Annotated in this window: 52 protein-coding genes and 4 pseudogenes (2 of these 56 running past the window's edge); 26 read left to right on the top strand and 30 right to left on the bottom strand. The window is 62.8% G+C overall.

Annotation, left to right across the window (positions count from 1 at the left end):
- The 5 genes in view from SA496_RS02770 to SA496_RS02750 are tightly spaced (at most 11 nt apart) and all read right to left on the bottom strand, a layout consistent with a single transcriptional unit that may run on beyond the window.
- Nucleotides 1-71 carry the 5' end (the start) of an STAS domain-containing protein gene (locus tag SA496_RS02770; protein WP_330115022.1) on the bottom strand. It extends 238 nt beyond the left edge of the window, so the window shows 71 of its 309 coding nt (coding positions 1-71); its start codon is at nucleotides 69-71; the stop codon falls past the left edge of the window.
- Complete coding sequence (locus SA496_RS02765) at nucleotides 68-712, bottom strand: MlaC/ttg2D family ABC transporter substrate-binding protein (RefSeq protein ID WP_120655271.1); 645 nt, start codon at nucleotides 710-712, stop codon at nucleotides 68-70. The genes SA496_RS02770 and SA496_RS02765 overlap by 4 nt, the downstream gene beginning before the upstream one ends.
- Nucleotides 713-723: 11 nt before the next feature.
- On the bottom strand, nucleotides 724-1,191 hold the full coding sequence (mlaD, locus tag SA496_RS02760) for an outer membrane lipid asymmetry maintenance protein MlaD (RefSeq protein WP_120652896.1): 468 nt from the start codon (nucleotides 1,189-1,191) through the stop codon (nucleotides 724-726).
- Nucleotides 1,191-1,988 carry a lipid asymmetry maintenance ABC transporter permease subunit MlaE gene (mlaE, locus tag SA496_RS02755; protein ID WP_120652897.1) on the bottom strand — a complete coding sequence of 266 codons (798 nt, stop codon included), beginning with the start codon at nucleotides 1,986-1,988 and terminating at the stop codon, nucleotides 1,191-1,193. The genes mlaD and mlaE overlap by 1 nt, the downstream gene beginning before the upstream one ends.
- Nucleotides 1,988-2,797 carry an ATP-binding cassette domain-containing protein gene (locus SA496_RS02750; RefSeq protein ID WP_120652898.1) on the bottom strand — a complete coding sequence of 270 codons (810 nt, stop codon included), beginning with the start codon at nucleotides 2,795-2,797 and terminating at the stop codon, nucleotides 1,988-1,990. The genes mlaE and SA496_RS02750 overlap by 1 nt, the downstream gene beginning before the upstream one ends.
- Before the next feature lie 222 nt (nucleotides 2,798-3,019).
- Here SA496_RS02750 and SA496_RS02745 point away from each other — a divergent pair, with 222 nt between their 5' ends.
- The 10 genes from SA496_RS02745 to SA496_RS02700 all read left to right on the top strand — a co-directional run bounded on the left by SA496_RS02745 (nucleotide 3,020) and on the right by SA496_RS02700 (nucleotide 10,025).
- Nucleotides 3,020-4,000 carry a KpsF/GutQ family sugar-phosphate isomerase gene (locus tag SA496_RS02745; RefSeq protein ID WP_174235584.1) on the top strand — a complete coding sequence of 327 codons (981 nt, stop codon included), beginning with the start codon at nucleotides 3,020-3,022 and terminating at the stop codon, nucleotides 3,998-4,000.
- On the top strand, nucleotides 4,000-4,524 hold the full coding sequence (locus tag SA496_RS02740; protein WP_120652900.1) for a KdsC family phosphatase: 525 nt from the start codon (nucleotides 4,000-4,002) through the stop codon (nucleotides 4,522-4,524). Before SA496_RS02745 ends, SA496_RS02740 begins: the two co-directional genes overlap by 1 nt.
- A gap of 8 nt (nucleotides 4,525-4,532) precedes the next feature.
- Complete coding sequence (gene lptC / locus SA496_RS02735) at nucleotides 4,533-5,102, top strand: LPS export ABC transporter periplasmic protein LptC (RefSeq protein ID WP_120652901.1); 570 nt, start codon at nucleotides 4,533-4,535, stop codon at nucleotides 5,100-5,102.
- Nucleotides 5,089-5,625 carry a lipopolysaccharide transport periplasmic protein LptA gene (gene lptA / locus SA496_RS02730; RefSeq protein WP_120652902.1) on the top strand — a complete coding sequence of 179 codons (537 nt, stop codon included), beginning with the start codon at nucleotides 5,089-5,091 and terminating at the stop codon, nucleotides 5,623-5,625. The genes lptC and lptA overlap by 14 nt, the downstream gene beginning before the upstream one ends.
- Entirely contained in the window at nucleotides 5,625-6,350 is a 726-nt protein-coding gene (gene lptB / locus SA496_RS02725) for an LPS export ABC transporter ATP-binding protein (protein WP_120652903.1), read from the top strand. Before lptA ends, lptB begins: the two co-directional genes overlap by 1 nt.
- A gap of 148 nt (nucleotides 6,351-6,498) precedes the next feature.
- Nucleotides 6,499-7,995 carry an RNA polymerase factor sigma-54 gene (locus SA496_RS02720; RefSeq protein ID WP_120652904.1) on the top strand — a complete coding sequence of 499 codons (1,497 nt, stop codon included), beginning with the start codon at nucleotides 6,499-6,501 and terminating at the stop codon, nucleotides 7,993-7,995.
- Nucleotides 7,996-8,079: 84 nt separating this feature from the next.
- On the top strand, nucleotides 8,080-8,388 hold the full coding sequence (hpf, locus tag SA496_RS02715; RefSeq protein WP_028628496.1) for a ribosome hibernation-promoting factor, HPF/YfiA family: 309 nt from the start codon (nucleotides 8,080-8,082) through the stop codon (nucleotides 8,386-8,388).
- Nucleotides 8,389-8,404: 16 nt separating this feature from the next.
- On the top strand, nucleotides 8,405-8,869 hold the full coding sequence (gene ptsN, locus SA496_RS02710) for a PTS IIA-like nitrogen regulatory protein PtsN (RefSeq protein WP_120652905.1): 465 nt from the start codon (nucleotides 8,405-8,407) through the stop codon (nucleotides 8,867-8,869).
- 9 nt (nucleotides 8,870-8,878) lie between these two features.
- Entirely contained in the window at nucleotides 8,879-9,736 is an 858-nt protein-coding gene (rapZ, locus tag SA496_RS02705) for an RNase adapter RapZ (protein ID WP_120652906.1), read from the top strand.
- A gap of 16 nt (nucleotides 9,737-9,752) precedes the next feature.
- Nucleotides 9,753-10,025: an HPr family phosphocarrier protein gene (locus tag SA496_RS02700; protein WP_120652907.1), complete on the top strand. Its 273-nt coding sequence runs from the start codon at nucleotides 9,753-9,755 to the stop codon at nucleotides 10,023-10,025.
- 64 nt (nucleotides 10,026-10,089) lie between these two features.
- On the opposite strand, the pseudogene SA496_RS02695 reads toward SA496_RS02700, so the two are convergent.
- From SA496_RS02695 to pmbA, 4 genes and pseudogenes are all read right to left on the bottom strand, one after another.
- A pseudogene (locus SA496_RS02695) lies at nucleotides 10,090-10,965 on the bottom strand (ZIP family metal transporter).
- 61 nt (nucleotides 10,966-11,026) lie between these two features.
- Nucleotides 11,027-11,242 (bottom strand): annotated as a pseudogene (locus SA496_RS02690) (Fe-Mn family superoxide dismutase); the annotation flags it as partial.
- Nucleotides 11,243-11,408: 166 nt separating this feature from the next.
- A pseudogene (locus tag SA496_RS02685) lies at nucleotides 11,409-11,948 on the bottom strand (lyase family protein); the annotation flags it as partial.
- A 183-nt stretch (nucleotides 11,949-12,131) separates the two neighbouring features.
- Complete coding sequence (pmbA, locus tag SA496_RS02680) at nucleotides 12,132-13,478, bottom strand: metalloprotease PmbA (RefSeq protein ID WP_120652908.1); 1,347 nt, start codon at nucleotides 13,476-13,478, stop codon at nucleotides 12,132-12,134.
- A 144-nt stretch (nucleotides 13,479-13,622) separates the two neighbouring features.
- Between pmbA and yjgA the strand changes: the two genes are divergently transcribed.
- The gene (gene yjgA, locus SA496_RS02675; RefSeq protein ID WP_153922234.1) at nucleotides 13,623-14,144 is read left to right on the top strand and encodes a ribosome biogenesis factor YjgA; all 522 of its coding nucleotides are present in this window, start codon (nucleotides 13,623-13,625) and stop codon (nucleotides 14,142-14,144) included.
- A gap of 18 nt (nucleotides 14,145-14,162) precedes the next feature.
- Here yjgA and tldD read toward each other — a convergent pair whose 3' ends face one another.
- From tldD to mreB, 8 genes are all read right to left on the bottom strand, one after another.
- The gene (tldD, locus tag SA496_RS02670) at nucleotides 14,163-15,605 is read right to left on the bottom strand and encodes a metalloprotease TldD (protein ID WP_330115021.1); all 1,443 of its coding nucleotides are present in this window, start codon (nucleotides 15,603-15,605) and stop codon (nucleotides 14,163-14,165) included.
- Nucleotides 15,602-16,456, bottom strand: coding sequence for a carbon-nitrogen hydrolase family protein (locus SA496_RS02665; protein ID WP_330115020.1), 855 nt, complete (start codon nucleotides 16,454-16,456; stop codon nucleotides 15,602-15,604). The genes tldD and SA496_RS02665 overlap by 4 nt, the downstream gene beginning before the upstream one ends.
- Nucleotides 16,457-16,512: 56 nt before the next feature.
- On the bottom strand, nucleotides 16,513-20,331 hold the full coding sequence (locus SA496_RS02660) for a YhdP family protein (RefSeq protein WP_442965072.1): 3,819 nt from the start codon (nucleotides 20,329-20,331) through the stop codon (nucleotides 16,513-16,515).
- 8 nt (nucleotides 20,332-20,339) lie between these two features.
- The gene (rng, locus tag SA496_RS02655; protein ID WP_120652912.1) at nucleotides 20,340-21,797 is read right to left on the bottom strand and encodes a ribonuclease G; all 1,458 of its coding nucleotides are present in this window, start codon (nucleotides 21,795-21,797) and stop codon (nucleotides 20,340-20,342) included.
- A 9-nt stretch (nucleotides 21,798-21,806) separates the two neighbouring features.
- Nucleotides 21,807-22,397, bottom strand: coding sequence for a Maf family protein (locus tag SA496_RS02650; protein ID WP_120652913.1), 591 nt, complete (start codon nucleotides 22,395-22,397; stop codon nucleotides 21,807-21,809).
- A 51-nt stretch (nucleotides 22,398-22,448) separates the two neighbouring features.
- A complete protein-coding gene (gene mreD, locus SA496_RS02645; RefSeq protein WP_120652914.1) occupies nucleotides 22,449-22,937 on the bottom strand; it encodes a rod shape-determining protein MreD in 489 nt (162 codons plus the stop codon).
- The gene (gene mreC, locus SA496_RS02640; RefSeq protein WP_372240591.1) at nucleotides 22,937-23,935 is read right to left on the bottom strand and encodes a rod shape-determining protein MreC; all 999 of its coding nucleotides are present in this window, start codon (nucleotides 23,933-23,935) and stop codon (nucleotides 22,937-22,939) included. Before mreC ends, mreD begins: the two co-directional genes overlap by 1 nt.
- Nucleotides 23,936-24,015: 80 nt before the next feature.
- The gene (gene mreB / locus SA496_RS02635; protein WP_069082281.1) at nucleotides 24,016-25,053 is read right to left on the bottom strand and encodes a rod shape-determining protein MreB; all 1,038 of its coding nucleotides are present in this window, start codon (nucleotides 25,051-25,053) and stop codon (nucleotides 24,016-24,018) included.
- A 218-nt stretch (nucleotides 25,054-25,271) separates the two neighbouring features.
- Between mreB and gatC the strand changes: the two genes are divergently transcribed.
- The 5 genes from gatC (at nucleotide 25,272) to SA496_RS02610 (ending at nucleotide 29,416) form a co-directional block, all read left to right on the top strand.
- Entirely contained in the window at nucleotides 25,272-25,559 is a 288-nt protein-coding gene (gatC, locus tag SA496_RS02630; RefSeq protein ID WP_120652916.1) for an Asp-tRNA(Asn)/Glu-tRNA(Gln) amidotransferase subunit GatC, read from the top strand.
- Nucleotides 25,560-25,573: 14 nt separating this feature from the next.
- Entirely contained in the window at nucleotides 25,574-27,025 is a 1,452-nt protein-coding gene (gene gatA / locus SA496_RS02625; protein WP_120652917.1) for an Asp-tRNA(Asn)/Glu-tRNA(Gln) amidotransferase subunit GatA, read from the top strand.
- A 108-nt stretch (nucleotides 27,026-27,133) separates the two neighbouring features.
- The gene (gene gatB, locus SA496_RS02620; RefSeq protein WP_120652918.1) at nucleotides 27,134-28,579 is read left to right on the top strand and encodes an Asp-tRNA(Asn)/Glu-tRNA(Gln) amidotransferase subunit GatB; all 1,446 of its coding nucleotides are present in this window, start codon (nucleotides 27,134-27,136) and stop codon (nucleotides 28,577-28,579) included.
- Between the two features lie 56 nt (nucleotides 28,580-28,635).
- Nucleotides 28,636-29,025 (top strand): septal ring lytic transglycosylase RlpA family protein, encoded by a 390-nt coding sequence (locus SA496_RS02615; protein WP_120655273.1) that lies wholly within the window; start codon nucleotides 28,636-28,638, stop codon nucleotides 29,023-29,025.
- Nucleotides 29,026-29,038: 13 nt separating this feature from the next.
- Nucleotides 29,039-29,416 (top strand): carboxymuconolactone decarboxylase family protein, encoded by a 378-nt coding sequence (locus tag SA496_RS02610; protein WP_120652919.1) that lies wholly within the window; start codon nucleotides 29,039-29,041, stop codon nucleotides 29,414-29,416.
- Between the two features lie 52 nt (nucleotides 29,417-29,468).
- Here the strand turns inward: SA496_RS02610 and SA496_RS02605 are convergent, their stop codons facing one another.
- The 3 genes from SA496_RS02605 to SA496_RS02595 all read right to left on the bottom strand — a co-directional run bounded on the left by SA496_RS02605 (nucleotide 29,469) and on the right by SA496_RS02595 (nucleotide 32,364).
- Nucleotides 29,469-30,410, bottom strand: a complete 942-nt coding sequence (locus SA496_RS02605; RefSeq protein ID WP_120652920.1) for an AEC family transporter — start codon at nucleotides 30,408-30,410, stop codon at nucleotides 29,469-29,471.
- A gap of 112 nt (nucleotides 30,411-30,522) precedes the next feature.
- The gene (locus SA496_RS02600) at nucleotides 30,523-31,083 is read right to left on the bottom strand and encodes a response regulator transcription factor (RefSeq protein WP_120652921.1); all 561 of its coding nucleotides are present in this window, start codon (nucleotides 31,081-31,083) and stop codon (nucleotides 30,523-30,525) included.
- Nucleotides 31,084-31,107: 24 nt separating this feature from the next.
- Complete coding sequence (locus tag SA496_RS02595) at nucleotides 31,108-32,364, bottom strand: ATP-binding protein (protein ID WP_120652922.1); 1,257 nt, start codon at nucleotides 32,362-32,364, stop codon at nucleotides 31,108-31,110.
- 343 nt (nucleotides 32,365-32,707) lie between these two features.
- Here SA496_RS02595 and SA496_RS02590 point away from each other — a divergent pair, with 343 nt between their 5' ends.
- From SA496_RS02590 to SA496_RS02580, 3 genes are all read left to right on the top strand, one after another.
- Entirely contained in the window at nucleotides 32,708-33,424 is a 717-nt protein-coding gene (locus tag SA496_RS02590; protein WP_120652923.1) for an SIMPL domain-containing protein, read from the top strand.
- Nucleotides 33,425-33,636: 212 nt separating this feature from the next.
- The gene (locus SA496_RS02585) at nucleotides 33,637-35,238 is read left to right on the top strand and encodes an ABC transporter substrate-binding protein (RefSeq protein ID WP_120652924.1); all 1,602 of its coding nucleotides are present in this window, start codon (nucleotides 33,637-33,639) and stop codon (nucleotides 35,236-35,238) included.
- A 198-nt stretch (nucleotides 35,239-35,436) separates the two neighbouring features.
- A complete protein-coding gene (locus SA496_RS02580; RefSeq protein WP_120652925.1) occupies nucleotides 35,437-37,023 on the top strand; it encodes an ABC transporter substrate-binding protein in 1,587 nt (528 codons plus the stop codon).
- Between the two features lie 192 nt (nucleotides 37,024-37,215).
- Here SA496_RS02580 and SA496_RS02575 read toward each other — a convergent pair whose 3' ends face one another.
- Entirely contained in the window at nucleotides 37,216-38,433 is a 1,218-nt protein-coding gene (locus SA496_RS02575; RefSeq protein ID WP_330115019.1) for a M24 family metallopeptidase, read from the bottom strand.
- A 160-nt stretch (nucleotides 38,434-38,593) separates the two neighbouring features.
- On the opposite strand from SA496_RS02575, the gene SA496_RS02570 reads away from it, so the two are divergent.
- From SA496_RS02570 to SA496_RS02545, 6 genes are all read left to right on the top strand, one after another.
- The gene (locus tag SA496_RS02570; protein ID WP_330115018.1) at nucleotides 38,594-39,157 is read left to right on the top strand and encodes a helix-turn-helix domain-containing protein; all 564 of its coding nucleotides are present in this window, start codon (nucleotides 38,594-38,596) and stop codon (nucleotides 39,155-39,157) included.
- Between the two features lie 292 nt (nucleotides 39,158-39,449).
- Nucleotides 39,450-41,024, top strand: a complete 1,575-nt coding sequence (locus SA496_RS02565; RefSeq protein WP_330115615.1) for an ABC transporter substrate-binding protein — start codon at nucleotides 39,450-39,452, stop codon at nucleotides 41,022-41,024.
- A 203-nt stretch (nucleotides 41,025-41,227) separates the two neighbouring features.
- A complete protein-coding gene (locus SA496_RS02560) occupies nucleotides 41,228-42,238 on the top strand; it encodes an ABC transporter permease subunit (RefSeq protein ID WP_120652929.1) in 1,011 nt (336 codons plus the stop codon).
- A 20-nt stretch (nucleotides 42,239-42,258) separates the two neighbouring features.
- Nucleotides 42,259-43,155 carry an ABC transporter permease subunit gene (locus SA496_RS02555; RefSeq protein ID WP_120652930.1) on the top strand — a complete coding sequence of 299 codons (897 nt, stop codon included), beginning with the start codon at nucleotides 42,259-42,261 and terminating at the stop codon, nucleotides 43,153-43,155.
- A 141-nt stretch (nucleotides 43,156-43,296) separates the two neighbouring features.
- Nucleotides 43,297-44,271: an ABC transporter ATP-binding protein gene (locus SA496_RS02550; protein WP_120652931.1), complete on the top strand. Its 975-nt coding sequence runs from the start codon at nucleotides 43,297-43,299 to the stop codon at nucleotides 44,269-44,271.
- Nucleotides 44,268-45,239 (top strand): peptide ABC transporter ATP-binding protein, encoded by a 972-nt coding sequence (locus SA496_RS02545; RefSeq protein ID WP_120652932.1) that lies wholly within the window; start codon nucleotides 44,268-44,270, stop codon nucleotides 45,237-45,239. The genes SA496_RS02550 and SA496_RS02545 overlap by 4 nt, the downstream gene beginning before the upstream one ends.
- Before the next feature lie 43 nt (nucleotides 45,240-45,282).
- Here SA496_RS02545 and SA496_RS29100 read toward each other — a convergent pair whose 3' ends face one another.
- Nucleotides 45,283-45,660 carry a LysE family translocator gene (locus tag SA496_RS29100; protein WP_442965088.1) on the bottom strand — a complete coding sequence of 126 codons (378 nt, stop codon included), beginning with the start codon at nucleotides 45,658-45,660 and terminating at the stop codon, nucleotides 45,283-45,285.
- Nucleotides 45,651-45,899: pseudogene (locus tag SA496_RS29095) on the bottom strand (LysE family translocator); the annotation flags it as partial. The pseudogene SA496_RS29095 and the gene SA496_RS29100, both read right to left, overlap by 10 nt.
- A gap of 132 nt (nucleotides 45,900-46,031) precedes the next feature.
- On the opposite strand from SA496_RS29095, the gene SA496_RS02535 reads away from it, so the two are divergent.
- A complete protein-coding gene (locus SA496_RS02535) occupies nucleotides 46,032-46,514 on the top strand; it encodes an Lrp/AsnC family transcriptional regulator (RefSeq protein ID WP_120652933.1) in 483 nt (160 codons plus the stop codon).
- Between the two features lie 67 nt (nucleotides 46,515-46,581).
- Here SA496_RS02535 and SA496_RS02530 read toward each other — a convergent pair whose 3' ends face one another.
- From SA496_RS02530 to SA496_RS02500, 7 genes are all read right to left on the bottom strand, one after another.
- A complete protein-coding gene (locus tag SA496_RS02530) occupies nucleotides 46,582-47,502 on the bottom strand; it encodes a biotin-dependent carboxyltransferase family protein (protein WP_330115017.1) in 921 nt (306 codons plus the stop codon).
- Complete coding sequence (locus SA496_RS02525; RefSeq protein WP_120652935.1) at nucleotides 47,499-48,179, bottom strand: 5-oxoprolinase subunit B family protein; 681 nt, start codon at nucleotides 48,177-48,179, stop codon at nucleotides 47,499-47,501. Before SA496_RS02525 ends, SA496_RS02530 begins: the two co-directional genes overlap by 4 nt.
- The gene (locus SA496_RS02520; RefSeq protein ID WP_330115016.1) at nucleotides 48,176-48,922 is read right to left on the bottom strand and encodes a 5-oxoprolinase subunit PxpA; all 747 of its coding nucleotides are present in this window, start codon (nucleotides 48,920-48,922) and stop codon (nucleotides 48,176-48,178) included. Before SA496_RS02520 ends, SA496_RS02525 begins: the two co-directional genes overlap by 4 nt.
- 296 nt (nucleotides 48,923-49,218) lie before the next feature.
- Nucleotides 49,219-51,777: a sulfite reductase flavoprotein subunit alpha gene (locus tag SA496_RS02515; protein ID WP_330115614.1), complete on the bottom strand. Its 2,559-nt coding sequence runs from the start codon at nucleotides 51,775-51,777 to the stop codon at nucleotides 49,219-49,221.
- A 183-nt stretch (nucleotides 51,778-51,960) separates the two neighbouring features.
- Nucleotides 51,961-54,168 (bottom strand): TonB-dependent receptor, encoded by a 2,208-nt coding sequence (locus SA496_RS02510; protein ID WP_120652938.1) that lies wholly within the window; start codon nucleotides 54,166-54,168, stop codon nucleotides 51,961-51,963.
- Between the two features lie 333 nt (nucleotides 54,169-54,501).
- Nucleotides 54,502-55,590, bottom strand: a complete 1,089-nt coding sequence (locus SA496_RS02505) for an alpha-hydroxy acid oxidase (protein WP_330115015.1) — start codon at nucleotides 55,588-55,590, stop codon at nucleotides 54,502-54,504.
- Nucleotides 55,591-55,759: 169 nt separating this feature from the next.
- Nucleotides 55,760-56,315, bottom strand: the final stretch of a protein-coding gene (locus SA496_RS02500; RefSeq protein WP_120652940.1) for a type III PLP-dependent enzyme. Its footprint extends 608 nt past the window's final position; only the last 556 of its 1,164 coding nucleotides appear in the window; its start codon lies beyond the right edge, outside the window; it ends in the stop codon at nucleotides 55,760-55,762.

Raw genomic sequence — 56,315 nt, 5'->3', positions numbered from 1 at the left:
GTGCTGTAATCGAGCACGCCAACCAGGCGCAACTCGCCCGGAGCGGCCTGTTCGATACGGGCTTCGCTCATTGACCGCCCGCCTGCTTGGCTTCTTCAGACTGTTTGGCCTTGGCAACCACTTCGGCCCAACCATTGATGGTCTTGTCGAGGTCGTTACCATTGCGCTGCATGGTGTCGGCGAACTGGTCGCGGAACAGCTTGCCGATGTTGATGCCGTTGATGATCACGTTGCGCAGCATCCACTGCCCATTGACGTTCACCATGGTGTAGGAAACCGGGTAGACGGTGCCTTTGCTGTCTTTGACCTCCATGCCGACGCTGGTGCGCTCAGGATCTTCCTGCTTGGCCGGCAGTACACGAATTTCCTGGTTGTCGTACTCCAGCAGGGCATTGCCGTAGAACTGGATCAGGCTGCGTTTGAAATTATCCTGGAAGCGCGTCATCTGCTCAGGAGTAGCCTTGCGCGAGTACTTCACGGTCATGATGCTGCGGGAGATGCCATCGGCATCCACCACTGGACCAAGAATGCCGTTCAGGGCCTCGTAGAACGCGTTCGGGTCGCTGCGATATTGCTCTTTATTGGCCCTCAGGTCGGCCAGCAGCTGGTCGGTGGTTTGCTGCACCACATCGCGCGCGCTCGGCGCAGCGGTGGCCAGCAGAGGCAGGGCCGCCAGCAGGACCAGCAGGCCGTTACGCAGGGCATTGATCATGTTTCGCATCCTCATTTGCTCTCTTTGTTGACCGAGTTCAGCAGGAACTTGCCGATCAGGTCTTCCAACACCAGGGCCGACTGGGTGTCACGGATGGTTCCGCCATCCTTGAGCAGTTCCTCGTCGCCGCCGACGCTGATGCCAATGTACTTTTCACCCAGCAGGCCGGCCGTGAGGATGGACGCGGTGGAGTCCGCAGGCAGGTTGTCCACACGCTTTTCGACTTCCATCGTGACGCGGCCGGTGTAGCTGTCGCGATCCAGATCGATCGCTGTAACCTTGCCGATGGTGACACCGGCCATGGTTACCTTTGCTCTGACAGTCAAACCGGCAATATTGTCGAAATGCGCGTAAAGCTTATAGGTGTCATCGCTGACGCCGTAGGACAGGCCGCTGACCCGCAAAGCCAGAAGCAGCAAGGCCAACAGACCGGCCAGGAGGAACAGGCCGACACCAATCTCCAAGGTGCGGATTTGCATCAGAAATCTCCAAACATCAAGGCGGTCAGGATGAAGTCCAGCCCCAGCACGGCGAGCGAGGCATAGACCACGGTTTTAGTCGTAGCGCGGCTGATCCCTTCCGAGGTCGGCTCGCAGTCATACCCTTGGAACACGGCGATCCAGGTCACCACGAAGGCGAATACGACGCTCTTGATCACGCCGTTCAGCACATCCTCGGTGAATTGCACACTGTTCTGCATATTGGCCCAGAAAGAGCCCTCATAGACGCCCAGCCAGTCCACGGCCACCATGGCGCCACCCCAGATGCCCACGACGCTGAAGATCATCGCCAGCAGCGGCATCGAGATAAAGCCGGCCCAGAGCCGGGGGGCGATGATGTACTTGAGCGGGTCGACGCCGATCATTTCCAGGCTTGAGAGCTGCTCGGTGGATTTCATGTTGCCGATCTCGGCGGTCAGCGCGGAGCCAGCCCGACCAGCGAAGAGCAGGCCGGTCACTACTGGACCAAGCTCACGCAGCAGCGTCAGCGCCACCATCTGGCCGACTGCCTGCTCTGAACCGTAGTCGACCAGGATGTTGTATCCCTGCAGGGCCAACACCATGCCGATGAAAACGCCGGAAACGACGATGATCGCCAGCGACATCACGCCGACGGCATAGAGCTGCTTGACCAGCAACTGAAAGCCATTGCCAACGCCAGTGCGGCCGAACAGGGCATGCAACAGGAACAGTGTGGAGCGCCCAAGCGCTTCCAGCACGTCCAGACCAGAACGCCCGAGCAGGCGAACGCGCTCGAGCAAGGACTTCTTGCGCATCAGCGCCCCCCCAGCAAGTCTTTGCGGTAATCAGGTGCCGGGAAATGGAAGGGCACCGGTCCATCCGGAATGCCTTTCATGAACTGGCGGATACGCGGGTTATCGGAATTCATCAGCTCGTCCGGAGTTCCCTGCCCCAGCACCTGCGCATCACCCACCACATAGATGTAGTCAGCAATGCTGGCGGTTTCCGCCAGATCGTGGGAAACCACGATGCTGGTGATACCGAGTGCATCGTTAAGCAGGCGAATCAAGCGCACCAGAACCCCCATGGCAATGGGGTCCTGACCGACGAACGGTTCGTCATACATCAGGATCTGAGGATCGAGCGCAATTGCGCGCGCCAGCGCCACGCGCCGCTTCATGCCGCCAGACAACTCGTCCGGCATCAGTTCGATGGCGCCACGCAGGCCAACTGCCTGAAGTTTCAGCAAGACAATGTCACGAATCATTTCCTCAGGCAGCTTGGTGTGCACCCGCAAAGGAAACGCGACGTTCTCGAAGACATCCAGATCGGTGAACAACGCACCGCTCTGGAACAGCACGCCAAACTGCTTGCGCATGTCGAACAGGTCGGCGCGGGAGAGCTTGGGCAGATTCTGACCGTTGACCCAGACTTCGCCACTCGCGGGCTTGAGCTGGGCAGCAATCAGGCGCAGTAGCGTGGTCTTGCCGCAGCCGGAAGGCCCCATGATGCCGGTAACCTTGCCGCGCGGGATACGAATATCGACGTCTTGGAAAATGCTGCGCGCGCCACGATTGAAGGTAACCCCCTTCAACTCGACGGCGTAGGTGTTTTCGGCACTCATCTAGACTCCTTGCGATACAGCCTCCCTGGAAGACGACGCGCCCCAACGCAAGGACACTCCGCTCAGAACGGGCCGAACAGGGCGCGAACTATATCACCGCGGCCTTGCGCCTCCCAAGGCCACGCTAGCGTCTGTTCAGCTTTGCGACAGCTTCGACGCCATTGACGCGTGAGCTAAATCACCTTTATCGCTATAATCGGCGCCTTTTCCCCCGGCCACTGCATGCCCATGAGCCAATCCAGCGATCTCATCAAGTCCGCACAACGCACTATCCAGCTCGAACGCGAGGCGATCGACGCCCTTATGCCACGCATCGACGCAGATTTCGTTCGCGCCTGCGAACTCATCCTGGATTGCAAGGGACGCGTAGTGGTGGTGGGTATGGGCAAGTCCGGACATGTCGGGAACAAGATTGCTGCCACCCTGGCCAGCACCGGCACCCCATCCTTCTTTGTTCACCCGGCCGAGGCCAGCCATGGCGACATGGGCATGATCACCCGTGAAGACGTGGTCCTGGCGCTCTCCAATTCCGGCTCGACTGCCGAAATCGTCACGCTGCTGCCGCTGATCAAGCGCCTGGGAATCACCCTGATCAGCCTCACTGGCAATCCGGACTCGCCCCTGGCCAAAGCCGCAGCTGCGAATCTGGATGCTCGAGTAGGCCAGGAAGCCTGCCCACTAAACCTGGCTCCCACATCGTCCACCACTGCGGCGCTGGTCCTGGGTGACGCTCTGGCCATCGCCCTGTTGGAAGCCCGTGGTTTCACCGCCGAAGACTTCGCCTTCTCTCATCCGGGCGGCGCGCTTGGCCGTCGCCTCCTGCTCAAGGTGGAGAACATCATGCACAGCGGCGAAAGCCTGCCCAGCGTCGCCCGCGGTACGCCGCTGCGCGAAGCCCTGCTGGAAATGACACGCAAGGGCCTGGGCATGACCGCGGTGGTGGAAAGTGACGGCCACCTCGCCGGCATCTTCACCGACGGCGACCTGCGCCGCACTTTGGACAAAGGTGTCGATGTGCGCCAGGCCAGCATCGACGACGTCATGACGGTGCACGGCAAGACCGTACGCCCCGACATGCTTGCAGCTGAAGCGCTGAAGATCATGGACGACCACAAGATCAACGTGCTGGTTGTGGTCGATGAAGACGACCGCCCCATCGGCGCCCTGCATATCCATGACATGACCCGCGCCGGAGTGATCTGATGAGCAATGAACTCCTCACTCGTGCCAAGGCCGTTCGCCTGGCCGTGTTCGACGTGGACGGCGTGCTGACCGACGGCCGCCTCTACTTCTTACCCGGCGGCGGAGAATTCAAGACCTTCAACACCCTCGACGGCCAAGGCATCAAGATGCTGATGAATGCTGGCGTGCGCACTGCCATCATCAGCGGCCGCCAGTCGGAGGTTGTCGAGCGTCGCGCACAGAACCTCGGCATACAGCATCTGTTCCAGGGGCGCGAAGACAAACTGGCTGTCCTCGACGGCCTGCTCGCGGAACTGGGGTTGAATTATGATCAGGTCGCCTACCTCGGTGACGACCTTCCCGACCTACCGGTGATTCGCCGTGTCGGCCTGGGCATGGCCGTGGCCAACGCCGATGCTTTCGTCCGCCAGCATGCCCATGGCATCACCCAGGCACGTGGCGGCGAAGGCGCAGCCCGTGAGTTCTGCGAACTCATACTGCGCGCCCAGGGCAGCCTGGAAGCGGCGCAAGCTGCTTATCTCTGAGGTTTTTCATGCCAAAGAACATCCGCCTTGCGCTGATCCTGACCCCGATCGCGGCGCTACTCATCGCTCTGGGGTACTGGAATATCCGTCCCGAAAGCTTCATGGACCGGACAGCAGCCACAGGCAACGACAACGCCATCGATTTCTACGTGGAAAATGGCAAGAGCACCCAGTTCCAGGAAGATGGCAAGCTCCACTACGAAATGACCGCGACCCACCTCGAACATATAAAGGCCACTGATGTCACACTGCTGACCAATCCGGACCTGCTCCTGCATCGCGGCACCGCATACCCCTGGCACGTACAAAGCGAGCGAGGCGAAGTCGGCCCTGAAGGCAAGCAGGTCGAACTGATCGACAAGGTCCGGGTGGCGCGCACCGACGGCAAGGGGCGCCCGACCATCCTGACCACTAGCCGCCTGACCGTGTTCCCTGACGAGGAATATGCGCAGACCCAGCAAGCCGTTAGAATCGACGCGGCCAATGGGGTGACCACGGCACAAGGAATGAAAGCGTACTTGAATGACAGCAGGATGATCCTGCAGTCCAACGTAAGAGGCCAGCATGAGGTTCGTTAAAACCCTCCCCCTGTTGCTCAGCCTGGGTACCGCACTCGGAAGTGCTGCCGCCTGGGCCCTGCCCACGGACCGCGATCAACCGATTCGCGTCCAGGCCGACAGCGCCGAGCTCGATGACAAGCAGGGCGTCGCGGTCTACCGCGGCAACGTCGTGATCACCCAGGGAACCCTGAAGATCACCGGCGATACCGTCACCATTACCCAGGACGCGAATGGCGATGTCGAGGTCTTCACCTCGGTCGGCAAGCCCGCTTACTACGAACAGAAGCCTGCGGTGGACAAGGAAATAGTCAAGGCCTATGGCCTGACCATCCAGTACTTCGCGGCCAACGAGCGCATCATTCTGCTCGACCAGGCCAAGGTGGTTCAGGAAGGCAACACCTTCGAAGGCGAGAAGATCGTCTATGACACCCAGCGCCAGATCGTCAACGCAGGCCGCGCTACCGGCAATAACGTGACCACTCCGCGTCCGCGAATCGACATGGTCATCCAGCCGAAGAAGAAAGAGCAGAAAGCACAGTAATGGCGACTCTCAAAGCCCAGCATCTGGCCAAGAGCTACAAGAGCCGCCAGGTGGTCCGCGATGTCAGCCTGTCGATCGACAGCGGACAAATCGTTGGCCTTCTCGGCCCCAACGGTGCCGGCAAGACCACCTGCTTCTACATGATTGTCGGCTTGGTTCAGGCCGACCAGGGCCGCGTCCTGATCGACCAGCAGGACGTCACCCATCAGCCCATGCATGGCCGCGCCCGTGCGGGCATCGGCTACCTGCCGCAGGAAGCCTCGATCTTCCGCAAGCTCAGCGTGGCGGACAACATCATGGCGATCCTCGAGACCCGCAAGGACCTCGACCGCGCCACGCGCCGCAAGGAGCTGGAAAGCCTGCTGCAGGAGTTCCACATCAGCCACATTCGCGACAGTCTCGGCATGAGCCTGTCAGGCGGTGAGCGCCGTCGGGTGGAAATCGCCCGGGCGCTGGCTACCTCCCCGAAATTCATCCTGCTGGACGAACCGTTCGCCGGCGTGGACCCGATTTCCGTGGGCGATATCAAGCAGATCATCCATCATCTCAAGGCCAAGGGAATCGGTGTGCTCATCACCGACCACAACGTCCGTGAAACGCTGGACATCTGCGAGACCGCCTACATTGTCAGTGACGGACAACTGATTGCCGAGGGTAGTGCGGAAGCCATCCTGGCCAACCAGCTGGTGAAGGAAGTCTATCTGGGCCACGAGTTCCGCCTGTAGCCTCCCGCGACATCTCCTACAAGATGGGTTGCGCGAGCTAGGAAAATCCTTCAAGGTCAGGCATATAATTTGCTTCCTGGTGGCGCTTCGGCGCCCTGTTGTGGATGGCGCGTGAGCGCCGGCGAATCAAGGTGCTAAGCCCTCTGCCATGAAACCATCGCTAGTCCTTAAGATGGGCCAGCAGCTGACGATGACCCCTCAGCTGCAACAGGCCATCCGCCTACTCCAACTCTCCACCCTGGACCTCCAGCAGGAGATCCAGGAAGCACTGGAGTCCAATCCCATGCTTGAGCGGCAGGAGGATGGCGACGATTTCGACACCTCCGACCCGATGGCCGAAGGCGACCAACTGCCTAACACGAGTAGCCAGGAAGCCAGCTTCCAGGAGTCCAGCGTCGAAACCAATGCCGAAGCCATGGAAGATGGCGAATGGCACGAACGCATTCCCAGCGAACTCCCTGTCGATACGGCCTGGGAAGATGTCTACCAGACCAGCGCCAGCAGCCTGCCGAGCAACGATGACGACGAGTGGGATTTCACCTCGCGCACCTCGGTCGGTGAAAGCCTGCAGAGCCACCTGCTCTGGCAGCTGAACCTGGCCCCCATGTCAGACACCGACCGCCTGATTGGTGTCACCCTCATCGACTGCATCAATAACGACGGTTACCTCGAAGAGACGCTGGCAGAGATAGTCGAGGCCTTCGACCCCGAGCTCGGTATCGAGCTGGACGAAGTCGAAGTCGTCCTTCATCGCATCCAACAGTTCGAGCCCGCAGGCATCGGTGCCCGCGACCTGCGCGAATGCCTGATCCTGCAACTTCGCCAGCTGCCTCCGGGCACCCCGTGGCTGACCGAGGCCCAACGTCTGGCTGGTGACTTCCTAGACCTGCTCGGCAGCCGTGACTACAGCCAGTTGATGCGGCGCATGAAGGTCAAGGAAGACGAACTGCGCCAGATCATCGAACTGATTCAGGCCCTGAATCCACGTCCCGGCTCGCAGATCGAAGCCAGCGAACCCGAGTACGTCGTACCCGACGTGATCGTCCGCAAGCACAACGAACGCTGGCTGGTTGAGCTAAACCAGGAAGCCGTACCGCGCCTGCGGGTCAATCCGCACTACGCGGGTTTCGTTCGTCGCGCCGATTCCAGCGCCGACAACACCTTCATGCGCAATCAGCTTCAGGAGGCTCGCTGGTTCATCAAGAGCCTGCAGAGCCGAAACGAGACTCTGATGAAGGTCGCCACCCAGATCGTCGAGCACCAGCGCGGCTTCCTGGAGTATGGCGAAGAGGCGATGAAACCCCTGGTCCTGCATGACATCGCCGAAGCCGTAGGTATGCACGAGTCCACAATCTCGCGCGTGACTACCCAGAAATACATGCACACTCCCCGCGGAATCTACGAGCTGAAGTACTTTTTCTCCAGCCACGTAAGCACCTCGGAAGGCGGTGAATGTTCGTCTACCGCGATCCGCGCAATCATCAAGAAACTGGTCGCAGCGGAAAATCCGAAAAAGCCGTTGAGCGACAGCAAGATCGCTGGTTTACTGGAGGCACAGGGCATTCAAGTGGCCCGTCGCACAGTAGCCAAGTATCGCGAATCCCTTGGGATAGCGCCTTCCAGCGAGCGGAAGCGACTGATGTGACGCGGAAATTGACCCACGCCAAAGTGTTCCGGTGGCAGGCCCGTTAGCCTGTCTCTTATACACGGGCAATAAGGAGAAAGCGGTATGCAAGTCAACATCAGTGGACATCAACTGGATGTGACCGACGCCCTGCGCGATTATGTCGGCGAGAAACTTGGCCGGCTCGAGCGCCACTTCGACAAGATCACCAATGTGCAAGTCATCATGGAGGTCGAGAAACTGAAACAAAAGATCGAAGCCACCTTGCACATCGCCGGCGGGGAGGTCGTGGCCAATGCGGAACATGAAGACATGTACGCCGCCATCGATCTGCTCACCGACAAACTTGACCGCCAACTGATCAAACACAAGGAAAAGCAGTTGAATCGCCAGCAGGGCGCTACGGCCCGCTGACACTCTTCCCCCTCCTATGATTCGACTCGAGCAAATCCTGACCCCCGGCCGTTCCCTGGTGAACGTGCCGGGCGGCAGCAAAAAGCGTGTACTGGAACAGATTGCCAAGCTGGTTTCCCGTGACCTCCCCGACCTCGATAACCAGGATATTTTCGAAAGCCTGGTAGCCCGGGAGAAGCTCGGTTCCACCGGTTTCGGCAACGGCATCGCCATTCCCCACTGTCGCCTCATCGGCTGCATCGCGCCCATAAGCGCCGTGCTGCGCCTTGACGCGCCAGTTGATTTCGACGCCATCGACGGTGCTCCGGTTGACCTGCTGTTTGTCCTGCTGGTCCCGGAAGCTGCCACCGATGAGCACCTTGAATTGCTCCGACAGATAGCCAGCATGCTTGACCGCAGCGATGTGCGCGAGCGTCTGCGCCAGGCTCCCGACAGCACCAGCCTCTACCAGGTAGTGGTGGACGTGCAGAGCGGACGCTAGGGCTTCATCATGCGCCTGATCATCGTCAGCGGCCGCTCCGGGTCGGGCAAGAGCACCGCCCTCGATGTTCTCGAGGACCACGGTTACTACTGTATCGACAACCTTCCTGCCGCCCTGCTTCCCGAGCTGGCCGAACGGGCACTGTTGCACACCGAACTGCTGCAACCCCAGGTGGCTGTATCCATCGACGCGCGCAACCTGCCCAGTCAGTTGCAACGTTTCCCCGAGCTGCTCGTCGAGGCTCGCAATCGTCACATCAAATGCGACGTGCTTTACCTCGACGCCGAACACGACACTCTTCTCAAACGCTTCTCCGAAACACGCCGGCGCCATCCACTGACCAATGACAATCGCTCCCTGGCCGAAGCCATCCGGGACGAAGAACTGCTGTTGGCGCCCATCGCCGATCTCGCCGACCTGAAGATCGACACCACGCATCTCAATCTTTACCAGCTGCGTGACAGCATCAAGCTACGCCTACTCAATCAACCCGAGCCCGGTACGGCCTTCCTGATCGAGTCATTCGGCTTCAAGCGTGGCATGCCTGTGGATGCCGACCTGGTGTTCGATGTGCGCTGCCTGCCCAACCCCTACTGGAAGCCGGAGTTGCGCGATCATTCGGGGCTTGATTCGGTGGTCGAAGAATATCTCGCAGGCCAACCGGATGTGGAGGAGATGTATCAGGATATCCACAGCTATCTGAGTAAATGGCTACCGCGCTTTGCCGCCAGTAACAGGGCCTATGTCACTATTGCCATTGGCTGCACCGGTGGGCACCACCGCTCGGTGTACATTGCCAATCGCCTGGGGGCGGCACTGAAACCCAGCTTGAAGAATGTCCAGGTTCGCCACCGCGACCTCAGTTAGAAGGATTGGAAACGCGATGCCCGCCTGCGAGATCACAATCATCAACAAGCTTGGCCTGCACGCCCGGGCAGCGGCTAAGTTCGTCGGCGTGGCCGGTCGTTATCCCTGCCAGATTCGCGTGGGTCGCACATCGGAAAGCCTGGTGGACGGGAAAAGCATCATGGCGGTAATGATGCTCGCCGCAGGTAAAGGCACCCCCATCCACCTGCATACCGAAGGCGAGCAAGATGACGACGCCCTCAATGCCTTGATCGAGCTGATCAACAACAAGTTCGACGAAGGCGAGTAATTCCCTCCCTGCCCCCGCTCAGGCTCCCACCAACAAGAAGCAAGGCACGATTCACCTACCGCCGTTAGGCCAGCGCAGTATCCAGCACCATCATCAGGCAGAAGCCCGCAGCCAGACCCAGGCTGGCAGCTGTCTCATGCCCTTTTCGGTGAGGACCTCCTGGACTACGGCGAAGAGCATCGCGCCTGCGGCAAGGGCCAATCCCCAGGGCAATGACAGCACCGAAACCTGGACCAACCGGGCACAGAGCACTGCGAATAGCGGCTCCACCAGGCCAGACGCAGCGCCGATCAGTAGCGCGCGGCCTCGCGACATAGGCAACCGGCGAGTAAAAGGGAAATAATCAGTCCTTCCGGAATATCTTGCAGTGCAATTCCCAGGGCCAGGCTATCGGCACCCGCCAGCCCCGCCCCTGCTGCGACTCCGACGGCCATTCCTTCTGGAATGTTGTGTAGCACGATCGCGATAACGAAAAGCAGCACGCGCGGCGTGATGATCACCCGCTTGCCCTGACCATCTAACTCCAACCGCGGCTGCGGCAGCACCTTGCCAAGACCGAACAGGCCGCGCCCGGTAGCAGACCGAAGCTCATCAGTGCACCCGCCGCCCACTTCGAGAACCCCAGTTCCCCTGCGGCTGCCAGCCCAGGCATCAGCAGGGAAAACACGGTGGCGGCGAGCATGACCCCAGCCCCAAAGCCCATCAGACTATCGGAAAGCCATCCGGAGATACTGCGCAGGAAAAGCACCAGCAGTGCCCCCAGTGCCGTTCCCAGCGCACAAAGCGAACCGGCGCGCAGCGCCTGCCAGAGATGCGCCTCCAGCAACAGACGCAAGGCAATCGACGCCTGCATCAACAGGATCGAGAGGCCAGCCAGCACCACCAGCGCGCTAATGAACAGACGGACTGAACGGCAGCCGGAAATCAGAAAAATCTGCATGCTGGACCTTGTTGAAGTTCATAGATGCTAACGAAGGCGCGCGCTTCGTCCACCAAGTGGTTCAGATCAGGGCCTGCCGGTAGCGCTGACCAAACTCAGCCCAATCAACGACGTTGTAGACGGCGCCGATGTAGTCGGGCCTGTGATTCTGGTATCGCAGGTAATGGGCATGCTCCTGGACGTCCAGCCCCAGGATCGGTGTGTTTCCCTGCATCAAGGGACTGTCCTGGTTGGCCGAACTTTCCACCAGCAGATGCCCCGTCCTGGCCACGCTCAAGTGGAGAAGTGGCCCGGCATCGCAGGCGCATTACTTCCGACGCCGGGCAACCGGTCGTTGCGAGGGGAGGCGCCGTATTCACTGATGAATTCGAGCAGACTCGTGTAGTAGTGCGGCTATGGCGCAGCGCCGCTTCCCCCTGGGAGTCGGGCAGACCGACATCGCCAATCGCGCCGAGCAGGTTGTGTGCAATGACCGGCAGCATCACGTTCAGCTCGAAGTGGCCGGACTGCCCGGCAATTGCGATCGCGGCGTCGTTGCCGATCACCTCTGCGGTAACCATTTCGGTCGCTTCGGGAATTACCGGGTTGACCTTGCCAGGCATGATCGAAGAGCCGGGCGGGAGCGCCTCGAGCTCAATCTCGGCAAGGCCCGCCAGCGAACCGGAGATGCAGCGCAGGTCGTTGGCGATCTTCATCAGCGATACGGCAGTGGTCTTCAGGGCCCCGGACAGCGTTACTGCCGCGTCCTGCGAACCGATCAGTGCGAAGAAATTTCGGCCCGGAGTGAACGGCTGACCGGTCAACTCGTTCAGTTCACGGCAGAACGTCTCGGCGAAACGCGGGTGAGCATTGATACCAGTCCCCACGGCGGTCCCGCCTTGGGCCAGTTGCTGGAGCGCCGGCTGCAGGTTCCGCAGATGCTCGATATTGGCCTGAATCTGCTGCGCCCGGCCATTGAGCACCTGCCACATACGCACCGGAATAGGCGCCAGGCCGGAGCCGGCTACCGTGGAAGTGGCGCGGAGTCATGGCGACGCGGGCATCGAGTTGGTCAATCATGACCACTTGAATGCAGAGGGATGCAAGCCGCCCTGACGGACTGCGGTGCGGCCGCAAACGAAAACGCGCCCTGGCAGGCGCGTCTCTAGGGGGATGGAGCGGCTGGATCAACTGCCGGCTACGGTCATTCGCTCAATAAGGACAGAGCCTGTCCGGATATTGCCGCGCAGTTCCAGATCGCTGCCCACGGCAAGGATCTGACGGAACATATCCTTGAGATTGCCGGCAATGGTCACTTCCTGCACCGGGAACTGGATTTCGCCGTTCTCTACCCAGTAACCGGCCGCACCACGGGAGTAGTCACCGGTCACCATGTTCAGCCCCTGTCCCATCAGCTCGGTCACCAGCAGGCCGCGACCCATGCGGCGCATCAGGGCTGCGAGGTCTTCCTGGCCATGGCTGACGAAGAGGTTGTGGACACCACCTGCGTTGGCAGTGCTCGGCAGCCCCAGCTTGCGTCCGGAATAGGTGCCAAGGATGTAGGACACCAGCTCGCCCTTCTCGACGAAGGGCTTGGCATAGGTCGCCAGACCATCGTTGTCGAACGCCGCACTGGCCATCGCACGCGGAATATGCGGACGCTCGTCGATCGACAGCCACTCGGGGAACAACCGTTGACCCAGCGCGCCCTCGAGGAACGACGATTTGCGATAGAGATTGCCGCCGGAAATGGCGCCGAGGAAGCTGCTGAACAAGCCGGTTGCAAGCTCAGCGGCGAACAGTACTGGCACCTCGCAGGTGGGCACCGGCCGGGCGCCAAGACGGGCTGCGGTGCGTTCGGCGGCGCGACGGCCGATGCTGGCTGGATCGGCAAGCTGACTGCCAATACGGCTGACGTCATACCAGTAGTCGCGCTGCATTTGCCCCTGCTGCTCGGCAATCATCACGCAACTCAGGCTGTGGCGGGTGCTCGCATAGCCGCCGACGAAACCATGGCTGTTGCCGTAAACCCGGCAACCCTGGTGGGTATTGAGGGTGGTGCCGTCTGCCTTGCTCACGCGCTTGTCGGTCTCGAACGCCGCAGTCTCACAGATCAGCGCCTGCTCCACCGCCTGCTCCGGGGTGATCGACCAGGGATGGTAGAGATCGAGTTCCGGCAGGTCGCGGGCCATCAGCGCCGCGTCGGCCAGGCCGGCACAATCGTCTTCGGAAGCATGCTTGGCGATGGCGAGCGCAGCGGCGACCGTTTCGCGAATCGCGTCCTCACCACTGGCCGAGGTGCTGGCCGAGCCCTTGCGCTGGCCCACGTACAGGGTGATTCCGAATCCCTGGTCACGGTTGAACTCGACCGTCTCCACCTCGCCCTGGCGAACGGTGGTGGACAGTCCCTGCTCTACTGAAACAGCCACCTCGCAGCCGCTGGCGCCCTGGCGCCGGGCCTCGGCGAGGATGCGTTCGACCCGCGCCTGCAGTTCCGGCAATGCCTCCGGGCCGACCACTTCTACTTCACTCATAGCCACTCCAGTTCAAATATTGTTCGACGCGGCAGGCGCAACCCGGCGCCTCACCGCATTTACCGCACTCCAGCGGCGCCAGCCGGGCCGGACAACGCGGCCCCGACTGGTTATCATGGCGGCGTTTCCCATTGGACCACCCCCATGTCTGAATTTTTCGACGACGACTTCTCCGGAGAGAAGAGCAAAACCCAGGTCAAACGCGAACTGCATGCCCTGCAGGAACTCGGCGAGCGCCTGACTACCTTCAAGGCCGACGTGCTGGCCAAGCTGCCGCTGACCGACGCGCTGCAAAAGGCCCTGGCGGAAGCGCCGAAGCATAAGGCGCATGTCGCCCGCAAACGGCACATCCAGTACATCGGCAAGCTCATGCGCGAGCAGGACATCGAGGCCATCGTCAGCCTGATCGACCAGCTCGACAGTTCCACCCGTGAGTACAACGAACGCTTCCACGCGCTGGAGCGCTGGCGCGACCGCCTGATCGAGGGTGGCGATGCCGCCCTGGAAAGCTTCGTCGCCGACTACCCGGAAACCGACCGCCAGCACCTGCGCGGCCTGATCCGTCATGCCCAGCACGAAGCGGCCCACAACAAGCCACCGGCCGCAGCGCGCAAGGTGTTCAAGTACATCCGCGACCTGGACGAAGCCAAGCGCGGATTGCGCTGATCCTCTTGGGGGCCGCCATCAGGCCCCCGTCCCACCGACCGTAATCGCATCGATCTTCAACGTCGGTTGACCTACGCCAACGGGCACCGATTGCCCGTCCTTGCCGCAGGTACCCACGCCGCTGTCCAGTGCCAGGTCATTGCCGACCATGGACACCCGGCTCATCGCCTCCGGACCATTACCGATCAGGGTGGCGCCTTTCACCGGTGCAGTGATCTTGCCGTTCTCGATCAGGTAGGCCTCGCTGGTGGAGAAGACGAACTTGCCACTGGTGATATCCACCTGACCTCCTCCCAGGTTCGCGCAGTAGATGCCGCGTTCCACCGATTCGATAATCTCCTGAGGATCGCTCTTGCCGGCCAGCATGTAAGTGTTGGTCATGCGCGGCATCGGCAGGTGCGCATAGGACTCACGGCGGCCGTTGCCGGTACGCGCCACCTTCATCAGGCGGGCGTTGAGCTTGTCCTGCATGTAACCCTTGAGCACGCCGTTCTCTATCAGCGTGGTGCACTGGGTCGGAGTGCCTTCGTCGTCGACGCTGAGGGATCCGCGGCGATAAGCCAGGGTGCCATCGTCAACAATGGTGCAAAGGCTGGAGGCGACCTTCTCGCCGATACGACTGCTATAGGCCGAGCTGCCCTTGCGATTGAAATCGCCTTCAAGACCATGGCCCACGGCTTCGTGCAACAGAACACCGGACCAGCCTGCGCCCATCACCACCGGCAGGGTGCCCGCCGGCGCTGGAATGGCTTCCAGGTTGACCAGCGCCTGACGTAGCGCCTCACGCGCATAGCCCATGGCACGATCTTCCTGCAGGAAGTAACGGTAGTCGGTACGCCCGCCACCGCCGTGGCCACCGCGCTCGCGACGACCATTCTGCTCAACGATGACACTGACGTTGAAACGCACCAGCGGGCGGATATCTGCGCCCAGGCTGCCGTCACTGGCGGCGATCAGGATACGTTCCCAGACGCCGGCCATGCTCACGGTGACCTGCTTGATTCGCGGGTCCAGCGCGCGGGTGGCGACGTCCACCTGCTTCAGCAGCTCAACTTTCTCGGCACGGCTGATCACATCGAGCGGGCTGCTGGAATCGTAGAGCCGGGTGATCTGAGGGCTGGCGAAGGCCTGAACCCGGCCCGCCTGGCCGGCGCGGGAAATCGAGCGCGCGGCACGCGCGGCCTGACGCAAAGCATCGGCGGTGATGGCATTGCTGTAGGCGAAGCCGGTCTTCTCACCGGACTGGGCGCGCACGCCAACGCCTTGATCAAGGTGGAAACTGCCTTCCTTGACGATGCCGTCTTCAAGCACCCAGGACTCGGAAATCTGCCCCTGGAAGTAGAGATCAGCGGCATCGATGCCGGGGCCGGCAAGTTCACCGAGGATCTCCGGCAACTGCTCGATGCTGAGGTCGCCAGGCGCCAGCAGATGCTCGCTGACGGATAACAAGAGGTCGCTCATAACTTCTCCGTACGCGCCGGCCCAGGTGTGGCCGGCGTAATGAATCTTCGGTGGGTGCTCACGGGCATGCGCTGCCTGATCCCCGCCTGCTCCTCAGCGTCGCGCTCCGCGATTAGCACAGCCTCGCCAGTGGCTTTCTCGGCCAGTACCCGGCCCCAGGGATCGACGATGGACGAATGGCCGAAGGTCTCGCGTGGCCCGGGATGCACGCCGCCCTGCCCGGCTGCCAGTAGGTAGCACTGGGTTTCGATGGCGCGAGCACGGACCAGCACCTGCCAATGAGCAGCGCCTGTGACGGCAGTAAAGGCCGCGGGTGCGCTGATCAGCTCAGCACCGGCCTCGCGAAGGGCGCCATAGAGCTCGGGGAAACGCAGGTCATAGCAGACGGTCAGGCCCAGGCGGCCAACAGGGGTATCAGCCACCACCACTTGAGCCCCGTGCGCATAGTCGTCGGACTCACGATAGCGGCCGCGATTGTCGGCTACATCCACATCGAACAGATGGATCTTGTCGTACCGCGCGACCCGCTCGCCCTGTTCGTCGATCAGCAGGGAACAGGCGTTGGCCTTGTCCGCTGGCCGTCCGTCGGGTGGCAAGGGCAACGTACCGGCCACGATCCACAACTTGAGATCACGAGCCGCCTGGCGCAGCCACGGCAGGATCGGGCCCTGCCCTTCCGCTTCAGCGCGCCCCAGATCGGCGAGGTCACGACGGCCGATGGCGGCGAAGTTCTCTGGCAGCACGGCCAGGCGGGCGCCACCTTCAGCAGCCTGCTCCAGCAGGCGCCGGGCACTGGTGAGGTTGGCCAGGACATCGTCCTGGCTGACCATCTGAATTACAGCAAGGGACATCGGAATCTCCGCACAAGGCATGGGATGCATGCTAACCCAAGCCACGAAAGCTCGCCTCAACGAGACTTTTCAAATGGCTTTTCAAAGGTGATCTTGGGGTTCTTCCAGGAGCCTTCAACCTTGTATTGCACGCTGGCGAAGCGCGCCACTTTGTCACCCAGCAACTTATCCACGACGAAGAGTGCACCGCCGATGGCAGGTGCACCGACTATCAGCGCCGCCAGTGGCAGGTTGTTCGTCACCGGCAGGGTCACCAGCAACTTGGCATCGATGCGATCGGCGGCCAGGTCCATGGTGCCGTCCAGCTCCAGCCCGCTGGACGGTCCTTCAAGGGTGATCGGCTTGCGAGTGACGAAGCGCCCTTCACTTCCCACCAGTAATCCCTTTACCCGGTCATAGGCCAGGCCCTTGCCCAGCAGGTCGGAGAAGTCCAGGCGCAAGCGACGGCCGATGGAGTTGAAGTTGAGCAGGCCAAACACCCGCAATGCCTGGGCGCCACCTTCCACTTCGACGAACTGGCCATTGCGCAGGCTCGCGTCCAGGGAACCGGAGAATCGCTTCAGGCTGACCCAAGCGGGAGATCCCGGCCAGCGGCCATCGGCGTCCAGGCGGAAGCGCTCGCTGGTGGCCGACGGTGCGAAGTTCCAGGCCTTGAGCACATCAGCCAGGTTCTTGCCTTCCAGCCGCCCCTTGTACCAGGACGCACTGCCTTCGGCCGTGCCCTCCCAGCCTGCCACCCCGGAGACCTTCAGACCCTTGAGATCGAGATCCAGCTCGCTGAATGCCACGCCCGTGGAATTGGGGCGCACCTTGAACGACCAGGCGCCAAGTGGAGAATCCCCCAGCACCACCTGGTCGATACGCACATCCATCGCCGGGACCTGGTGGGGATCGATGCCCGCCAAGGGGTCGGGCCTGGCATCGGCCTCGGCATCGTTCTCGGGAGGTTTTGGAAGCCGAACTTGCTTCATGCGGATGGCAATGGGTACATCCCTGGCATCCGCCATCACTACCGTTCCCTGCATGAGGGCGCTGTCCAACCCTAGATTCCAGCCGGTACTGGAGCGATCGAGGTTGACCTTGAGGTTCTCGATACTCGTGCCAAGACCCTTGAACTGGCCAATTTCCAGGTTGGCGCTGCGCAGCATACGGGCCTTCTCGGCACCGTCCTTCGGCGTGTATTGCTTGGCCAGCGCCATCCAGGGTGCCGTGTCCAGTTCCTCGAGCCGTCCACGGATGCGCAAGCCCTTGGTGCCCGGCGCGGTCGCGGCGCCGCCTCCCAGCACCAACTCGCCACGCCCATCGTCCAGATTGCCTGCCGGCGCAGCCACGGCAAGGCTGGCGAGCCCTGCGTAGTCCAGCCAGTAGCTCCGCTCATCGCCTTCCAGGGTCATGCGCCAACTGGCGTCCCGACTGTCGTCGACGGACTTGCCGAAAGGTGCAGGCAGGTCGATTGCCAGTCCCTTGAGGTTGGAATCGATGCGTAGCTGGCTGTTAGGTCCATCCAGGCTCAGGTTCAGGCTGTAGGGCAGAGTGCCCGAAGCCGGCAACGACTGAGTGACGCCGAGCCATTTGGTGAGGTCATTCAGGGCAATGCTGCTGGTCGCGAGGATTCGCGAGCGGGCCTTGCCGTTGCTGCCCTCGGCCTTGGCACTGGCGCGGACTTCACGACCGAACGCCTGGCCACGAATATCCTGAGCGCTCAACCCCGTCTCGGTGTCGTAGCGGAATCCACCCTTGAGCCGGCTGAGGGACAGCTCCGGACGGGGAATCTTCAATTGAGCATCGTGGGTAGTGAGGTCCACCACCACGTGGGGCGGATGACCTTTCTCCAATGGAATGTCCAGCTTCAGATTGCCATCGAGGGTGCCCTGCCCCTGCCAGCCGGCGAAGATGGTCGCCGTCCCCATCGGGGCTTCCTGGAGGATTTTCAGTCCATCGGTGAAGCTGCTGTCCAGCCTGGCATCCAGCTGCAGGCGCGGCACTTGACCGGGCTCGACATGGGGCACCTCGGCTTCGGCATCGCTCACCCGCGAGTCTAGAATGCGCCCGGCCGGTACCTTGATGCGCACGCCGGTATCCTCGATGAACACGTCGCCACGAGCCTCGCGCAGTACCGGCCAGCCAGGCTGATAGGCGAGCTCGGCATCATGCACCTTGAAAAACAGACTGAGGGAGCGCGCCGTCGGATCGGCCTCATGGGCCAGGGAACCCTGGTACTGGAAGAAGCCCTCATCCACTGCCCCGCCCTTGATCGCCTCCTTGAGCCATTTGGCCAGGGCCGGACTCATCCCCGGAGACAAGGTTGGCAGGTACTTCTCGGTGTAACTGGCATCGCCATCGTGCAGTCCGACGCGCAAGTCCATGTAGTCCTCGGCGTCGGGATCGCGCATGAGCCGGATCAGCATGTCTCCAGCGATGCTGCCCTCCTCACCTTCCAGCCGCATGTACGGACTGGCCAGGGTGACGGCGGTTTCGTCCAGTTTCCAGGTCAGCCGAGCATTGGCCTCTCGATAACGCCAGGCCTTGGGGAAGAGGTGATCGAGGTGCAGCGCGAAGTCGTTCGAATCGAGTCGCAATTCGCCCTGGTTGAGATCACCGGTAACGCTGCCGCTGACGTTTTCGGCCCCCGGCGCACCGTGGTAGGCGTTGATGCCGACGGCGTCCAGGTTGCTGCTGAACTCCAGGCGCTTGGCACCCTCCTGCCTGGGGCGGTAATGCAGGCTGAGGTTGCGCAGGGCACCTCGTGGCTTGAGGCCCGCCACAGCAGCTGCCGCGGCATCGGGCAGGGGTACCAGAGCATCCACCACAGGTAGAAGGGGCCCCACATCGAGACGGTCGGCAGCCAGCGACCATTCCGGTTGCTCGCCTGCCTTGTGATCGATACGCAGATGGGCCTCGCCCCAACGCTCCTTGCCAATGTTCGCGGCAACGGAGTCGAGCAGGATCTGAAAGCCTTCATCAGTGCGGGTAAAAAAGACATTCAACCCAAGATTCGCGAGGGTAACCGCCTTGCGTTCGGCATAGGCGCCGCGAATCTCCGGCGCGTGCAAACGCAGGGCGGCGCGCTGCAAGCCGCCCTTGGCCCACTCGCCCCACATCTCGCCCCCGGCTTGTAGCCGCTTCAAGCGCCACTCGTGCATGAGGCTGGCGGGCAGCCAGCGCGCCCAGTCCGTTTGCGGAAGGCTGAGATAGAGTTCGGCCTCGCTCTGCAGCCACACCTCAGCGTTGAGGCGGGTGCGCAAGCGAAGGGCCATGGGCAGCCCATCCGGTAGCGTCAGGTGGCCATCGAGGCGTTGACGACTGCCGCTTGCCTTCAGGCTGAGGCTTACATCGGTGAGGCTTAAGGGTTCGTGCCCGTAGGGCTCCAGGGTGAGCTGGCTGTTCAGCACCGAAACGTGGCCGACCTGCTTCATCAGGTCGCGAAACTGACGCGGCCCCGGCAGGGGTTTGTCGGAATTGGAAGCGATCCCCTCAAGTTGCCATTTGCCGGCCTCGTCCTGATGCAAGCCAAGCTGCACGCCGTCCAGTTCCAGGCGCGCGATCCGTGGCTGCCGCGCCAACAGGCTGCCCAGTACGTCAGGCACCAGACGGACCTGATCCAGGCGCAGGGCATTGTCGCCCTCCCCCAGCAGCACATCGTGCGCGACCAGAAGCGGTGACAGCCCATGCCAACGGCCTTCCAGGGCACCTAGCGATACGCTCTGGCCCAACGCCGCGGATGCCTTGGCCTCCGCCTCGGCGCGGTACTCGGCCACCAGGGGCACGAGTTCGCGCCCCAGGCTGACATAGAGCGCGGCAAGCACCAGGAAAAGCGCGCAAAGCGCCAGCGACCAGCGCAGCAGGCGCATCAACCAGCGGGCGAAGGCGTCCACTCAGCGCCTCAAAGCAGGACCACGTCGTACTGTTCCTGGGAATACATCGTTTCCACCTGGAACTTGATCGGACGCCCGATGAAGGCCTCCAGATCGGCGACGTTGCCCGATTCTTCGTCCAGCAGGCGATCCACGACCTTCTGGTTCGCCAGCACCAGGTAACCTTCCGCCTGGTAGGCCCGGGCTTCGCGCAGGATCTCGCGGAAGATTTCGTAGCAGATGGTTTCCGCAGTCTTCAACAGGCCGCGTCCCTGGCAACTGACGCACGGCTCGCAGAGCACCTGGATCAGGCTCTCGCGGGTACGCTTGCGGGTCATCTGCACCAGGCCGAGCTCGGTGATGCCAATGATGTTGGTCTTGGCGTGATCGCGTTCCAGCTGTTTTTCCAGAGTGCGCAGTACCTGGCGCTGGTGTTCTTCATCTTCCATGTCGATGAAGTCAATGATGATGATTCCGCCCAGGTTGCGCAGACGCAGCTGGCGGGCGATGGCGGTGGCAGCCTCGAGGTTGGTCTTGAAGATGGTCTCTTCGAGGGTGCGGTGGCCGACGAACGCGCCGGTGTTCACGTCGATGGTAGTCATCGCCTCCGTCGGGTCGATGATCAGGTAACCGCCGGACTTCAGCAGGACTTTGCGCTCAAGGGCCTTCTGGATTTCGTCCTCGACGCCGTAGAGGTCAAAGATCGGCCGCTCGCCGGGGTAGTGCTCCAGGCGGTCGGAGATTTCCGGCATCAGTTCATCGACGAACTGGGTGATCTTCTGGAAGGTTTCGCGTGAATCGATGCGGATCTTCTCGATGCGCGGATTGACCAGGTCGCGCAGGGTCCGCAAGGCAAGGCTCAGGTCTTCGTAAATGACCGACGGTGACGAAGCGGTCTGCATCTGCGAGGAAATCTGCTCCCACAGGCGGCGAAGGTAGCGGATGTCCGCAAGAATCTCGTCGGCACGAGCTCCATCGGCAGCGGTACGCAGTATGAAGCCGCCCGCCTCCTCGATGCCCTCGGCGGCGACGCAATCGGCCACCACCTGCTTGAGGCGCTCACGCTCAGCCTCGTCTTCGATCTTCAGGGAAATGCCCACATGGCTGGTGCGCGGCATGTACACGAGGTAACGCGAAGGAATCGACAGCTGGGTGGTCAGGCGCGCGCCCTTGCTGCCGATGGGGTCCTTGGTGACCTGTACCACCAGACTCTGGCCTTCGTGGACCAGGGCACTGATGCTTTCCACCGCACTGCCTTCGCGGTTGCTGATCTCCGATGCATGGATGAAGGCGGCACGGTCCAGGCCGATGTCGACGAAGGCCGCCTGCATACCCGGCAGTACCCGCACTACCTTGCCCTTGTAGATGTTGCCGACGATGCCCCTGCGCAGGGTGCGCTCGACATGCACCTCCTGCAACACGCCGTTCTCCACCACCGCCACACGCGACTCCATTGGGGTGATGTTGATCAGAATCTCTTCGCTCATGCCGTTGACCTATCCCAGGTGCTGCCAACAAGGAATGCCGAAATCGGCTAGCAACTCTGCCGTTTCCAGCAGCGGCAATCCCACTACCGCTGAATAACTGCCTTCAACGCGACTGACGAATACCGCACCCAGCCCCTGAATAGCGTAGCTGCCGGCCTTGTCGGCGGGTTCACCGCTGGCCCAATAGGTTTCCAGCTCGGCGCGCGCGATGGGACGGAAGCGCACCCGGCTCGCAACAACGCGCGCTTCGCAGCGGTTCGCATCGGCCAGGGCGATAGCGGTGAGCACCTCGTGCTCGCGGCCGGATAGCAGCTCGAGAGTCGCCAGGGCGTCGTCTCGATCCACCGGTTTGCCGAGGATGTGGCCATCCAGCACAACGGCGGTGTCCGCTCCCAACACGCAGGCGTCGCCCGGCACGGACAGGCTGGCGAGACCGGCCAGCGCTTTCTCGCGGGCCAGGCGCTCGACATAGGCCGAAGCAGCCTCGTCAGGCTGTGCGGTTTCGTCGATGGAGGCGATCAGGGTGATATGGGGAACGCCGATCTGCGCCAGCAATTCACGCCGGCGCGGCGACCCCGAAGCCAGATACAGCGTGGCCATGCGGACTTCTCCCTGTCGAGGACAGAGGCTTGCGACATGGCCGCAAGCCGATCAGTTGACGTTGAGGCGGCGACTCGTACCGCGCAGGGCGGCATATACCCAGGGCCAGAGCAACGCGCTGACCAGTGCGGGCAGCAGGAAGACCAGGGTCGGGGGACGATTACCGGTGAGGGCATTGAGCCACAGCTGCACCAGCTGGGCCAGACCGAAGACAACGAGCAGCACGAGGCACTGCTGCCACATGGGGAACATGCGCAAGCGCTGGTGCAGCGTCAGCACCAGGAAAGTGATCAGCGCGAGGATAAGGGCGTTCTGCCCAAGCAGCGTGCCGTAGAGCACGTCCTCCGCCAGCCCCAGCAGCCAGGCTGTGGTCATGCCCACGCGGTGCGGCAGGGCGAGGGTCCAGTAAGTGAGGAAGAGCGCCAGCCAGAGCGGGCGGCCGATCTCCATGAAGCTGGGGATAGGACCGACGCTGAGCACCAGGGCCAGGATCAGGCTGACCCAGATGACCCAGCCGTTGTTGGAGCGCTGGCCGACCATCAGTGACTCTCCTGGGCGTTCTGCGCGGCAGGCGGCTGGTTCGGCACTGCTGGCGAGGGCGTAGCGGCGGGAGCGGCAGGCGCTGCGGGGGGGCTGGTGACCGCTGGTGCCTGGGCTGCCGGAGCGGCCGGGGCAGGCGTGCCGCCCTGGGCAGGTTGCCCCGCGGCTTCGCGGTCGGCGGCCTCCTGGGCCTTGGCGGCCGCGTTGGCGCGCTCCTCAGGGCTGCGGGTATCGGTGAACACCAGCAGCATGTAGCGACTGCGGTTCAGTGCGGCAGTCGGGACGGCACGAACGATAGCGAAAGGCTGGCCGGAGTCATGGATGACTTCCTTGACCGTGGCTACCGGATAGCCGGCCGGGAAGCGCTGCCCGAGACCGGAGCTCACCAGCAGGTCGCCTTCCTTGATATCGGCCGTGTCCGCCACATGGCGCAGCTCGAGACGTTCGGGGTTTCCGGTGCCGCTGGCGATGGCGCGCAGGCCGTTGCGGTTCACCTGTACCGGAATGCTGTGGGTGATATCGGTCAGCAGCAGTACGCGAGCGGTATACGGCATCACCTCGACCACCTGCCCCATCAGCCCGCGGGCATCGAGCACCGGCTGGCCGAGGAAAACACCGTCCTTCTCGCCCTTGTCGATCAGGATGCGGTGGGTGAAGGGATTGGGGTCTACGCCGATCAACTCACCGACCAGAACCTTTTCGTCCACCAGGGCGGAGGAGTTGAGCAACTCGCGCAGGCGCACGTTCTGTTCGGTGAGGGTCGCCAGTTTCTGTAGGCGACGCTGCATCAACAGGGCTTCGGCCTTGAGTTTCTCGTTCTCGGCAATCAGCGTGCTGCGACTGGTGAACTGGTCGCTGACGCCATCCCAGGCACGCACCGGCAGGTCAGCCAACCAATAGAAAGGCGTGAGGACCAGCCCCATCTGGCTGCGCATGGGCTTGAGGGTGTCGAAACGGGCATCGACCACCATCAGCGCAGCCGAGAGCACGGCGAACACCAGAAGGCGTACGCCGAGCGAAGGTCCCTTGGTGAATAGCGGCTTGATGGCCCGCTCCTATGGCTAAGCGCTCTCCAACCTTATTCGGTGGAGAGCAGGTCCATCGCGTGGCGATCCATCATCTCCAGGGCACGGCCGCCACCACGGGCGACGCAGGTCAGCGGGTCTTCAGCGACGATCACCGGCAGGCCGGTTTCCTGGGCAAGCAGTTTGTCCAGATCACGCAGCAGCGCGCCACCACCGGTCAGTACGAGGCCGCGCTCGGCGATGTCGGAAGCGAGTTCCGGCGGAGATTGTTCCAGGGCGCTCTTCACTGCCTGGACGATGGTCGCCAGGGACTCCTGCAGGGCTTCCAGCACTTCGTTGGAGTTCAGAGTGAAGCTGCGCGGTACGCCTTCGGCCAGGTTACGGCCACGAACGTCGATCTCGCGGGTCTCGCCACCCGGGAAGGCGGTGCCGATTTCCTGCTTGATGCGCTCGGCGGTGGATTCGCCGATCAGGCTGCCGTAGTTGCGGCGCACATAGGTGACGATGGATTCATCGAAGCGGTCGCCGCCCACACGTACCGATTCGGCGTAAACCACGCCATTCAGGGAGATCAGGGCGATTTCAGTAGTACCACCACCGATGTCCACGACCATGGAGCCGCGGGCTTCTTCAACCGGCAGGCCAGCACCGATGGCGGCGGCCATGGGCTCTTCGATCAGGAAGACTTCGCGGGCGCCTGCGCCCAGGGCGGATTCACGGATGGCACGGCGTTCCACCTGGGTGGATTTGCACGGCACGCAGATCAGGACCCGTGGGCTCGGCTGCAGGAAGCTGTTCTCGTGAACCTTGTTGATGAAGTACTGCAGCATCTTTTCGCAGACGCTGAAGTCGGCGATCACACCGTCCTTCATCGGACGGATGGCGGAAATGTTGCCAGGAGTACGGCCCAGCATGCGCTTGGCGTCGGTACCTACGGCTACCACGCTCTTCTGGTTGCCGTGGTTACGGATGGCGACCACGGAGGGCTCGTTGAGGACGATACCGCGCTCACGCACGTAAATAAGGGTATTGGCAGTGCCCAGGTCGATCGACAGATCACTGGAAAACATGCCACGCAGTTTCTTGAACATGGGAGAGGGACCCTAGGCAACGCGTGGGTAAAAAAGTGCGGCAAACTCTAACAATGACAGGGATTTTGGGCAAGGCGCCGATATGTTAAATTGCCTGTTTTTCCGGGCCAGCAAGGCCCATCATCGCGGCCTTTGACCGCCCGTTCGCAGCACCGTTCCCCGCTCGATTCCCGCACGGTCGACTGCCCACGCAGGCCGCTTCTAGTTGGAGACCCCCGATGGCGCTTGAACGCTCCGACGTGGAAAAAATCGCCCATCTCGCCCGACTGGGCCTGAACGAGGCCGATATCCCGCGTACCACCGAGACCCTGAACAACATCCTCGGCCTGATCGACGCCATGCAAGCGGTTGATACCGACGGTATCGAACCCATGGCCCACCCCCTCGACGCCACCCAGCGCCTGCGCGCCGATAGCGTCACCGAGGAAAATCGTCGCGATGCCTACCAGGCCATTGCGCCGGCCGTCGAGAACGGTCTGTACCTCGTGCCCAAAGTCATCGAATAAGGAAAGGGTTTCCCATGCATCAACTGACCCTCGCCGAGATCGCCCGCGGCCTTGCCGCCAAGGAATTCTCCGCTGAAGAGCTGACCCGCGGCCTGCTCGCGCGCATCCACCAGCTCGATCCGCAATTGAACAGCTTCATCAGCATCACCGACGAACCGGCCATCGAACAGGCGAAGGCAGCCGACGCACGGCGCTCCGCCGGTGAGCAAGGCGCCCTGCTCGGCGCGCCGATCGCCCACAAGGACCTGTTTTGCACCGAAGGCGTGCTGACCAGCTGCGCCTCGAAGATTCTCAGCGGCTTCAAGGCTCCCTACGACGCCACCGTGGTCGCCCGCCTCAAGGCCGCCGGCGCGGTCAGCCTCGGCAAGCTGAACATGGACGAGTTCGCCATGGGCTCCTCCAACGAATCCAGCCACTACGGCGCGGTGAAGAACCCCTGGGCGCTGGACCGCGTTCCCGGCGGCTCCTCTGGTGGCTCCGCCGCGGCTGTCGCCGCGCGCCTGGTGCCCGCTGCCACCGGCACCGACACTGGCGGTTCGATTCGCCAGCCGGCCGCCTTCACCAACCTCACCGGCATCAAGCCCACCTACGGCCGGGTTTCCCGCTGGGGCATGATCGCCTACGCCTCCAGCCTCGATCAGGGCGGACCGCTGGCCCGCACCGCCGAGGACTGCGCGCTGATGCTGGGCGCCATCGCCGGCTTCGATCCGAAGGACTCCACCAGCGTCGACCAGCCGGTGGATGACTACCTGGCCGGCCTGAACCAGCCGCTGGCCGGCCTGCGCATCGGCCTGCCGAAGGAGTATTTCGGTGCAGGCCTCGACAGCCGCATCGCCGACGCGGTGATGGCCGTGGTCGAAGAGCTGAAGAAGCTCGGTGCCACCGTCAAGGAAATCAGCCTGCCGAACATGCAGCACGCCATCCCGGCGTACTACGTGATCGCGCCGGCGGAAGCCTCCTCCAACCTGTCGCGTTTCGACGGCGTGCGCTTCGGCTATCGCTGCGAGAACCCGCAGAACCTGGAAGACCTGTACAAGCGCTCCCGCGCCGAAGGCTTTGGCGCCGAAGTGAAGCGTCGCATCATGGTCGGCACCTACGCCCTGTCGGCCGGCTACTACGACGCCTACTACCTGAAGGCACAGAAGATCCGCCGCCTGATCAAGAATGACTTCATCAGCGCCTTCAATGAGGTCGACGTGATCCTCGGCCCGACTACGCCGAACCCGGCCTGGAAACTCGGCGAGAAAAACAACGACCCGGTCGCACAGTACCTGGAAGATATCTACACCATCACCGCCAACCTGGCGGGCGTGCCGGGACTCTCCATGCCTGCCGGCTTCATCGATGGCCTGCCGGTCGGCGTGCAGCTGCTGGCGCCCTACTTCCAGGAAAGCCGCCTGCTCAACGTCGCCCACCAGTACCAGCAAGCGACTGACTGGCACAAACGCGCTCCGGCCGGCTTCTAAGCCATGGCAACGCCATGCGTCCTTTTCCCCTCTCCCTCCAGGGAGAGGGTGGCCCGAAGGGGCGGGAGAGGGACTGCTCAGGCACAGCAGGATTGAGGAACACCACAAATGCAATGGGAAACCGTCATCGGGCTGGAAATTCATGCCCAGCTCAGCACCCAATCGAAGATTTTCTCCGGCAGCGCCACCACCTTCGGCGCCGAGCCAAACACCCAGGCCAGCCTGGTTGACCTCGGCATGCCTGGCACCCTGCCGGTGCTGAACGCGGAAGCGGTTCGCATGGCCTGCAAGTTCGGCCTGGCCATCGACGCCGAAATCGCCGAGAAGAACGTCTTCGCCCGCAAGAACTACTTCTATCCGGATCTGCCCAAGGGCTACCAGACCAGCCAGATGGACCTGCCGATTGTCGGCAAGGGCTTCCTCGACATCACGCTGGAAGACGGCACCGTCAAGCGCATCGGTATTACCCGCGCGCACCTGGAAGAAGACGCCGGCAAGAGCCTGCATGAAGACTTCCACGGCATGAGCGGCATCGACCTGAACCGTGCCGGCACGCCGCTGCTGGAAATCGTTTCCGAGCCGGATATCCGCAGTGCCAAGGAAGCGGTGGCCTACGTCAAGGCCATCCACGCCCTGGTTCGCTACCTGGGCATCTGTGACGGCAACATGGCCGAAGGCTCCCTGCGCTGCGACTGCAACGTGTCGGTTCGCCCGAAAGGCCAGGCTGCGTTCGGCACTCGCGCCGAGATCAAGAACGTCAACTCGTTCCGCTTCATCGAAAAGGCCATCAACCACGAGATCCAGCGTCAGATCGAGCTGATCGAGGATGGTGGCAAGGTGATACAGGAAACTCGCCTGTACGACCCGAACAAGGACGAAACCCGCTCCATGCGCGGCAAGGAAGAAGCCAACGACTACCGTTACTTCCCCTGCCCCGACCTGCTGCCGGTGATGATCGAGCAGAGCTTCCTCGATGAAGTCCGCAGCCAGCTGCCGGAGCTCCCGAATCAGAAGCGCGAGCGTTTCCAGAGCGAGTTCGGCCTGTCTGCCTACGACGCCAGTGTGCTCTCCGCAAGCCGTGAAATGGCCGATTACTTCGAGGCCGTATTCAAGGCCTGCGGTGACGCCAAGCTCGCCGCGAACTGGGTAATGGTCGAATTGGCCAGCCTGCTCAACAAGGAAGGCCTGGAGATCGAGCAGTCTCCGGTTTCCGCCGAGCAGTTGGGCGGCATGATCCTGCGCATCAAGGACAACACCATCTCTGGCAAGATCGCCAAGATGGTCTTCGAAGCCATGGCCGCAGGCGAAGGTTCCGCCGACGAGATCATCGAGAAGAAAGGTCTGAAGCAGGTCACCGACAGCGGCGCCATCGAATCCATGCTGGACGAAGTGTTGGCCGCCAACGCTGCTCAGGTCGAACAGTACCGCGCCAGCGACGAAGCCAAGCGCGCGAAGATGTTCGGCTTCTTCGTCGGCCAGGCCATGAAGGCGTCCAAGGGCAAGGCCAACCCTGGCCAGGTGAACGATTTGCTCAAGAAGAAGCTCGAAGGTTGAAACACCCTTTGAGGACGCCGGGCATGCCCGGCGTTTTCTTGTCCGAGGCATGCACGATGTTTCGATCCCTGCTCTGGGTTCCCACGTTCGCTCTTGTGCTTGCTGGCTGCAGCACGAGCCCTTTCGGTAGTGGCAATGGAGAAAGCGGCCATGGCTATCGCGCCGAAGGCAAGGCGTCCTATTACGGTTCCCGGCACCATGGCAAGCGCACTGCAAGCGGCGAGCGCTTCGACCAACACGCCCTCACTGCCGCTCACCGCACCTTGCCTTTCGGTAGCCGGGTCAAGGTGACCAACCTGAACAACGACCGCACGGTGGTGGTTCGCATCAACGATCGCGGCCCACATGTCCGTGGCCGGATCATCGACCTGTCGCGCGAGGCTGCCGAACGGCTGGGCATGCTGCGGGCCGGCGTGGCACCCGTGCGCGTGGAATCCCTCGACTGACTGGAGAATCACAATGAGCGAAGAACGCAAATCCGGCCTGCAGGTGCGCCGGGAAGTCATGGGCGACGCCTTCGTCGACCGCGCCCTGGGCAATGCCACCGAGTTCACCCAACCGCTGCAGGACTTCGTCAACGAGCATGCCTGGGGCGGCGTATGGAACCGCGAAGGGCTGCCGCGCAAGACCCGCAGCCTGATTACCCTTGCTGCCCTCACCGCACTGAAGTGCCCGCAAGAACTGAAAGGCCACGTGCGGGGCGCACTGAACAATGGCTGCACGGTCGAGGAAATTCGCGAAGCGCTGCTGCACTGCGCCGTCTACGCCGGCGTTCCCGCCGCTATCGATGCCTTCCGCGCTGCCCAGGAAGTCATCGACGACTACCAGAAGGCTTGATCCCCCCTCGCCCGCTTCGAGGTTTTCATCCGGACCACCTCCAAACTGGCTCTCAGATCCAGCCCGCCCACTGCAACACGAACAGCCCGATATTGGTGGTTACCACTGCCGCCAGGGTAGTCATCACGATGATGGCCGCTGCCAGTTCGTGGTTGGCGTTCACCGCGCGGGCCATGACGAAGCTTGCCGCAGCGGTCGGGCTGGCGAAGTAGAGGAACAGGATCGCCAGGTCCGCCTCGCGGAACCCGCACAGCCAGGCGCCGCAGGTCGCCAGGATCGGCAGCCAGACCATCTTCATCAGACTGGCGCTGACCGCGATCTTGCCGCTGGAACGCAGGGAAGCCAGCGACAGGGTGCCGCCGATGCAGATCAGCGCCAGCGGCAGGGTCATCTGTGCGAAGTACTCGCCCGACGTCATCAGCCATTTCGGCAGCGGCAATTGCCAGTAGGCGACCGGAACGGCTGCCAGCACACCGATGATCAGAGGGTTGCTGATGATGCTTCTGGCAAGGCTCAGCGGGTCGCTCTTGGCATTCGGACTGTAGATCGCCAGTACGATCGAAGAGAGCGTGTTGTAGCTGAGGATCACTACCGCGCCGAGGATGCTACCCACCGACAGGCCGTAGTCGCCGTACATGCTGGTGGCCAGGGCCAGGCCGATGATGCCGTTGTTGCCGCGGAAGGCGCCCTGCGTGTAGATGCCGCGATCCTCTGCCGGGCAGCGCAGGATCGCCCAGCCCCAGCCGATCAGGAAACAGACGATGGTCGCCGCAACGAAATAGGCGATGAGCGCCGGCTGCAACGCCGTGCGCAGGTCCGCCTGGACGATCCCGAGGAACAGCAGCGTCGGCATCGTGCCCTTGAACACCAGTGACGATGCAGTGTTGACGAAGGAATCGTCGATCCAGCCGAGGCGCTTGAGACCCACGCCCAGGAACAGCATGGAGAACACCGGAGCGGTGATGCTGAGGGTCTGCTGAACGACGGCGAGCATGGCGAACCTTGGCGGAGGGAATAGTTAGGCGGCTAAGGATACCAAGGGCGGAAAGGAAATTACCTTGTGGGGGCGAATTCACTCACCCCCACAAAGAGCGAGCAATGAAGGGTCAGCGGCGCACGGGACGCTTCTGCAGCTTGCGCTGCAAGGTCCGGCGGTGCATGCCCAAGGCACGGGCGGTGGCGGAGATGTTGCCATCATGCTCGGCCAGCACACGCTGGATGTGCTCCCACTGCAGGCGGTCCACCGACATCGGGTTTTCCGGCACCAGGCTGTCCAGGTCGGCATGCTCGGAGAGCAGCGCGGTCAGAACGTCGTCGGCGTCGGCAGGCTTGCACAGGTAGTTGGTGGCACCGCGCTTGATGGCTTCCACAGCGGTGGCGATGCTCGAATAGCCGGTGAGGATCACCACGCGCATCTCCGCATCCAGCTCGAGCAGCTTGGGCAGCAGCACCAGGCCGGAATCGCCGTCCATCTTCAGGTCCAGCACGGCGTAGTCGGGCAGGTCGTCCTTGGCCAGCAGCAGGCCTTCTTCGGCGGAGCCCGCGACCGTTACGCGCAGCCCGCGGCGGGCCATGGCCCGGGCCATCACGCGGGTGAAGGTGGCATCATCGTCCACCAGCAGCAGATGGGGTTGTTCTTCGCCTTCGATCAGGGGTTCGTCAGTCATCTCGCTTCCTCTTCGTCAAGGCACTCAGGCGACGCCGTAACTGCGCGGCAGGCGCAACTCAGTCAGGGTGCCGCCTTCTTCATGGTTATAAAGTTTAACCGTACCGCCGGCACGGGTAACGCTGGCCTGGCTCAGGAACAGACCAAGACCGAAACCCTTGCCCTTGGTGGTAAAGAATGGTCGCCCCAGTTGCTCGGCAATAGCCAGGGGGACGCCGGCGCCATGGTCGCGGATGGTCAGTACCATCCACTGGTGGTCCCAGTTGACGCGAATGTCGAGCTTTTCCGGGCAGGCATCGGCGGCGTTGTTTAGCAGGTTCAGCAATGCCTGGGACAGGTCTGCCGGCGGTTTCAACCGGGGCGCCACGCCAAGTCCCATGCACTGGTAGCGGTAGGTGGCTTCCGGACGCATCAGGTGCCAGCGGTTGAGGGTGACTTCCAGCCACTCGATCACCGACTGTTCCACCACCGCCTGGCGACGATCAGCTTCGGCAGCACGCACCAAGTGCTGCAAGGTGTCCTTGCATAGCATCACCTGCTCCTGCAACAGGGCCAAGTCGTCCTGCAGGCTGGGCTTGTCGCCATGCTCCTGGCGCAGCTCCTTGAGTAGCACGCTCATGGTCGCCAGCGGGGTGCCCAGCTCGTGGGCAGCGCCAGCGGCCTGGGTGGCCACGGCCAGCAACTGCTGGTCGCGCATGCTTTCTTCACGGCGCACCGCCTGCAACTGGTCCTGTCGACGCAGTTCGTCGGCCATGCGGGCGACGAAGAAGGTGATCAGCGCCGCCGCCAGGGCAAAGCTCAGCCACATGCCGTAAATCAGCAGGGACTCACGCTGGCCAGTAGGCATCTCCAACGGATGGAACAACACCAGTAGCAGGGTGTACGCCGCCAACGCGAGACCGGAGAGGGTCAGGGTGTAGAGCCAGGGCAGGGTCGCCGCGGCGATGGTCAGCGGCACCAGGTAATAGGAAACGAAGGGGTTGGTGGAGCCCCCCGAGAAGTACAGCAGCACACTGTGGATAACCAGGTCGAAGCCGAGTTGGACGGAGTACTCCAGCTCCGTCACCGGCCAGGGGCCGCGCAGACGCAAGGCCGTGCCGACGCAAAGTACCAGCGAGACCCCGAGAGTCAGGCTCAGAGCGATCCAGGGCAATTGCAGCAGCTGGGCCTTGTAGGCAAGTCCTACCGAACCGGCCTGGGCGGCCAGGACGAGGATGCGAATCAGGGTCAGCCGCAGTAGGTTCTGGCGGCTGGCAGACAGAAGTTGTACGGGTTCTAGCATGTGCACTCCCAGGAATCGCCGGAGTATAACCAAGGCACACCTCGGCCCGCCTCTGTGCGGCAACTCGCCGCAGTGAGTCCACGCCGGGGCGGCAATGGAACTTCTGTAGGAGCGAACCCATTCGCCAAGGAAGGCGCAGCTGCCCCCTCGACTTCCCAGGGCAGACCTGCGGCCTGCCTGGCGAATGAACTCCCCCACAATCAGAAAGCCAGCATTGGCTGGAACAACCGTCCCGATTTCTGGTCAATTTGCGTCGCCGTTAACCCGAATGGCCGTTTACCCTCGTCCAATACGGAGAAACACCGCGCAACCCGCGCGGAAACCTGTCCCACAAGGAGTCGTCATGCCCAAGTTCACTCGCCTCGCCGCCGCCCTTGCCCTTTGCGCCGCCAGCCTTGGCAGCCTCTCGGCCCAGGCGGCCGACGATGTGCACTACAACCAGGTAGCCGTACGTGCCGAGGTCAGCCAGGAAGTGGCCCATGACCTGATGCACGTCACTCTTTATAGCGAGTCGCAGAACACCGACCCGGCCAAGCTCGCCGACGAGATCACCCGCACCCTCAACGCCGCCGTGGAAAAGGCCCGCAAGGCCAAGGGCGTGACCGTCAGCCTGGGCAGCCGCAACAGCTACCCGGTGTACGACGAGAAAGGCCAGAAGATCACCGCCTGGCGCGAGCGCGCGGAACTTCGCCTGGAGAGTGCCGACTTCGCCACCCTGTCCCAGCTCAGCGCCGATATGCTGGGTGACCTGAAGATGGCGGGGATGAACTTCAGCATCGCCGAGAAGACCCGCAAGACCCACGAAGACGATCTGATCAAACAGGCCGTGGACGCCTTTAAAGCCCGCGCACAACTGGCTACCGACGCCCTCGGCGGCAAGGGCTACAAGCTGGTCAACCTGAGCCTGAACAGCGCCGGCTTCCAGCCGCCACAGCCGATCATGATGCGTGCCATGGCTGCCAAGGGTTACGCCGATGGCGCCGCCGCCCCCGAGATCGAAGCCGGCACCAGCCGCGTCAGCGTCAGTGCAGACGGCACCATCGAAGTGCAGATGCCCTGATCAGGCGCTGGGCGCTGCCGCTTGCGGGGCAGCGCCCTCCCCTCGCCCGCGGCCTGGATTTGCAGAATTGCGACAAGGCCTTACAGCTTTATTCCACCTACTACACTCTTTCCGGTCCAGCTATTGCGTCGGGCATATGCCCTGCATAGCTTCTCGCAAGGCCCTCACAAAGGGCCCCTCAAGATGACAAACAGAATAAACATGAGGTCAACATGCGTAAAAACGCCGTCATCCAGGCACTTGTCGCCGCTGGGCTGATCGCCAGCGCACCTTTCGCCAGTGCTGCAAGCAACCTGGTGTTCTGCTCCGAAGGCAGCCCCGCCGGTTTCGACCCGGGCCAATACACCACCGGCACCGACTTCGACGCCGCCGCTGAAACCGTATTCAACCGCCTGACCCAGTTCGAGCGTGGCGGTACCGCGGTTATCCCGGGCCTGGCCGAGAAGTGGGACGTATCCCCCGATGGCCTCAGCTACACCTTCCACCTGCGCAAGGGCGTGAAGTTCCACACCACCGACTACTTCAAGCCGACCCGCGAATTCAACGCCGACGACGTGCTCTTCACCTTCCAGCGCATGCTCGACAAGGACCACCCGTTCCGCAAGGCGTACCCCACCGAATTCCCCTACTTCACCGACATGGGCATGGACGCCAACATCGCCAAGGTGGAGAAGGTCGACGACAACACCGTCAAGTTCACCCTCAATGGCGTGGATGCAGCCTTTATCCAGAACCTGGCCATGAGCTTCGCCTCCATCCAGTCCGCCGAATACGCCGACCAGTTGTTGAAGGCCGGCAAGGCCGCCGACATCAACCAGAAGCCCATCGGCACCGGCCCGTTCGTGTTCAGCCGTTACCAGAAAGACGCGCAGATTCGCTTCAAGGGCAACAAGGACTACTGGCTGCCGGGCGAGGTGAAGATCGACAACCTGATCTTCGCCATCAACACCGACGCCTCGGTGCGCATGCAGAAGCTCAAGGCTGGCGAATGCCAGGTCACCCTCTTCCCGCGTCCGGCCGACCTGGATTCGCTGAAGAAAGACGCCAACCTGAACATGCCGTCGCAGCCGGGCTTCAACCTCGGCTACATCGCCTACAACGTCACCCACAAGCCGTTCGACAAGCTTGAAGTGCGCCAGGCGCTGGACATGGCAGTAAACAAGAAAGCCATCATCGACGCCGTCTACCAGGGCGCTGGCCAACTGGCCGTGAACGGCATGCCGCCGACCCAGTGGTCCTACGACGAGTCCATCAAGGACGCCGGCTACAACCCGGAGAAGGCCAAGGAACTGCTGAAAGCCGCCGGCGTTGCCGAAGGCACCGAAATCACCCTCTGGGCCATGCCGGTTCAGCGTCCGTACAACCCTAACGCCAAGCTGATGGCCGAAATGCTTCAGTCCGACTGGGCCAAGGTAGGCATCAAGGCCAAGATCGTCACCTACGAATGGGGCGAGTACATCAAGCGCGCCAAGGGCGGCGAGCACGACGCCATGCTGATCGGCTGGAGCGGCGACAACGGTGACCCGGACAACTGGCTGGGTACCCTCTACGGTTGCGACGCTGTCGACGGCAACAACTTCTCCAAGTGGTGCGACGCCAGCTACGACAAGCTGATCAAGCAAGCCAAGGCCACTCCGGATCAGGCCAAGCGTACCGAGATGTACAAGCAGGCCCAGCACATCCTCAAGGACAACGTGCCGATCACCCCGATCGCCCACTCCACGGTCTACCAACCGATGCGCAAGAACGTGCAGGACTTCAAGATCAGCCCGTTCGCGCTCAACTCCTTCTATGGCGTGAGCGTCGGCAAGTAAGCCGGCAAACGGGGCCTTCACAGGCTATGTGAAAACGTCGCGAGCGAAGGTCAGGCAAAGCGAAGACCGCCGAAAAAGCACAGTTTACGAGTTGTAAATGAGCATTTTGAGGCGGTCTTCAACGCAGCATCACCAAGCGCAGCAATTTTCACACCGCCTGTTCGGGCTCCGTTTCGTTTACCCCATCAAGGAAGTCCGATGCGCCGAAGCCTGTTGTCCCTCGCTCTGTGCCTTCCCCTCTATTCAATGGCCAGCCAGTCCCTGGTGGTCTGCACCGAAGCCAGCCCCGAGGGCTTCGATATCGTCCAGTACACCGCCGCCACCACGGCCGATGCCTCCGCCGAAACCGTCTTCGACCGCCTGGTGCAGTTCGCTCCCGGCAGCACCCGGCTGCAACCGGGCCTGGCGGAAAGCTGGAGCATCAGCCCGGACGGCCTGGCCTACGAGTTCGAGCTGCGCAAGGGAGTCACCTTCCACAGCACGCCCTGGTTCACCCCCAGCCGCGAGTTCAACGCCGACGACGTGCTCTGGAGCTTCCAGCGCCAACTGGACCCCAGGCATCCCTGGCACAAGCTGTCCCCGCGCGGATTCCCCTATGCCGAATCCATGGCCTTCGCCCAGTTGATCGAGCGCATCGAGAAACTCGGCGAGCACCGCGTACGCTTCACCCTGAAACACCCCGAGGCGCCCTTCCTGGCCGACCTGGCCATGGGCTTCACCTCCATCTATTCCGCCGAATACGCCGACCAGTTGCTGAAAGCCGGCAAGACGGACCAGCTCAACCGCGAGCCGGTAGGGACTGGCCCCTTCGTCTTCGAGCGCTACCGAAAGGATGCGCAGATCCGTTTCCATGCCAACCCGACGTACTGGGCAGGCAAGCCAGCGGTGGAGAAACTGCTGTTCGCCATCACCCCCGATCCCAATGTACGCGTACAGCAGCTCAAGGCCGACGCCTGTCATATAGCGGTCTACCCACGCCCCACGGACATCGCCGGCCTGCGCCAGGAGCCGGAGCTGCAAGTGCTTGAGCTGGACTCCCTGCTCACTGCCTACGTCGGCATCAACACCCGCCATCCCCCGCTGGATGACGTCCGTGTGCGCCAGGCCATCAACCTGGCCTTCGACACTCGTGCTTACTTGCGCGCGCAGTTCGGCGAGGGCAACGCGAGCCTCTCCGTTGCGCCGTACCCGGCCACCCTGCTGGGCTTCAACGACAAGATCGTGCCGTGGCCCCACGACCCGGCGAAGGCGCGGCAGCTAATGGCTGAGGCCGGTCACAAGGATGGCTTCAAACTCGCCATCTGGACCCGCCCCGGCGGTGGCCCGACCAACCCCAATCCCGGCATTGGCGCACAGATGCTCCAAGCCGATCTGGCCGCGATCGGCATCAAGGCGGAGATTCGTGTGTATGAATGGGGCGAGCTGATCAAGCGCGCCAAGAACGGTGAACACGACCTGGTGTTCATGGGCTGGGCTGGCGACAACGGCGACCCGGACAACTTCCTCACGCCGAACCTGTCCTGCGCAGCGGCGAAGTCCGGTGAGAACCAGGCCGGCTGGTGCAACCAGGAATTCGACGGCCTGATCCGCGAGGCCCGCGCCATCACCGATCCGACCCGGCGCGCAGAGCTCTATCGCCAGGCCCTGGCGATCTTCCACGAACAGGCGCCGTGGATTCCCCTCGCGCATCCCAAGCAGTTCGCTGCTGTGCGCAAAGGCGTGGAGGGGTTCCAGCTGAACCCGATGGGATCGAACAATTTCGCGCGGGTTAAGGTGAACCCGTAGACCGTTTCCCTGTAGAGGCGAATTCATTCGCCAAGCAGACCACAGGCCTGCCCTTCAGAGTCAGAGCGGACCTCGACCTCCCTCACCCCAGCCCTCTCCCAGAGGGCGAGGAGGGCGTCCGTGCCGGCGCTCAGCCTTGCACTGTCCCCGTGGGAGCGACCTCAGTCGCGAAAGCAGGTCGAAGACCTGCCCTCAGGCCTCCAACCCGAACGGATCGTCGATGGAATGGCTCGGCTGGGTAAACCAGCGTGGCCCGGACGCGGTCATGTAGAAGTGGTCCTCCAGGCGAATACCGAACTCGCCCGGCACGCAGATCATCGGCTCGTTGGAGAAGCACATGCCCTCGGCCAGCGGCGTCGCGTCGCCGCGTACCAGGTAGGGACCTTCATGGATATCCATTCCGATACCGTGACCAGTGCGATGGGGCAGGCCGGGCAGTTGGTAGTCCGGGCCCAGACCGGCAGCCTCCAGGCTGCGGCGGGCCGCAGCGTCCACCACCGCGCAGGGCTCACCCAGACGCGCGGCGTCGAAGGCGGCCTGCTGTGCGGCCTTCTCGGTGTTCCACAGGGCGCGCTGGCGTTCGCTCGGTGTCCCGAACACGTAGCTGCGAGTGATATCCGACTGATAGCCATGGAGCTGGCAACCGGTGTCGATCAGCACCATGTCGCCGTCCTTGAGTACCTGCGCATGCTTCACGCCGTGTGGAAACGCGCTGGCCTCACCGAACAGCACGATGCAGAACGTCGAACCCGGCGCGCCCACCTTGCGGTGCGCCTGGTGGATGAACTCGGCAACTTCGGTGGTGCTGATGCCCTCGCGCAGGATGCTCGCGGCAGCTTTGTGCACTTCCAGGGTCATGTCCTTGGCGCGCTGCATCAGCGCCAGCTCGGTCGCGGACTTGTGGAAGCGGCAGGGGTTGATCACACAGGCTGCATCGATGAAATCGAAGCCCGAGTCGAGGCGGCGGATACCGTCGTACATGAAGAAGGCCAGCGACGGACACAGACCAACCTTGGCGTCGGCAGCGATGCCCATGCCGACCAGTATCTCCAGCAGCAGGCGATAGGGGCTCTCGTGTTCCTGCCAGGTGTGGATAACACCGTCCACCTCGCGAAAATCGCGAATGGTGCCCTCCTCGAACGCTGGGGCGATATAGGCCAGTTGGCCATTGGCAGGGAGCACGGCGCCGACCATGCGTTCGCTCGGGCTCCACTTAACCCCGGTGAAGTAGCGCAGGTTGCTGCCGGCATTCAGGTAGATGGCCGCGATGCCCTGGTCACGCATCAGGCCCTGGGCCTTGGCAATGCGCGCCTGGTACTCGCCGAGGCCGATCGGGCCCATTCCCGCGACCATGCTCGACAGGCCAGCCAGTGCCTGTTCCGAAGTCTTGCCGCCTACACCTACTGTCATGTTGTTCTCCCGAGTCGTGTTGCAGTGCGCCGAATTTAAGTTCCACTTAAATTATCGTCAACGCCAATTTTCAGTCCCACTTAATTTCAATAAGGCGACAAGCCTTTTCTACAATGCGCCGCCCGTTATACTGGCGCCCTTCAGAACAAGAGCCACGCCAATGACCGTAGAACAGATCGGCGAACGGTTGCGCCGCTATCGCCGCGCCGCCCACAAGACCCTGAACCAAGTCGCCGCCGAGTCGGGTCTCACGGCCAGTTTCCTGTCCCAGGCGGAACGCAACCTCACCGGTGTGTCGATCTCCTCCCTGGCGAACATCGCCAGATCGCTGGGGATTCCACTCAACGCCCTGTTCGACCAGCCCGTCCAGCACCAGCCCGATTCCCACCACGGTCAGCGCGTGCGCTACACCATCGGCGGCCAGCCGCTGGCCTACGAGCGCCTGTCCAGCAACTTCCCCGGCAACCTCATCAATGCAGTGAAGATGAGCATGCCGGTGGGTTACCAGTCCGAACTCATTTCCCACGAAGGCTCCGAGTTCGCCTATGTGCTGACCGGACAGATCGTTTACACCATCGAAGGTCGCAACTACCCGCTCGGCCCAGGCGATTCGGTCCATTTCGATGCCGCCAAGCCGCATTTCCTCGCCAATTCCGGCGACGAAGTCGCCGAGGTTCTGACCGTCACCACCATGGGTCTTTTCGACGACCATCCCACGCCCTGACCGGCCAGTTCCCGGAAGTAAGCAGCACTGAATTTAAGTTGACCTTAATTTCAGCATCACTTAAGTTCGGCCTCGGCCGGCGGAGGCGCAAGCATCCCTTTCCCATTCGCCGCCATCGCCCGCCCGGGTACGCCGGCATCCGGCCCCTCGGCTCGCGAATGACGGGCAGCCTGCGGCCCACGAAGCCGCAGGGTCAGGTGCAACGGACACCACAGGCTTCGACCACCTGAAACGCCGCCCTCAGAACAACAACAATGAGGTTCGCATGCGTCAGAAAACCAAGTTCAAGACCATGATCGCCGCCGGTCTGCTCCTCGGCTCCGGCTTCACCCACGCCGCCAGCAACCTGGTCTTCTGCTCCGAAGGCAGCCCCGCCGGCTTCGATCCGGGCCAATACACCACCGGCACCGACTTCGATGCGACCTCGGAAACCATCTTCAACCGCCTGGCCCAGTTCCAGCGCGGCAGCACCAAGGTCGAACCGACCCTGGCCAGCAGTTGGGACATCAGTGAAGACGGCAAGCGCTACGTCTTCCACTTGCGCCCCGGCGTGAAGTTCCACACCACCGACTACTTCAAGCCGACCCGCGAGTTCAACGCCGACGACGTGCTCTTCACCTTCCAGCGCATGCTCGACAAGGATCACCCGTTCCGCAAGGCGTACCCCACCGAGTTCCCCTACTTCACCGACATGGGTCTGGACAAGAACATCGCCAAGGTGGAGAAGGTCGACGACATGACCGTGGCCTTCACCCTGAACGACGTGGACGCTGCCTTCATCCAGAACCTGGCAATGAACTTCGCCGCGATCCAGTCCGCCGAGTACGCCGACCAGTTGCTCAAGGCCGGCAAGGCCGCCGACATCAACCAGAAGCCCATCGGCACAGGCCCCTTCGTGCTCAAGCGCTACCAGAAGGACGCGCAGATCCGCTTCACCGGCAACAAGGACTACTGGAAACCGCAAGACGTGAAGATCGACAACCTGATCTTCGCCATCAATACCGATGCCTCGGTGCGTACCCAGAAGCTCAAGGCCGGCGAATGCCAGGTCACCCTCAACCCGCGTCCTGCTGATATCGAGGCCCTGAAGAAGGACCCGAACCTGCAGGTGCCGAGCGAGCCCGGTTTCAATCTCGGCTACATCGCCTACAACGTCACCCGCGCGCCCTTCGACAAACTCGAAGTGCGCCAGGCGCTGGACATGGCTGTGAACAAGAAAGCCATCATCGACGCCGTATACCAGGGCGCTGGCCAACTGGCCGTGAACGGCATGCCGCCGACCCAGTGGTCCTATGACGAATCCATCAAGGACCGCGACTTCAACCCGGAAAAGGCCAAGGAACTGCTGAAAGCCGCCGGCGTTGCCGAAGGCACCGAGATCACCCTCTGGGCGATGCCGGTTCAGCGTCCGTACAACCCCAACGCCAAGCTGATGGCCGAAATGCTCCAGGCCGACTGGGCGAAGATCGGCATCAAGGCGCGCATCGTCAGCTACGAATGGGGCGAGTACATCAAGCGCGCCCACGCCGGCGAGCACGACGCCATGCTGATCGGCTGGACCGGCGACAACGGTGACCCGGACAACTGGCTGGGCACGCTCTATGGCTGCGACTCGGTGGACGGCAACAACTTCTCCAAATGGTGCGACGCCCGCTACGACAAGCTGGTAAAAGCGGCCAAGGCCACCGCCGACGTCGAGAAACGTACCGAACTCTACAAGCAGGCCCAGCACGTCCTGCAGCAACAGGTACCGATCACCCCCATCGCGCACTCCACGGTCTATCAACCGATGCGCGCCAGCGTGAAGGACTTCCTGATCAGCCCCTTCGGACGCAACAGCTTCTATGGCGTTTCCAACGGACGCTGAGTGATCGAGGCCGGGGAACCGGCCTCCTTCGCAACCTCAAGTCGGCGAGTAGACCGGCCGAGGCCAATCTCACCTGCCACCACAAACGCAAAGCGCCGCCTTCCCGTTCCCATCGGACCGGCGCCTTTACCTATGCGGCCTAAACTGCAGGGAATGGTCAGGACGCTGACCAGCATTACAAAGATGAGGAGTGATTCGCCCAAATGCTGAGTTTCATTGCACGCCGACTGGGACTTCTGATCCCCACCTTCTTCGGCGTCACCTTGCTCACCTTCGCCCTGATCCGCCTGATTCCCGGCGACCCGGTGGAAGTGATGATGGGTGAACGTCGGGTCGACCCGGAAATGCACGCCCAGGCCATGGAACGCCTCGGTCTCAACAAACCGTTGCCGGAACAGTACCTGGACTACATCGGCAAGCTGGCGCAGGGCGACCTGGGTGAATCGCTGCGTACTCGCGAAGGCGTCTGGAACGAGTTCCTCACGCTGTTCCCCGCTACCCTGGAACTGGCCATCGCTGCGCTGATCTTCTCCGGCACCCTCGGCGTGCTTGCAGGCGTGATCGCCGCCTTGAAGCGAGGCTCGCTATTCGACCACGGGGTGATGGGCATTTCCCTGGCGGGCTACTCGATGCCGATCTTCTGGTGGGGCCTGCTGCTGATCATGTTCTTCTCCGTGTGGCTGGGCTGGACGCCAGTGTCAGGGCGCATCGACCTGCTCTACGACATCGAGCCGAGAACCGGCTTCATGCTCATCGACACCCTGTATTCCGAAGAGGAAGGTGCCTTCGTCGACGCCCTGCGCCACCTGATCCTGCCCGCCATCGTACTGGGCACCATCCCCCTGGCGGTGATCGCCCGCATGACCCGTTCGGCGATGCTCGAAGTGCTGCGCGAGGACTACGTGCGTACCGCTCGTGCCAAAGGCCTGTCGCCGGCTCGCGTGGTCTTCGTCCACGGCCTGCGCAACGCGCTGATCCCGGTACTCACCGTTTTCGGCCTGCAGGTAGGCACCCTGCTTGCGGGTGCGGTGCTGACTGAAACCATCTTCTCCTGGCCCGGCATTGGTAAATGGCTGATCGAAGCCATCGGTGCCCGCGACTACCCGGTGGTGCAGAACGGCATCCTGCTGATCGCCTGCCTGGTGATCGTGGTGAACTTCGTCGTGGACATCCTCTACGGCCTGGTTAATCCACGCATCCGTCATCAGCGTTAAGGAGACCTGACGTGACCACAATGCAACCCCAGGTCGACCCGAGCATCCTCTACCCTTCCCCGCTGAAGGAGTTCTGGAAGGCCTTCGCCCACAACAAGGGCGCCGTCGGCGGCCTCGCCTTCATGATCCTGATCGTCTTCTGCGCCCTGTTCGCCCCCTGGGTCGCACCCCATGACCCGAGCGAGCAGTTCCGCGACTTCCTGCTGACCCCACCGGTCTGGCTGGAAGGCGGCCAGGCGCAGTTCCTGCTCGGCACCGACGAACTCGGCCGCGACCTGCTCTCGCGCCTGATCTTTGGGGCCCGCCTGTCCCTGCTGATCGGCCTGGCCTCGGTGGTGATGTCGCTGATCCCAGGCATCCTGTTCGGCCTGCTCGCAGGCTTCTTCCCGCGCCTGCTGGGTCCATCGATCATGCGCGTGATGGACATCATGCTGGCCCTGCCGTCGCTGCTGCTGGCCGTGGCCATCGTCGCCATCCTCGGCCCAGGCCTGATCAACACCGTGATCGCCATCGCCATCGTCTCCCTGCCCTCCTATGTGCGCCTGACCCGCGCCTCGGTGATGGGCGAGCTGAACCGCGACTACGTCACCGCGTCGCGTCTGGCCGGTGCCGGCCTGCTGCGCCTGATGTTCGTCACCGTGCTGCCCAACTGCATGGCGCCGCTGATCGTCCAGGCCACCCTGAGCTTCTCCTCGGCCATCCTCGACGCCGCCGCCCTGGGCTTCCTCGGCCTTGGCGTGCAGCCGCCCACTCCCGAGTGGGGCACCATGCTGGCCTCCGCGCGCGACTACATCGAACGCGCCTGGTGGGTGGTTTCGCTGCCTGGCCTGACCATCCTGCTCAGCGTGCTGGCGATTAACCTGATGGGCGACGGCCTGCGCGATGCGCTGGACCCGAAACTCAAGAATGCAGTCTGAGGAGCCCGCCATGAGAATCTCCGTTCCGCGCCGGCTTCTCGTAGGCGCCAGCTTGCTGGCGAACCTGCAGCCCCCCTTCGCGAGCAAGCTCGCTCCTACAACGTCGCGTTCAAGCGTTGCGCATTGCCTGGAGACCGCCGTATGAGCCTCCTTGAAATCAAGAACCTCAGCGTGCGCTTCGGCGACGCCAACGCCGTCCCGGTGGTGGATGGCCTCGACATCTCGGTGAACAAGGGCGAGGTGCTGGCCATCGTCGGCGAGTCCGGCTCGGGTAAGTCGGTCACCATGATGGCCCTGATGGGGCTGATCGATGCCCCCGGTCGTATCACCGCCGACAGCCTGCGCTTCGACGGTCACGACATGCTCAAGCTCAAGGGTCGGCAGCGTCGCCATATCGTCGGCAAGGACCTGGCGATGGTCTTCCAGGACCCGATGACCGCCCTCAATCCCAGCTACACCGTAGGCTTCCAGATCGAGGAAGTGCTGCGCCAGCACCTCGGGCTGAAGGGCAAGGCTGCTCGCCAGCGCGCCCTGGAGTTGCTGGAACGGGTGGAAATCCCCGGCGCCGCCAGCCGCCTCGATGCTTACCCGCACCAGCTTTCCGGCGGCATGAGTCAGCGCGTGGCCATTGCCATGGCCATCGCTGCCGAGCCCAAGCTGCTGATCGCCGACGAACCCACGACGGCACTCGACGTGACCATCCAGGCGCAGATCATGGACCTGCTGCTGGACCTGCAACGTGACCAGGGCATGGCCCTGGTGCTGATCACCCATGACCTGGCGGTGGTGGCCGAAACCGCTGACCGCGTCTGCGTGATGTACGCCGGTCAGGCCGTGGAAATCGGCGAGGTGCCGCGCCTGTTCGACGAGCCCACCCACCCCTATACCGAAGCCCTGCTCAAGGCGATTCCCGAGCACAGCCTGGGCGCCCACCGCCTGTCGACGCTGCCCGGCATCGTCCCCGGACGCTATGACCGGCCACACGGCTGCCTGCTGTCGCCGCGCTGCCCTTACAGCCAGCCCAACTGCGTGGCCCAGCGTCCGAGCCTGGACCCGCACGCCCATGGTGCCGTGCGCTGCTTCTACCCCCTTAACCTGATCGAGGTGGCGCGATGAGTGCCGTATTGACCGCCCGCGAACTGACCCGCCACTACGAAGTCTCGCGGGGCCTGTTCAAGCCCCATGCCCTGGTGCGCGCCCTCAACGGTGTGTCCTTCGAACTGCAGGCCGGCCGTACGCTGGCCGTGGTCGGCGAATCCGGCTGCGGCAAATCAACCCTGGCCCGTGCCCTGACCTTGATCGAAGAACCCTCCTCCGGCTCGCTGCAGATCGCCGGCCGTGAAGTGGCGGGGGCCAGCAAGGACGAACGCAAACAACTGCGCCGCGATGTGCAGATGGTCTTCCAGAATCCCTACGCGTCGCTCAACCCGCGGCAGAAGATCGGCGATCAGCTGGCAGAACCGCTGGTCATCAACTCCGGCCTGTCCCGCGTGGAACGCCGCGAGCAGGTGCAGGCGATGATGCAGCAGGTGGGCTTGCGCCCTGAGCATTACCAGCGCTACCCGCACATGTTCTCCGGCGGCCAGCGCCAGCGCATCGCACTGGCCCGGGCCATGATGCTCAATCCCAAGGTGCTTGTGGCGGACGAGCCCACCTCGGCGCTCGACGTGTCGATCCAGGCCCAGGTACTCAACCTCTTCATGGACCTGCAGGAACGCTACAACACCGGCTACGTGTTCATCTCCCACAACCTCGCGGTGGTGCGCCACGTCGCCAACGATGTGCTGGTGATGTACCTCGGCCGCCCGGCGGAAATGGGCCCCAGCGATCTGATCTACGAGCGTCCGCTGCACCCTTACACCAAGGCCCTGCTCTCGGCCACACCGGCAATTCATCCGGACCCGAGCAAGCCGAAGATCAAGATCGCCGGCGAACTGCCCAACCCGCTAAACCCGCCGTCCGGCTGCGCCTTCCACAAGCGCTGCCCTTACGCGACCGAGCGCTGCAAGGTGGAAGTACCGGAGCTGCGCCTGCTCGACGCTCGCCAGGTGGCCTGCCACAACGCGGAGAGCATCAACGGTTAAGGGGTTGATCAGGAAACCCTTGTAGGGGCGATTGAATTCGCCCCTACAGATCCCGCAGCACCGCCAACCTCACCCCAAACCCCACCAGCACTCCACCGAACAGCCACTGCTGCACCCGCTGTACCAGCGGGCGGCGCCCCAGCCAGCGGCCCAGTCCTTCCCCGGCCAGCGCATAGGCCGAATCGAAAACCAGTCCCGCCGCCACCAGCACCACGCCGAGTAGCGCGAACTGCAGCCCCAATGGTCCATCAGCCGGGCTGACAAACTGCGGCAACAGCACGGAACAGAACACCAGCGCCTTGGGATTGAGCAGATTGGTCAACAGACCTCGCCGCAGCGCCTGCCCATACGCCCGCGAGGACTGACGCGCGCCTTCCACCACCAATGCCGAAGTCTCCGCCTGGAACAGCTTTACTCCCAGCCAGAGCAGGTAGGCAGCACCGGCCAGGCGCACGAGGTCGAAGGTCCAGGGCCCGAGCGGAACAGCACCGCCAGTCCCAGGCCGGCGAGCGCCACATGGCAACTGCGCGCCAGCGCCAGCCCAAGTGCGGTGGCCAGGGCCATGGCGCGGCCCTGGCGGGCGCCGGTTTGCAGCAGGAGGATCATGTCGGGACCGGGCAACAGGTAGACCACTGCCAGGGCTATCAGGAAAGCAGTCATTTCTTCGCTCCAGGTCGAGGTATGGAGGAAAAATTCTAGGGCCGAACGCCAGGGCAGGTGCTTGCGTATTTGACTGCAAAAGCCATGATTCATGGAATTTCCTGCCAATCAAGAACCCTACTACGAGCGCTTATGCCAAAACTTAAACTTGATGCTCTTGACCACCGCATCCTCGCCGCGCTGCAGCGCGACGGCCGCCTGTCCAACGTGCAACTGGCAGACGAGATTGGCCTGTCCGCCTCACCGTGCCTGCGCCGGGTGCGATTGCTGGAAGAGGCTGGGGTGATTCGCGGATACCACGCCAACCTCGACCGCGACGAAGTGGGGCTGGGTTTGACGGTATTCGTGGGGATCAAGGTGGAACGCCACGGCCAGGAACAGGCCGACGCCTTCCGCGAAGCGGTGATCAGCCTGCCCGAAGTGATCTCGGTGCACCTGGTATCGGGCGAATCGGACTTCCTGCTGCAAGTAGTCGTGCCAGACCTGCGCGCCTACGAGCAGTTCCTCACAGGCACCCTGCTGAGGCTGCCCGGCGTCAGCGATATCCGCAGCAATTTCGCCATACAGACCGTGAAGGCGCCCTCGCCGCTACCGTTGAACCACCTGCCGAAATGACCTGCCGCACGAACGGGCTGCTTCTCTGTGGGGGCGAATTCATTCACCCCCACACAGTGCAATGGACCTAACGTCCAAAGAACCGATAGAACTCCCGCAACTCATCCTGGGTATCTGCCAGGCTGACGGCCGTGAAACGCAGCACCTGGTTGGCCGGACACTGGGCCAGGAGCCCGAGGTCCAGGGGGTGGACCCAGCCGAGCACCGGGTATCCCCCCATGGTCTGCCGGTCCGCGGTGAGAATGATCGGCCGGCCATCCGGCGGCACCTGGACAGCGCCGACGACCACGCCCTGGGACCACTGCCGTTGCGGCGCGACCATGGCCTTGCCTTCCAGGCGCGCGCCCATGCGGTCGGATTGCGGGCTGAGCAGCCAGGCCCCTTCGAAGAAGGCTTGCACCTGCTGCTCATCGAAGCTGACAGCATCGCCGCCAATCATCACCCGCAGCAGCTGTGCTGACATGTAGTCCGGCTGCCACGGCCAGGGCACGCTGGCGCCGCGGGGAAATTCGCCTCGGCTACCGGCAAGCAGATCCCCCCTTGCAAGACGAACGCCCTCGCCATCCAACCCGCCCAGGCCTTCTCGCATCTGGCAGGCGACGCTGCCCAGTACCGGCTCGGCGCGAATGCCGCCTACCAGCGCCAGGTAGCTGCGCTGGCCACTGCGGGCGAAGCCGATCTGCAGGCGCTGGCCAGGTTCAAGACGAAAGCGCGACCAGTTGAGGCGAGGTTCGCCATCTACGCTCAGCGGCATATCGGCACCCGCCAGCGCGACCCAGAGCGCCTCCTCTGCCTCCAGCTCCAGGCCCCCCAGGGAGATTTCCACAACCGCGCAACTGCGTGCGTTGCCCAGCAGACGATTGGCCCAAGCTGCTGCCAGCGGGTCCATGGGACCGGCCGGAGAAACGCCAAGATGCTGCCAGCCATGACGGCCGGCGTCTTGCAACAGGCTCAGGGGGCCGGGCTTGATCACGCGCAAGCCACTCATGAATCGCCTCCGCCTTCGGCGCGATAGCGGGCCTCGTCGATGGCGAAAAATCGCACGCGGTCCCCCAGGGCAAGCGGGCAAGGCGGCTCGCGGTGCGCATCGAAGAGCGTCCAGGGACACAGTCCCAGTAGATGCCAACCGCCCGGGGATGCCTGGGGATAAATCGCCGTCTGCCGCTCGGCGATAGCCAGGCTGCCGGCCGGTACGCGTATGCGTGGGCTGCTGCGACGCGGCAGGGCCAGACGCGGATCGAGGCCACCGAGGTAAGCGAAGCCAGGCGAGAAACCGATGGCACCGACCCGGTACTCGGCACCGCTGTGGATATCCACCAGTTCGCCGATCGAGAGGCCACAGGACTCGGCCACCCAGGCCAGGTCCTCACCGCAGTACCAGATGGGGATTTCATGCAACTGGCCGGTTTCAGCCACGGCCGGCGCGGTCAGCCAGGCTTCCAGCAGCGGCTCGATACGTTCGGCCAGGGCGAGGTGGTCGGTACGGGTCAGGTCATAGTGCAACAGCAGGGTGGTCCAGCCAGGCACCAGGTCGAGAAGCAGGTGCCCCAGCTCGCGCCGCAGGACGCCGGCCAGCGTAGCGATGCGCTGCGGTAGCCAGGCATCCGGTTCGTCAGCCAGCACCAACAGCAATGCTTCAGCGCCAGCGGGCTCGAGGCGGATCATAGGGCGTCCAGCTTGCCTCGCAAACGGCGCAACACGGCCAGGGAGTCGGGGTTGTCACCATGCACGCAGAGGCTGTCCGCCACCAGCCGCAGGGGTTTGCCATCGATGTCCGGGAAGGGCTCGCCAACGGCGATGGCCAATGCCTGGTCGAGGATGCGTTCGGCATCGTGGTGCACGGCTCCGGCCATGCGCCGGGGCGCCAGTTGGCCATCGGAGAGATAGGCACGGTCGGCGAAGGCCTCGAACATCAGCGGCACATCGGCGGCATCGGCCAGTTGCAGCTCGCGGCTGTTGTCGGCCAGCGCCAGCACCATCAGCGGCAGCCCCTTGCGATAGCTGGCGCAGGCATCGAGGACCGCTTCAAACAGAGCGTCATCACGCACCAGGTCGTTGTACAGCGCGCCGTGCGGCTTCACGTAGGCCACCTGGGTACCGACCGTTCGGCAGAACGCTTCCAGTGCACCGATCTGGTAAAGCACCTGGGCGCGCACTTCCTCCGGCGTACAAGCCATGTGGCGCCGCCCGAAACCGGCAAGGTCCGGGTAGGCCGGATGGGCGCCGATGCGCACGTTGTGACGCAGCGCCAGCTCGACGGTGCGTTGCATGGTCAGGGGATCGGCGGCATGGAAACCGCAGGCCAGGTTCGCCTGGTCCACCAGCGGCATGGCGAGCTCGTCGTCACCCATGCGCCAGGCACCGAAGCTTTCCCCCATGTCGCAGTTCAGCAGGATTCGTCTGTTCATGAAGCGGATTATGGCTAAAGCCGGCGCTCTTGTAGGAGCGAATTTATTCGCGAAAAGGGTTGGCACCGAGCAGGCCTGACGTTGCCCTCACCCCCGCCCTCTCCTGCAAGCGGGAGAGGGGGCTGTCCGTGCCCTCGAACTGTTCTTCATTTTTCCTGTAGGAGCGAATTCAGTCGTCAAGCAGGCCGAAGGTCTGCCCTTGAACGATCCCCCTCCCGCCGCAAAAAAACGCCCCACACAAGGCGGGGCGAACATTCCCCAGGAGCAGGGATCACTCGGTTCGGCGCTTCGCGCCGTCAATACACGTCGCGTCGGTAGCGGCCTTCGTCATTCAATTGCTGCAGCACCTCATCACCGAGGATGTCGCGCAGAGCGCGGTCAACGCCTTCAGCCATGCCTTGCAGGCTGCCGCAGACGTAGATCACCGCACCTTCGTCGATCCAGGCACGCAGCTCGCCGGCAGCTTCGCGCAGGCGATCCTGTACGTAGATTTTCTCGGCCTGGTCGCGGGAGAAAGCGAGGTCCAGGCGTTGCAGCTCACCCTTGGCCAGCCAGCCTTCGATTTCTTCGCGACAGTAGAAGTCGTGAGCCTGGTTGCGCTCGCCGAACAGCAGCCAGTTGCGATTGCGCCCGGCGGAGATGGCCGCCTTGAGCAGGCTGCGCAGGCCGGCGAGGCCAGTGCCGTTGCCGATGAAGATCAGCGGGCGGTCTTCGTCGATCAGATGGAAGCGGCTATTGCGGCGAAGGCGCAGCGGCATGACGGCGCCTTGCGGCAGGTAGTGGGTCAGCCACCCGGAAGCGATACCCAGGCTGCCATCAACGTGCTGCTCCTGGCGTACGATCAGCTCCAGTGCACCGTCACTGGCCAGCGAGGCGATGGAGTACTGGCGAACGGAAAGGCCGATCAGCGCCTGCACCACGGCTTGTGGCTGCAGGCCCACCAGATGCTCGAACGAGCCCGGCAACAGGCGACCGGCCAGTGCCTGGCGCAGCGACTGGCGCAGGCCGTCCAGCTCCACCGGCGCGTCGCCGTCGAGGTGGTGCCTGGCAAGCCAGGCCTCGACGACCGGTTCGGCCTGACTCGGGAGGATTTCAACCAGGTCGCCGGCCTGCCAGTCCACCTGGCTGCCCGCCGGGGCGCGCAGTCGTAGAAGCCAGGTGGATTCACCCTGGCTGCCCGGATTCAGGTGTTCACGTTTTTCCAGTGTCCAGCTTTCGAAGCCTGGGCCGCTCCAGGGGGAGAGCACGCTTCCACCCGATACCTGGGCCAGTTGCTGCTGCCAATGGTGCAGTGCGCCACTATCACCGTTGTCCACTTCCACCGGCTCGAACAGTTGACTCGCGCCCTGCCCTTTCAGCCAGGCCTGCAGGCGACGGCCGAAGCCGCAGAACTGTTCGTACTGGCGATCACCCAGGGCCAGCACGGCAAAACGCAGGCCGGCAAGCTGGGAAGCCTGACCGATCACCTTGCGTTCGAAGCCGCGGGCGTTGTCAGGCGCTTCGCCGTCGCCGAAGGTGCTGACCACGAAGAGTGCATTGCTGGCTTGGGCCAGGGTCGCACCATCCAGGGTGGCGAGCGGCTCGACGCGCACTGGCAGTCCGGCAGCCTGCAGCTGCCCCGCGCTCTGCCAGGCCAATTGCTCGGCGAATCCGCTCTGGCTGGCGAAGCCGATCAGCCAGGAATCCTTGCCACCGCTCTCGGCCAAGCTGCCACGGGCCGCCTTGACTGCACGCTTCTTGCGTCGACGGTCGAGATAGAGCAGCCAGCCGGTGACGAAGAATAGCGGCATGGTCAGGCTCGCCAGCATCACCAGGATGCGCCCCGTCAGGCCGAAATATTCACCCACGTGCAGCGCATAGATGCTGGTCAGCAACTGTGCCTTGAAGCTCTTGTCGGTGTAGCGCTCACTACGGATCACTTTGCCGCTGACCGGATCAAGGGCGATCTGGTTGAGGGCGCGCGGGTGCGCGGCATCTTCCAGCAGGTAAAACACCTGGGCCGGCCGGCCGCCCACCGGCGGCAGGCGCAGGTTGTAGACGCTCATGCTCGGGCCAGCTGTTTCGCGGATGCTCTTCCATACGGCGTCATAGTCGACCACCAGCGGCGGTCCCGAAGGTGCCTGTCCCCCCTGGCGGCCTGGGCCTTCGCCGCGGCGCTCACCTGGTTTGCCTTGCTGGCCAGCGGGGGCATCGGACAGCAGCCGATTAAGGCCTTCGCGGTACCACTCGTAGGACCAGAACAGGCCAGTCAGGGCGGCCAGGAGATAGAACGCCAGGCACCAGGTACCCGCCACGGCATGCAGGTCCCAGTTGAAGCTGCGCCCCTTGCGCGACCAGTCCAGGGTCAGCCAGGCACGCCAGCTGCCAGCCTTGCGCGGCCAGCGGAGGTAAAGGCCGGAAAGGCAGAAGAAGATGAGGATCAGGGTGCAGGCGGCGGTGATCTGCTTGCCGAACTCGCCCATGGCGAGGAAACGGTGCAGTTGCAGCATCAGGCCGAAGAACTGCTGGCCGGCGGGCTCGCCCAGCAGCTCACCGGTGTAGGGATCGAAGTAACGCCAAGGGCCACGACGCTCCCCGGGAGGCGGCGCGAAAAATACACGGGCGGCATGGTCGTTGTTGGTTTCGACCCAGAGGCCGGACACCTTCTTGCCTTCGGCAGCCTCGATCTTGCTCACCAGTTCGGCGGGCGGCAGCACGCCGCCATCGCGCACCTCGACCGTCAGGGTCTCTGGATTGAGCAAACGCAGGATTTCTTCCTGGAAGCTGTAGGCAGCCCCGGTGATGCCCATCAAAGCCAAGACCAGACCGGCACTGATACCGAACAGCCAGTGCAGCTGGAACAGGGTCTTCTTCAACACGTGATATCCCTCGGATACGCACCTGGCGGTGCGTCAAATCGCTGGTTCGCGGCAGGCCCCATGCCTGACCGGGCTGCGATTTTATTTGAGAACGGGATGCATTAAATCAGGAAAAGAAGGTTTTACCTTTTATTTACAGCGACACGGGCCCTGCACAAGGCAGGGCCCACGACTCGTCCGTCAGAACGAGTAGGTAGCGGTCAGGATCGCTGCTCGGGCATCGCCATATTCGATGGCAGAGGAACGCGCGTCGGTGCCGTTCTGCTGGCGCACGCGCTCTACATAGTCCTTGTCGAACAGGTTGTTCACGTTCAGCTGCAGGTCCAGCTCCTTGTTGACCTTGTAGCCGACCATAGCGTTGTGCAGCCAGTAGGCATCAAGCTTGGCGGTCGTGCTTGAGCTGACGTTACGCTCACTGATGTAGCGGGCGCCGTACCCCAGGGTCCAGCCTTCCGGCAACTCGTAGGTCGTCCACAGGTTGAACGAGCGCGGCGGGGTGTTGCCCAGAGCCTGGCCTTCGCGAGCGATACCGGCAGCGGTGTCGGCGGCCTCGAGGGTCTCACTGGACTGGAAGGTGTAGTTGGCGAACACATCCCACTGCTCGGTGATGTGACCGGTCAGCCCCAGTTCCACACCCTCTACGCGCTGTTTGCCCGCCAGTTGGGTGGAGCCATCGAGCATGGTTTCACGCGCATTGGTCTTCTCGACGCGGAACAGTGCGCCATCGACCTCCAGGCGGCCACCCAGCAGTTCCCACTTGGTGCCCAGTTCCCAGGTTTCGTTCTTTTCCGGATCGAGGTTCTCGGTTGCAGCGGTCAGGCCGCCACCGTTGGAGGCGATGCCTTCGGCCGTGGGGTTGAAGGAGTTGCCCCAGGCCACGTAGAAGCGGCCATTCTCAACCGGTTTGTAGACCAGGCCTGCACGGCTGCTGAGCTTTTCGTCCTTGGAGGTAAAGCTGCCGTTCTGCACGTTGGTCGCCGAGAAGGTGTCGCTGTGCCCTTTGAACCAGTCGTAGCGCAGGCCGACGTTGAAGTCCCACTGTTCGCTCAGGGCGATGGTGTCGAAGACGTACAGCGCCTTGTCGTCCAACTGGTTCTCGGTGAAACCGGTGGTGGTCTTGTTGACCGGGCCAACCCAATGACCGGGCGGATTGCTCAGATCGTAGCCATTGGCCGGGAAGACGGGGTTGCCGAGACCATGGTTGTAGCTCTTGAGATCGAAGTCCTCGCGGGAGATCTCCGCTCCGGTTACCAGCTCGTGGCCAAGGCCGAAGGTGTCGAAGCTCGCGCGCAGGTTGGTCTGGTTGATCCACATTTCAGTCGTGGTGTCGCGGCCGGAAGCCTGAGGGCCCGCTGGACGATACCGGCCCGCCGGCACACCGGTGAGGTTCACGTGGGAGGCGGAGACGATGGTGTTGCGGTCGATACGGCTGTAGCGGGTCAGGTTCTGCAGACGCAGGCTGTCGCTGAAATCGTGCTCGAAGTTCGCGGTGAATGCACTCTGCTCGATTTCATCCTTGTCCAGGTTATCCCAGCCGAAGTAATCCTCGCGGCTGACGCCAGCGAGCTTCTTGCCATTCAGGGCCGGTACGCCGTAGTCGGGCAGGTTGTCATCGGTCTGATGGAAGGCACTCAGGGTCAGGCGGGTAGCGTCGTTGAGGCCCAGACGCAGGGACGGGGCAACACCCCAACGCTCGCGGTCAATCTCGTCGCGGCCGGGCACGTCGTTTTCATGGGCCATCAGGTTCACGCGGAAGGCGCTGTTGCTGCCCACGCCTTCCAGAGGTTGGTTGGCGTCCAGGGTGAGGCGATGGTAGTTGTCGGTGCCGAGGCCCCCACCCAGGGTGGTAAAGGCGCGGTCCATCGGCTGCTTGCTGATGATGTTGATGCTGCCGCCGGTAGTACCAGCGCCGCCGAACACCGAGTTCGGGCCTTTGATGACCTCGACCTGCTCGATGTTGAAAGTATCGGTACGGCTGGTCTGTGCGCTGTCACGCAGGCCATCGATCTGGATGTTGTTGTTCGCGGAGAAGCCGCGAATGTTGATGCTGTCGCCGGAACCACCGCCGCCCTCACCGGCGTTGAAGGTGATGCCGGATACGTTGGACAGCACCTGGCGCAGGCTAAGAGCCTGCTGCTCCTGGATCACTTCCTTGGGCACGACCGTGATGGTCTGCGGAGTATCCAGCAGAGGGGCGGTGTACTTCGCAGAGGAGGATTGCTCGACCTTGTAGGTTTTCTTGGCCGCCTTACCGTCGACGTTAACGGTGCCAAGTTCGAGGGCCTTGCTTTGCTCCGCAGCCAGAGCCAGGCCGGCGGTCGAGGCAGTGGCGATACCGATCGCGGAAGCAAGAAGAGCACGTTGCGGCAGGTTATTCTTTTTGATCATAAGAATCACTCCCCAGTGGATTTGAGGCGCGATTCTATTTGCGAACGTTTATCAGTAAAGTTTTTTGTGCTGACTTTACATACTCTTTACATTTCTCGAGACCTGGAACGGGATCACGAAGCAAGCTTATCTACCGCAAAAAACCTCAATCATGGCGCTATAGAAAGCAATAAATGCTAAAAAACTCGATCCATCAGAATCGATAATCTGCGCCAAAGCAATTTCGACTGATCAGTCACTTTTCAGCCTTGATACATGAACCGACCAACGCCTTGATCGGTATCAGCCAAGATCACGGTCTGTTTCAGGGCTGTCGTGTACCGCAGGGACGATTCAGCGCCAAACGAGTGAGGCGTTGATATCAGTCAGCGTGGAGCAGCCGGTAAGTGCCATGGCTACCTCCAGCTCGGTGCGCAGCAGATGAAGCACATGGGCGACACCGGCGGCACCCGCCGTAGCCAGCCCGTGAACGTAGGGTCGCCCGATCATCACTGCAGTGGCCCCCAGGGCAAGCGCCTTGAACACATCCGTACCGCGGCGTACGCCACCATCCAGCAGCAACGGCACCCTTCCCTGCACCGCCTGCGCGATGGCCGGTAGCACGTCGAGGGTCGCGGGCAGGCCATCCAGGGTGCGACCGCCGTGGTTGGATACCACCACGCCGGCCACGCCATGCTCCACTGCTCGCACGGCATCCAGAGGGTTCATCACGCCCTTGACCAGCACCGGGAGCCGAGTAATCGATTGCAGCCACTCAAGGTCCTTCCAGGTCGGCGCGCTGGCCAGCAGCGGGCTGCCGAACAATGGGCTGGACCCCGGCTGGGCGACGCTTGGTGGCAGACTGCGCATCCCCCTCAGGTTGACCGCCTCGACACCATCGGGAAGCGCGAACGCGGCTCGCTGCTCGCGGTTGCGCATGCCGTTCACCGGTGCGTCCACTGTCACCACCAGGGCTCTATAACCAACAGTTTCAGCACGCCACACCAGCTCACGGGTGAACTCGCGGTCCGGCTGGATATAGAGCTGGAACCAGAGCGGTGTTTGCGCCGCCCGGGCGATGTCTTCCAGGCTGACACTGGCCTGGGTACTGACCACCAGCGCCGCGCCCATGGCCGAGGCGCCGAGCGCACTGGCCAGTTCACCATCGGCGTGAGCCAGCTTCTGGTAGGCCACCGGGGCGAGCAGGATCGGATAGTCGAGGTCGAGACCACAGAGCTGGAGTCTTGTATGCCCGCCGCGAAGATCGCCCAGCACGCGATTGAGCAAACGCACACGCTGGAAGGCGGCCTGGTTGTCGGCCAGGGTAAGCTCATCCGCCGCACCACCACTGAGGTAGGCCCAGGCCGAAGGCGTCATGCGCTCGCGGGCGAACACCTCGTAGTCGGAGACAGCAGCAATATCGGCGGGAATCTGGGCAGTCATGGCGGCAGGCACTCCAGGCTCGGAACGAGCCGACTGATACTCGTTTGCAATTGAAAGTGGCGCCTATCTTACTGCCATGGGTTACCCCGAGGAACGGAGCCATACGGCCAGGGCGCAGAAACGACAAGGCCCGCCATGAAGGCGGGCCTTGTATGAAGCGCTCGATGGCTTACAGGTAGAAGGCCTTCAGCGGCGGGAAGCCGTTGAATTCCACCGCGCTGTAACTGGTGGTGTAGGCACCGGTGGACAGCCAGTAGAGGCGGTCTTCGGCGGCCAGGTTCAGCGGCAGGCCGTACTTGTAGTTCTCGTACATGATGTCCGCGCTGTCGCAGGTTGGGCCGGCGATCACCACTTCTTCCATCTCGCCTTTCTTCTCGACCCAGATCGGGAACTTGATGGCTTCGTCCATGGTTTCGATCAGGCCGGAGAACTTGCCCACGTCGGTGTAGATCCAGCGCTCGACCGCGGTACGCGACTTGCGCGCCACCAGCACGACTTCGCTGACCAGGATGCCGGCGTTGGCGATCAGGGAACGGCCCGGCTCCAGGATGATTTCCGGCAGTTCGTCGCCGAAGTCTTCCTTGAGGAAGCGGATGATTTCCTCGGCGTAGGTTTCCAGGCTGTTGGTGCGCTGGATGTAGTTGGCCGGGAAGCCACCACCCATGTTGATCATCTGCAGGGTGATGCCGTCTTCTTCCTTCAGGCGCTCGAAGATCACCTTGACC

The sequence above is a fragment of the Pseudomonas sp. JS3066 genome (assembly GCF_036328175.1).
Classification (GTDB): domain Bacteria; phylum Pseudomonadota; class Gammaproteobacteria; order Pseudomonadales; family Pseudomonadaceae; genus Metapseudomonas.
The sequence above is the reverse complement of the archived record's forward strand: the minus strand, read 5'-3'. Positions and strand labels throughout refer to the sequence as shown.

Coding starts and splice junctions, on each gene's coding strand:
- SA496_RS02580 (WP_120652925.1), top strand. CDS start 35,437: ATGCGCCGAAGCCTGTTGTCCCTCGCTCTGTGCCTTCCCCTCTATTCA.
- rapZ (WP_120652906.1), top strand. CDS start 8,879: ATGCGCCTGATCATCGTCAGCGGCCGCTCCGGGTCGGGCAAGAGCACC.
- SA496_RS02575 (WP_330115019.1), bottom strand. CDS start 38,433: ATGACAGTAGGTGTAGGCGGCAAGACTTCGGAACAGGCACTGGCTGGC.
- SA496_RS02535 (WP_120652933.1), top strand. CDS start 46,032: ATGCCAAAACTTAAACTTGATGCTCTTGACCACCGCATCCTCGCCGCG.
- hpf (WP_028628496.1), top strand. CDS start 8,080: ATGCAAGTCAACATCAGTGGACATCAACTGGATGTGACCGACGCCCTG.
- lptA (WP_120652902.1), top strand. CDS start 5,089: ATGAGGTTCGTTAAAACCCTCCCCCTGTTGCTCAGCCTGGGTACCGCA.
- SA496_RS02745 (WP_174235584.1), top strand. CDS start 3,020: ATGCCCATGAGCCAATCCAGCGATCTCATCAAGTCCGCACAACGCACT.
- SA496_RS02570 (WP_330115018.1), top strand. CDS start 38,594: ATGACCGTAGAACAGATCGGCGAACGGTTGCGCCGCTATCGCCGCGCC.
- SA496_RS02555 (WP_120652930.1), top strand. CDS start 42,259: ATGCAACCCCAGGTCGACCCGAGCATCCTCTACCCTTCCCCGCTGAAG.
- SA496_RS02665 (WP_330115020.1), bottom strand. CDS start 16,456: ATGTCCCTTGCTGTAATTCAGATGGTCAGCCAGGACGATGTCCTGGCC.
- SA496_RS02585 (WP_120652924.1), top strand. CDS start 33,637: ATGCGTAAAAACGCCGTCATCCAGGCACTTGTCGCCGCTGGGCTGATC.
- SA496_RS02615 (WP_120655273.1), top strand. CDS start 28,636: ATGTTTCGATCCCTGCTCTGGGTTCCCACGTTCGCTCTTGTGCTTGCT.
- yjgA (WP_153922234.1), top strand. CDS start 13,623: ATGTCTGAATTTTTCGACGACGACTTCTCCGGAGAGAAGAGCAAAACC.
- tldD (WP_330115021.1), bottom strand. CDS start 15,605: ATGAGCGACCTCTTGTTATCCGTCAGCGAGCATCTGCTGGCGCCTGGC.
- mreB (WP_069082281.1), bottom strand. CDS start 25,053: ATGTTCAAGAAACTGCGTGGCATGTTTTCCAGTGATCTGTCGATCGAC.
- lptB (WP_120652903.1), top strand. CDS start 5,625: ATGGCGACTCTCAAAGCCCAGCATCTGGCCAAGAGCTACAAGAGCCGC.
- SA496_RS02740 (WP_120652900.1), top strand. CDS start 4,000: ATGAGCAATGAACTCCTCACTCGTGCCAAGGCCGTTCGCCTGGCCGTG.
- SA496_RS02505 (WP_330115015.1), bottom strand. CDS start 55,590: ATGACTGCCCAGATTCCCGCCGATATTGCTGCTGTCTCCGACTACGAG.
- lptC (WP_120652901.1), top strand. CDS start 4,533: ATGCCAAAGAACATCCGCCTTGCGCTGATCCTGACCCCGATCGCGGCG.
- SA496_RS02765 (WP_120655271.1), bottom strand. CDS start 712: ATGATCAATGCCCTGCGTAACGGCCTGCTGGTCCTGCTGGCGGCCCTG.
- ptsN (WP_120652905.1), top strand. CDS start 8,405: ATGATTCGACTCGAGCAAATCCTGACCCCCGGCCGTTCCCTGGTGAAC.
- SA496_RS02520 (WP_330115016.1), bottom strand. CDS start 48,922: ATGAACAGACGAATCCTGCTGAACTGCGACATGGGGGAAAGCTTCGGT.
- mlaE (WP_120652897.1), bottom strand. CDS start 1,988: ATGCGCAAGAAGTCCTTGCTCGAGCGCGTTCGCCTGCTCGGGCGTTCT.
- gatA (WP_120652917.1), top strand. CDS start 25,574: ATGCATCAACTGACCCTCGCCGAGATCGCCCGCGGCCTTGCCGCCAAG.
- SA496_RS02750 (WP_120652898.1), bottom strand. CDS start 2,797: ATGAGTGCCGAAAACACCTACGCCGTCGAGTTGAAGGGGGTTACCTTC.
- SA496_RS02610 (WP_120652919.1), top strand. CDS start 29,039: ATGAGCGAAGAACGCAAATCCGGCCTGCAGGTGCGCCGGGAAGTCATG.
- SA496_RS02550 (WP_120652931.1), top strand. CDS start 43,297: ATGAGCCTCCTTGAAATCAAGAACCTCAGCGTGCGCTTCGGCGACGCC.
- SA496_RS02700 (WP_120652907.1), top strand. CDS start 9,753: ATGCCCGCCTGCGAGATCACAATCATCAACAAGCTTGGCCTGCACGCC.
- SA496_RS02590 (WP_120652923.1), top strand. CDS start 32,708: ATGCCCAAGTTCACTCGCCTCGCCGCCGCCCTTGCCCTTTGCGCCGCC.
- SA496_RS02560 (WP_120652929.1), top strand. CDS start 41,228: ATGCTGAGTTTCATTGCACGCCGACTGGGACTTCTGATCCCCACCTTC.
- mreD (WP_120652914.1), bottom strand. CDS start 22,937: ATGGTCGGCCAGCGCTCCAACAACGGCTGGGTCATCTGGGTCAGCCTG.
- mlaD (WP_120652896.1), bottom strand. CDS start 1,191: ATGCAAATCCGCACCTTGGAGATTGGTGTCGGCCTGTTCCTCCTGGCC.
- gatC (WP_120652916.1), top strand. CDS start 25,272: ATGGCGCTTGAACGCTCCGACGTGGAAAAAATCGCCCATCTCGCCCGA.
- SA496_RS02545 (WP_120652932.1), top strand. CDS start 44,268: ATGAGTGCCGTATTGACCGCCCGCGAACTGACCCGCCACTACGAAGTC.
- SA496_RS02510 (WP_120652938.1), bottom strand. CDS start 54,168: ATGATCAAAAAGAATAACCTGCCGCAACGTGCTCTTCTTGCTTCCGCG.
- pmbA (WP_120652908.1), bottom strand. CDS start 13,478: ATGAGTGAAGTAGAAGTGGTCGGCCCGGAGGCATTGCCGGAACTGCAG.
- gatB (WP_120652918.1), top strand. CDS start 27,134: ATGCAATGGGAAACCGTCATCGGGCTGGAAATTCATGCCCAGCTCAGC.
- SA496_RS02650 (WP_120652913.1), bottom strand. CDS start 22,397: ATGGCCACGCTGTATCTGGCTTCGGGGTCGCCGCGCCGGCGTGAATTG.
- SA496_RS02600 (WP_120652921.1), bottom strand. CDS start 31,083: ATGACTGACGAACCCCTGATCGAAGGCGAAGAACAACCCCATCTGCTG.
- SA496_RS02595 (WP_120652922.1), bottom strand. CDS start 32,364: ATGCTAGAACCCGTACAACTTCTGTCTGCCAGCCGCCAGAACCTACTG.
- SA496_RS02530 (WP_330115017.1), bottom strand. CDS start 47,502: ATGAGTGGCTTGCGCGTGATCAAGCCCGGCCCCCTGAGCCTGTTGCAA.
- SA496_RS02605 (WP_120652920.1), bottom strand. CDS start 30,410: ATGCTCGCCGTCGTTCAGCAGACCCTCAGCATCACCGCTCCGGTGTTC.
- SA496_RS02720 (WP_120652904.1), top strand. CDS start 6,499: ATGAAACCATCGCTAGTCCTTAAGATGGGCCAGCAGCTGACGATGACC.
- SA496_RS02565 (WP_330115615.1), top strand. CDS start 39,450: ATGATCGCCGCCGGTCTGCTCCTCGGCTCCGGCTTCACCCACGCCGCC.
- SA496_RS02525 (WP_120652935.1), bottom strand. CDS start 48,179: ATGATCCGCCTCGAGCCCGCTGGCGCTGAAGCATTGCTGTTGGTGCTG.
- rng (WP_120652912.1), bottom strand. CDS start 21,797: ATGAGCGAAGAGATTCTGATCAACATCACCCCAATGGAGTCGCGTGTG.